Origin of the sequence: Amycolatopsis sp. NPDC052450 (assembly GCF_044547565.1) — a bacterium.
Lineage (GTDB): Bacteria > Actinomycetota > Actinomycetes > Mycobacteriales > Pseudonocardiaceae > Amycolatopsis.
This window is the reverse complement of record NZ_JBIUAQ010000034.1, coordinates 1-57671: the sequence shown is the minus strand read 5'-3', so window position 1 is coordinate 57671 and position 57671 is coordinate 1. Positions and strand designations below refer to the sequence as shown.

Annotated in this window: 41 protein-coding genes and 1 pseudogene (1 of these 42 running past the window's edge); 20 read left to right on the top strand and 22 right to left on the bottom strand. The window is 67.6% G+C overall.

The genetic code is table 11. The features are described from left to right. From ACIHAO_RS36230 to ACIHAO_RS36205, 6 genes are all read right to left on the bottom strand, one after another. A protein-coding gene (locus ACIHAO_RS36230; RefSeq protein ID WP_396565671.1) for a LamG domain-containing protein crosses the window boundary here: on the bottom strand, positions 1–828 show its 5' portion. 5787 nt of this gene lie to the left of the window's left edge; 828 of the gene's 6615 nt are visible here — the first part of the coding sequence; the start codon lies at positions 826–828; the stop codon falls past the left edge of the window. A 215-nt stretch (positions 829–1043) separates the two neighbouring features. Beyond that, on the bottom strand, positions 1044–1841 hold the full coding sequence (locus ACIHAO_RS36225) for a hypothetical protein (protein WP_396565669.1): 798 nt from the start codon (positions 1839–1841) through the stop codon (positions 1044–1046). Between the two features lie 359 nt (positions 1842–2200). Continuing rightward, positions 2201–4246 carry a HelD family protein gene (locus ACIHAO_RS36220; RefSeq protein WP_396565667.1) on the bottom strand — a complete coding sequence of 682 codons (2046 nt, stop codon included), beginning with the start codon at positions 4244–4246 and terminating at the stop codon, positions 2201–2203. A gap of 130 nt (positions 4247–4376) precedes the next feature. Then, on the bottom strand, positions 4377–5819 hold the full coding sequence (locus ACIHAO_RS36215; RefSeq protein WP_396565665.1) for a M28 family peptidase: 1443 nt from the start codon (positions 5817–5819) through the stop codon (positions 4377–4379). A gap of 70 nt (positions 5820–5889) precedes the next feature. After that, positions 5890–7089 carry an MFS transporter gene (locus ACIHAO_RS36210; RefSeq protein WP_396565663.1) on the bottom strand — a complete coding sequence of 400 codons (1200 nt, stop codon included), beginning with the start codon at positions 7087–7089 and terminating at the stop codon, positions 5890–5892. Between the two features lie 339 nt (positions 7090–7428). Beyond that, complete coding sequence (locus tag ACIHAO_RS36205) at positions 7429–8457, bottom strand: radical SAM protein (protein WP_396565661.1); 1029 nt, start codon at positions 8455–8457, stop codon at positions 7429–7431. A 252-nt stretch (positions 8458–8709) separates the two neighbouring features. On the opposite strand from ACIHAO_RS36205, the gene ACIHAO_RS36200 reads away from it, so the two are divergent. From ACIHAO_RS36200 to ACIHAO_RS36130, 15 genes and pseudogenes are all read left to right on the top strand, one after another. Then, a complete protein-coding gene (locus ACIHAO_RS36200) occupies positions 8710–9030 on the top strand; it encodes a hypothetical protein (protein WP_396565658.1) in 321 nt (106 codons plus the stop codon). A 694-nt stretch (positions 9031–9724) separates the two neighbouring features. Next, a pseudogene (locus ACIHAO_RS36195) lies at positions 9725–9919 on the top strand (hypothetical protein); the annotation flags it as partial. Between the two features lie 135 nt (positions 9920–10054). After that, a complete protein-coding gene (locus ACIHAO_RS36190) occupies positions 10055–13414 on the top strand; it encodes an NACHT domain-containing protein (protein WP_396565656.1) in 3360 nt (1119 codons plus the stop codon). 473 nt (positions 13415–13887) lie between these two features. Continuing rightward, the gene (locus tag ACIHAO_RS36185; protein ID WP_396565654.1) at positions 13888–14256 is read left to right on the top strand and encodes a roadblock/LC7 domain-containing protein; all 369 of its coding nucleotides are present in this window, start codon (positions 13888–13890) and stop codon (positions 14254–14256) included. A gap of 43 nt (positions 14257–14299) precedes the next feature. Next, complete coding sequence (locus tag ACIHAO_RS36180) at positions 14300–14671, top strand: hypothetical protein (RefSeq protein ID WP_396565652.1); 372 nt, start codon at positions 14300–14302, stop codon at positions 14669–14671. A gap of 47 nt (positions 14672–14718) precedes the next feature. Next, positions 14719–15477 carry a hypothetical protein gene (locus ACIHAO_RS36175; RefSeq protein WP_396565649.1) on the top strand — a complete coding sequence of 253 codons (759 nt, stop codon included), beginning with the start codon at positions 14719–14721 and terminating at the stop codon, positions 15475–15477. 483 nt (positions 15478–15960) lie between these two features. Then, the gene (locus tag ACIHAO_RS36170; RefSeq protein ID WP_396565728.1) at positions 15961–17478 is read left to right on the top strand and encodes an amidohydrolase family protein; all 1518 of its coding nucleotides are present in this window, start codon (positions 15961–15963) and stop codon (positions 17476–17478) included. Beyond that, the gene (locus tag ACIHAO_RS36165; RefSeq protein ID WP_396565647.1) at positions 17475–18326 is read left to right on the top strand and encodes a GNAT family N-acetyltransferase; all 852 of its coding nucleotides are present in this window, start codon (positions 17475–17477) and stop codon (positions 18324–18326) included. Before ACIHAO_RS36170 ends, ACIHAO_RS36165 begins: the two co-directional genes overlap by 4 nt. Positions 18327–18445: 119 nt before the next feature. Further along, the gene (locus ACIHAO_RS36160) at positions 18446–20089 is read left to right on the top strand and encodes a PucR family transcriptional regulator (protein WP_396565645.1); all 1644 of its coding nucleotides are present in this window, start codon (positions 18446–18448) and stop codon (positions 20087–20089) included. Between the two features lie 128 nt (positions 20090–20217). Beyond that, positions 20218–21606, top strand: coding sequence for a serine hydrolase (locus ACIHAO_RS36155; RefSeq protein ID WP_396565642.1), 1389 nt, complete (start codon positions 20218–20220; stop codon positions 21604–21606). Continuing rightward, entirely contained in the window at positions 21603–22505 is a 903-nt protein-coding gene (locus ACIHAO_RS36150) for a serine hydrolase (protein WP_396565640.1), read from the top strand. The genes ACIHAO_RS36155 and ACIHAO_RS36150 overlap by 4 nt, the downstream gene beginning before the upstream one ends. Positions 22506–22515: 10 nt before the next feature. Then, positions 22516–24114 (top strand): ABC transporter substrate-binding protein, encoded by a 1599-nt coding sequence (locus ACIHAO_RS36145; protein WP_396565638.1) that lies wholly within the window; start codon positions 22516–22518, stop codon positions 24112–24114. Continuing rightward, positions 24114–25091, top strand: a complete 978-nt coding sequence (locus ACIHAO_RS36140) for an ABC transporter permease (protein WP_396565636.1) — start codon at positions 24114–24116, stop codon at positions 25089–25091. The genes ACIHAO_RS36145 and ACIHAO_RS36140 overlap by 1 nt, the downstream gene beginning before the upstream one ends. Position 25092: 1 nt before the next feature. Beyond that, positions 25093–26988 (top strand): dipeptide/oligopeptide/nickel ABC transporter permease/ATP-binding protein, encoded by a 1896-nt coding sequence (locus ACIHAO_RS36135; RefSeq protein WP_396565634.1) that lies wholly within the window; start codon positions 25093–25095, stop codon positions 26986–26988. Further along, the gene (locus ACIHAO_RS36130) at positions 26985–27944 is read left to right on the top strand and encodes an ABC transporter ATP-binding protein (RefSeq protein WP_396565632.1); all 960 of its coding nucleotides are present in this window, start codon (positions 26985–26987) and stop codon (positions 27942–27944) included. Before ACIHAO_RS36135 ends, ACIHAO_RS36130 begins: the two co-directional genes overlap by 4 nt. Positions 27945–28148: 204 nt before the next feature. Here ACIHAO_RS36130 and ACIHAO_RS36125 read toward each other — a convergent pair whose 3' ends face one another. The 12 genes from ACIHAO_RS36125 to ACIHAO_RS36070 form a co-directional block, all read right to left on the bottom strand. Continuing rightward, positions 28149–29402 (bottom strand): nitrate/nitrite transporter, encoded by a 1254-nt coding sequence (locus tag ACIHAO_RS36125; RefSeq protein WP_396565630.1) that lies wholly within the window; start codon positions 29400–29402, stop codon positions 28149–28151. A 140-nt stretch (positions 29403–29542) separates the two neighbouring features. Next, complete coding sequence (locus ACIHAO_RS36120; RefSeq protein WP_396565628.1) at positions 29543–30355, bottom strand: alpha/beta fold hydrolase; 813 nt, start codon at positions 30353–30355, stop codon at positions 29543–29545. A gap of 9 nt (positions 30356–30364) precedes the next feature. Beyond that, complete coding sequence (locus ACIHAO_RS36115) at positions 30365–31528, bottom strand: FAD-dependent oxidoreductase (protein WP_396565626.1); 1164 nt, start codon at positions 31526–31528, stop codon at positions 30365–30367. Between the two features lie 439 nt (positions 31529–31967). Next, positions 31968–33500, bottom strand: a complete 1533-nt coding sequence (locus ACIHAO_RS36110; RefSeq protein ID WP_396565624.1) for an MFS transporter — start codon at positions 33498–33500, stop codon at positions 31968–31970. 16 nt (positions 33501–33516) lie between these two features. Continuing rightward, on the bottom strand, positions 33517–34044 hold the full coding sequence (locus ACIHAO_RS36105) for a MarR family winged helix-turn-helix transcriptional regulator (protein WP_396565622.1): 528 nt from the start codon (positions 34042–34044) through the stop codon (positions 33517–33519). A 49-nt stretch (positions 34045–34093) separates the two neighbouring features. Then, positions 34094–35038, bottom strand: coding sequence for an arginase family protein (locus ACIHAO_RS36100; RefSeq protein WP_396565620.1), 945 nt, complete (start codon positions 35036–35038; stop codon positions 34094–34096). A gap of 43 nt (positions 35039–35081) precedes the next feature. Beyond that, positions 35082–35684, bottom strand: coding sequence for a GNAT family N-acetyltransferase (locus ACIHAO_RS36095; RefSeq protein ID WP_396565618.1), 603 nt, complete (start codon positions 35682–35684; stop codon positions 35082–35084). 40 nt (positions 35685–35724) lie between these two features. Further along, the gene (locus ACIHAO_RS36090; protein WP_396565615.1) at positions 35725–36231 is read right to left on the bottom strand and encodes a MarR family winged helix-turn-helix transcriptional regulator; all 507 of its coding nucleotides are present in this window, start codon (positions 36229–36231) and stop codon (positions 35725–35727) included. A 104-nt stretch (positions 36232–36335) separates the two neighbouring features. Continuing rightward, entirely contained in the window at positions 36336–37802 is a 1467-nt protein-coding gene (locus ACIHAO_RS36085) for a saccharopine dehydrogenase NADP-binding domain-containing protein (protein WP_396565613.1), read from the bottom strand. Then, a complete protein-coding gene (locus ACIHAO_RS36080) occupies positions 37799–38953 on the bottom strand; it encodes a type III PLP-dependent enzyme (protein WP_396565611.1) in 1155 nt (384 codons plus the stop codon). The genes ACIHAO_RS36085 and ACIHAO_RS36080 overlap by 4 nt, the downstream gene beginning before the upstream one ends. Next, positions 38950–39837 (bottom strand): dimethylarginine dimethylaminohydrolase family protein, encoded by an 888-nt coding sequence (locus tag ACIHAO_RS36075; RefSeq protein WP_396565609.1) that lies wholly within the window; start codon positions 39835–39837, stop codon positions 38950–38952. The genes ACIHAO_RS36080 and ACIHAO_RS36075 overlap by 4 nt, the downstream gene beginning before the upstream one ends. A gap of 35 nt (positions 39838–39872) precedes the next feature. Continuing rightward, positions 39873–40943, bottom strand: coding sequence for a hypothetical protein (locus tag ACIHAO_RS36070; RefSeq protein ID WP_396565607.1), 1071 nt, complete (start codon positions 40941–40943; stop codon positions 39873–39875). A 417-nt stretch (positions 40944–41360) separates the two neighbouring features. Here ACIHAO_RS36070 and ACIHAO_RS36065 point away from each other — a divergent pair, with 417 nt between their 5' ends. Together ACIHAO_RS36065 and ACIHAO_RS36060 are read left to right on the top strand one after the other, a co-directional pair. Then, the gene (locus tag ACIHAO_RS36065) at positions 41361–42206 is read left to right on the top strand and encodes a methyltransferase domain-containing protein (RefSeq protein WP_396565605.1); all 846 of its coding nucleotides are present in this window, start codon (positions 41361–41363) and stop codon (positions 42204–42206) included. Positions 42207–42231: 25 nt separating this feature from the next. Further along, positions 42232–42798: a CGNR zinc finger domain-containing protein gene (locus tag ACIHAO_RS36060; RefSeq protein WP_396565726.1), complete on the top strand. Its 567-nt coding sequence runs from the start codon at positions 42232–42234 to the stop codon at positions 42796–42798. A gap of 640 nt (positions 42799–43438) precedes the next feature. Here the strand turns inward: ACIHAO_RS36060 and ACIHAO_RS36055 are convergent. The 4 genes from ACIHAO_RS36055 to ACIHAO_RS36040 all read right to left on the bottom strand — a co-directional run bounded on the left by ACIHAO_RS36055 (position 43439) and on the right by ACIHAO_RS36040 (position 49924). Next, entirely contained in the window at positions 43439–44971 is a 1533-nt protein-coding gene (locus tag ACIHAO_RS36055; protein WP_396565603.1) for a trypsin-like serine protease, read from the bottom strand. A gap of 336 nt (positions 44972–45307) precedes the next feature. Beyond that, positions 45308–45721: a VC0807 family protein gene (locus tag ACIHAO_RS36050; protein WP_396565601.1), complete on the bottom strand. Its 414-nt coding sequence runs from the start codon at positions 45719–45721 to the stop codon at positions 45308–45310. A 177-nt stretch (positions 45722–45898) separates the two neighbouring features. Continuing rightward, positions 45899–47020 (bottom strand): serine hydrolase domain-containing protein, encoded by a 1122-nt coding sequence (locus ACIHAO_RS36045; protein ID WP_396565599.1) that lies wholly within the window; start codon positions 47018–47020, stop codon positions 45899–45901. A 39-nt stretch (positions 47021–47059) separates the two neighbouring features. Continuing rightward, positions 47060–49924 carry a hypothetical protein gene (locus ACIHAO_RS36040; protein ID WP_396565597.1) on the bottom strand — a complete coding sequence of 955 codons (2865 nt, stop codon included), beginning with the start codon at positions 49922–49924 and terminating at the stop codon, positions 47060–47062. A 257-nt stretch (positions 49925–50181) separates the two neighbouring features. On the opposite strand from ACIHAO_RS36040, the gene ACIHAO_RS36035 reads away from it, so the two are divergent. From ACIHAO_RS36035 to ACIHAO_RS36025, 3 genes are all read left to right on the top strand, one after another. Further along, positions 50182–55350 (top strand): PA14 domain-containing protein, encoded by a 5169-nt coding sequence (locus ACIHAO_RS36035; RefSeq protein WP_396565595.1) that lies wholly within the window; start codon positions 50182–50184, stop codon positions 55348–55350. Positions 55351–55914: 564 nt separating this feature from the next. Then, positions 55915–56880 carry an RICIN domain-containing protein gene (locus tag ACIHAO_RS36030; RefSeq protein ID WP_396565724.1) on the top strand — a complete coding sequence of 322 codons (966 nt, stop codon included), beginning with the start codon at positions 55915–55917 and terminating at the stop codon, positions 56878–56880. Between the two features lie 345 nt (positions 56881–57225). Next, positions 57226–57663 (top strand): hypothetical protein, encoded by a 438-nt coding sequence (locus ACIHAO_RS36025; protein WP_396565593.1) that lies wholly within the window; start codon positions 57226–57228, stop codon positions 57661–57663. Positions 57664–57671: the final 8 nt, after the last annotated feature.

Here is a 57671-nt window from a genome sequence, read left to right as displayed (position 1 = left end):
CCCGGCGGTCGGGGTCAACGGGGTGCTCTTTCCCGAATTCCAGAGCGTGGGGGAGATCGTGAAGGTCCGCGCCAGCGCCGGATCGACCTCGATGCCGCCCGTGCCGTCCTGCGGATACGAGACGAAGGTGAGGACATCTCCGGTGACGGCGATGAGGTGCCAGCGGCGGACATCGGCGTCCGAAGTGGGCGCGAGGACGACGTCGAAACGGCCGCCGGTGATACCGGACAACGACGGCAGTTCGATGGTGGGCTCCGGGAACGGCTCGTCGATCATGTTGCGGAAGCCGAGTTCGTCGCCGGGGCCCGCCGGCGCGTCGCGGCGCTCACTGCGCCGGTACCGCACCTCCCACACCCGTTCCATCCGCCAGTCGCCTTGGTTCTCACCGTCACGCGAGCCGCTGGTCTGCCGCGGCGGAGTCCGCACGAGCGCGAAGCGATCCACGTAGAGAGTGCCGGTGACGGACTGGCGGAAGCACGAGATGTACCTGCCGTCGGTGACGGCCCGGAAAGGCGCGTCCGCGGGCTTCGGGGCGGCGGCGGCCGAATCGACGGTGATCAGGTCCATGCCGGCGATCCGCAGCAGTGGACGGTCGTCCGCCGACCCGGCGGTTTTCCCGGTGAGCCGCAGTTCGTTCCAGCCCGCCCATTCCTGGGGAACGCCGGGATCCGCCCCGGAGACACGCACGTTGTAGTACAGCGAGCCGACCGCCGTGGCGGCTTTTCGGGCGATTACCACCACTGTTCCCGCGAGGGTGAGACCGACGGGGTCGACCAGCGCGATACCGTCGCAGTCGGTCGAGGGCCAGGTCTGTTCCGAGGTCGTCATAGCCATTCCTCACTCGGGGAAATGTCGGCGACCTTTCATGTTATTGAGGCGGCAGTACGCGGACAGCCCCCTGGAATAGTGAAAGAAGATGACGCACCGTTTTGCCGGACGGCGGTTGGTGAGCCTGTTCGGGACAATGGCTTTCCGACAGTGTGTTTCTCGGCGAAAAGTCCGGGCACGGGCCGGGCGGGGCGGCGCCCGGCCCGTGCGTGCCGTCAGGCCAGGCGGACCTGGAAGACGGCGACCCGGGCGTCATGCCCGTCCACGCGCATGTCCACGGTCTTGGTGTCGATGAACTGCTCCTGGACGACGCCATTGCCTGCCAGCCAGTTGATGCGGTCGATCCCGGTGCCGAAGCACCGGCGCTCCCCGTCCAGGCCGGTGGCCCGGTAGTAGTTCGGATTGTTGGTATCCGCGGTCCAGAAGACCAGGCGCCCGACGTTGTGGTGCGCGAGCACGCGACTGGCGTGGATTCTCTTGTGCTCGTTCCACTCGTCGCGCAGGTCGGTACGCTGGTCGCCGTTGTACGCGTTCGCGATGTAGTGGGAGTTGATCAACGCGAACTGGAGTGTCGGATAGCTCTGGTGACGCACCACGACCTCGTTGATCCAGCGCGGCGGGGTCACCCCGGTGATGCCGCCGTGCACATACGTGGTCTTCGCGCTCGCCACCTCCCACGGCCGCGGGATCGAGATCGGGACCCGGAACGACGAGTTGTGCCGCAGGAACGCGTTGTTGTACAGGGGCCCGAAATAGTGGTCGATCATCGCGGGCTCGCCGGTGTCGCCCTCGTTGATCTCCTGCCAGCCGACCAGAGGCCGTACCAGGGAGTCACAGTTGCGGACGGCGTCGATCGCGGCCTCGCGCGCCCCGAGGTTGTCGCGGCCGATGTTGGCGGTGACGATCGGCAGCCGGATCCATCCCGTCGCGGCGGAAGCCGTGTCGGCACCGGCGGCCAGGACGCCGAGTGCGGCACCACCACCGAGAGCTAGCGCCTTGCGTCTGTTGAGCATTCCGGACACAGCAGATTCCCTTCTCGCGCTGTCACTACGGGACACAGCCCGTCAAAGTGTCACAGAATGTGGTGCGGTTGTGACCCCCGTGCGCCAAAACTGCCGCTTGCCGGTCAGCGCTCCGGGTGGAGGCGGGCCGCCGTGACCTCCGGCAGGAGTCGGTTGCGCTGTCGGCTCGCGCCACGGTCTGATGCCCCCAATGTGGCATTGGGGGACGCTGACCGTCCCCAATGCCACATTGGAGGCATGCCCGGCTTCCGACTCCCCGCACGCAAACCGGACACTGGAACCTCGGGAACATCCCTTATGGACAGTCAGGAAGGTGTCTCTTCGCCGAGTCCCGCTCATGCCGCCGGCTCCTAGGGTGTGCGTTCCTGTAGGCCCGCCAGTTCGGCCGGTACCGCGCCTGGATGCACGATGCCGAGCCGTTGGGTGGCTCGGGTCATGGCGACGTAGAGGTTGTTGTGTCCCAAAGGTTCGGCGAGGATTTCCGCGGGATCGGCGACGATCACCGAGTCGAACTCGAGTCCTTTGGCCTGGCTGGGTGTGAGCACGACGATTTCCCCGGCGAGATCGGGCGGCGTTGCGACGGACAGGGCCTTCGCGAGCCGTTCCAGCTGGGCCGGCGGGCTGATAATCGCGAGTTGTCCTTCGTTGTGCGCTTCGGCGAGTGCGGAGATCACCTCGGGAAGATCGGTGGGCGTGGTCCGGATTCGCCACGGCGGCTGGTCGCAGGAGCGGATCGATCGGGGTGGCCGCAGTCCTGGGTGGTGGGCTTCGAGGAGGTCGGTGGTGGCGGCCATGATCTCGGCCGGAGTCCGGTAGTTGACGGTGAGCAGTGCCAGGCGCCGGCGATCGCCGGAGTGCGGCCGAAGCACGTCGTCCCAGGACGTCGCTCCCGCCATTGTCCCGGTCTGGGCGAGGTCACCGACCACGGTCATCGACTTGGAAGGACACCGGCGCGACAGCATCCGCCAGGCCATCGCGGACAGTTCCTGTGCCTCGTCGACGACCACGTGCCCGAAGGTCTCCCCGCTGTGCTCACCGAGGACGGCGGCGGCCTCGTCCAGCAAGGGGATGTCCGCGGTGCTCCACCCTTCGGACGACGTGCCGGCCAGTTCGGCGACCAGGTCTTCCGGGGTGAGCCGCGGCCACAGTCGTTCGAGCGTGTCCTGCACGGAGGCGTCGGCCTGCAGCGCGTCGCGCAGGCGGGCCGCGTCGGTCTGGTCGAGCAGGTTTCTGGGGCCGTCGAGCTCGTCGGTTCCGATCACGACGCCCGCGGCCGCCAATGCTCGAAGGTCGGCTTCACCAAGGCTTCCGTCGAGGCTGCCGCCGTCGAGGGCTTCACCGGACTCGGTGAGCAGCAGCCGCTCCATCAGGTCGATCATGATCTGCGCGAGTTCGTCCACGATCTCCCGGTGGAAGACCAACCTCGCCTGGTTGTGCGGAAGCCCGGTCTCCCTGACGGTGGTGATGGCGCGACGGCAGACACCTGGGTCGAGCCGGAGCACCTGGTCTTCGAACACGATCTCGACCGGCGTTTCCGGCGTCCGTACCCGCGAGCGCGCCGCGGCGGCTATCCGCTCGGCCATCTCTTCGCGTCCTTTCGCCTCGGCCGCCTCGGGCGAGTCCTCGCGGCTGACCAGGACGTCCGGCACCAAGCCGGCGATCGTGGTGGTCACGACGGTGTGCTCGCCGAGACCGGGAAGGACCTGTCCGATGTAGTCCAGGAAGATGCGGCTGGGGCCGACGACCAGGACGCCGCGCGAGCGCAGATGAGGGCGGGCGTAGAGCAGATAGGCGAGCCGGTGCAGGGCGACCGCGGTCTTGCCGGTGCCCGGGCCGCCCTGCACCACGAGCACGCCGGTATGGTCGTCGCGGATGATCCGGTCCTGCTCGGCCTGCAGGGTGGTGACGATGTCGCGCATCCGGCCGGTCCGGCCGGCGACCAGCGACGCCAGGAGCGCGGCCTCGCCGATCAGGGTGTCGTCGCTCGCGCTGTCCAGATCGAGCAGTTCGTCGTCGAGCGCGGTGACCGCCCGCCCCCGGGTGGTGATGTGGCGTCGCCTGCGGACGCCGTGCGGGGCGGTGGTGGTCGCGGTGTAGAACGGCCGGGCGGCCGGCGCGCGCCAATCGACCAGGAGCGGCTCGTCCTTCCCGTCTCGGAACAAACCGATCCTGCCGACGTGGACGCGAGGGCCGTCGTGCAAGTCCAGCCTGCCGAAGTACAGCCCCTCCTCGGCGGAGTCCAATCGGGATAGTTCCGTCCGCCAGAACTTCACCGTGTCGTGGCCTGTGTCCGGCACCGCGGCCAAACGGGCCGCCGCCTCTTCGCGCAGCATGTCCAGCCAGGCGTAGCAGGTGTCCAGATGCTGTTGTTCGATGTCGATCTCACTGCCGGTCAAGCCGCTCGTCTCCCCGCCACTCAATGTTCGATGGCTCCGAGAGTGCCTGGAGAGTTCGGGAAACTGCAGTCTTGTTCTTTCGGACGGCCTCAGCCGCCCGAAAGACAGACCGAGGGACCCAGTGCCGCGGCTATCGGCTTCCAGGCTTCAGGGCGTTGACCGCGTAGCGGCCGGTGGTCCAGGCGATGGCTCGGCCGAACTGGTCGAAGATGGTGGGGTTGACGTTGTCGAGGGTGTCGCACGACTGGTGGTAGCAGTGGTCGAGCATGGCACCCGCGGTCCCTCCGAACAGTGGCACCCACTCCGCTGGTTTGAGGGTTTCCGCGCCTGCGTTGACGCCTCCGGCGGGGATGCCTGCCTTGATGAAGGCGGAGTGGTCTGAACGGTCGTCGAGTTCGAGTCCGACGGTGGGAAGGTTCCGCCCCGCGAAGTAGTCGTTGATCGTTTTTGTGATTTGTTCCGACCCTGCCGGCGCAGGACCGCCGGGGGTGTGCCCGTTGTAGACCTGGCGGGCGAAGTTCGGTGAGCCGATCATCTCCAGGTTCAGGTACAGGTTTGTCTCACCCTGCTGTCGGCGGCTGAGCTGATCGACGTAGTACTGAGATCCGACCAGGCCCTTCTCTTCGGCGTCCCACCAGGCGAACCGGACCCGGTTCTTGATCTTGTGGGCATGGGGGGCGAGCTGTCGCGCGATCTCCAGTTGCATCGCGGCGGCGGCGGCGTTGTCGTTCATCCCGGGCGTGGTGTCGACACTGTCGAGGTGGGATCCGACGACGACGGTGTCGGCTTCGGCCCCGGCCGGGGTGTCGGCGATGAGGTTGTACCCCTTGGTGGTGATGGGCCGGCTCCGCAGGTCCAGGTGAAGTGTGACCTCGCCTTGGGCGGCGTCGGCTTTCAGCTCCGCGGCCTCGGCCCGGGTGAGGGTGGCGGTGGGGATGCGCGCACTCTCGGGTGGCACGATCCGATGCCGGATGTTCATGGTGGGGTTGGTGTAGTTCACGTTCATCACCATCGCGGTCGCGCCGGCGTCGGCGGCGACGACCTGCTTGAGGGAGGTGGCACAGCCCCCGGCGTCGACGAGCACGATCTTGCCGGTGACGTCGCCACCGGTGTAGTCCTCCGGCGTGCAGCCGGTCGCCCTTCCCGCCGGTTCGGCGAGGTTGGCGGAGATGCCGGCCTCGGGGGTGGAGACGGAGAAGTAGGCCAGTAGCGGGTGCAGCTGCCGGCTGACCGGGGTCGTTTCGGTCGCGGTCTCCGCGACCATTTCGTAATCCTGGAAACTGAATTCCTGACGCTGCACACGGTAGCCGACATCGGTCAGAGATTTGGTCACGTACTCGGCGGATGCGTCGTAGCCCGGGGAACCGGAGACGCGGTTGCCGCCATGAGCGTGTGTCGCCTCAGAGATCGCGTGCAGGTGACGCCATGCCTTGGGCCCGGTCACATCGGAGGCCAGCACTTTCGCCAGCCACCACGGATCGGACGCGGCGGCGTGTGGCGCTGTGGCCGCGGCCGTGGTGAGCAGGACGGCGCTGAGCGTCAGCGAGGACAGAATCCGGCTGGATCGACTCATCTTTCTCGGGTGGCCATTCACGTGGATCGTTCCTCCCAGTGGTGTCGAGATGTGTCGCCGTTGATTCGGGCTACGCAGGGGAAATGGTCGAGGTTCGAGTGGTGCTCGCGGTGGTTCGCAGAGTGGAGCGCAAGAGCAGCGAGAATCCCGCTGCGGCCGCGGCCGCAGCGGCAGCGGCCAGGAACGTCGTGGTGTGGTCGCCCTCGCTCCAGGTCGCAAGCTGTCCGGCAAGGGCCGTGCCGATGCCGTTGCCCACCCACATGAAGGTGCTCATCCACGCGAACGCTTCGGTGCGCTGCGGGGACGGAGCCACATCGCCGAGCACGATCTGGTGCAGCGTGTCGCGGGGGCCACTGACCAGGCCCACGGCGAGTAACGCCGCACCGGCCAGGACAAGCCCGGGCGCGACCCCGGTAGCGACGAGCAGGACGGCGGACGCGGCGTGGAAAGTGACCAGCTGGCGGCGGGGGCGGGCCTCTCTCTGCCGCATGCCGTACCCGAGTGCGCTGACCACCGCGCCCACCGAGTAGGCGCCGAGCAGCACACCGGATAGGCCAGGAGTTCCACCCGACGCGGCTGCGGCGGACACCCCGACGACGATGCAGCCGAACGCCAGCATGTCGCAGGCGGTGATCCCCAGAAGCACCCGAACCTGCCCATCTGCGAGGGGGCCGAGGACACGCCGGGGCCGGGACATCCCGCCAACCGCTTCGGTGCTCGCCTGTGCCCGCAGCGTAGGTACCGTCAACAAGGTCAGCACGCCGACGATCGCGCACGCCCCGGCCACTGCCACGGCGGCGACGGGGGAGACGAGCGCGACGAGGGCCGAGACCAGCAGCGTCCCGGTCACCACCATGACTTCGTTGAGTACCGCGTCCAACGCGTAAGCGATCCGAGTGTGTTCGGCGGGAACGATCGCGGGCCACGTGGACCGGATGACCGGCGCCGACGGTGGTGTGCTCGCCCCCAACGCGACAGCGGCGCCCACGAGCATCCATGCGGGGGCCTGCTGCACGATGCCGGTCACCGCCGCCGCGTAGGCGAGGGCGTGGACAGCGAGTATTCCCAGAAGAACAGGGCGGGGACCGAACCGATCCACCAGCCTTCCGGACACGGGCACACAGACCGCGAGCGCGATGGAGAATCCGGTCAAGGCCATACCACCGACCGCGTACGAGCCGTGCACGGAAACAATGGCCAGTAGCATGCCGAGGTTGAGGATCGGAGCGGCCAGCCTGCTCACGATCAGCGCCAGAACCAATCGCGGCACGCCACGAAACCCGAACAAGTGCCGATACGCGCGCATACAACCCCCAGCTCATCGTCATCGGCTGCCTTACCGACAACTCCCTCTGATGCTGTGGCCCGATGCTAGTGGCATTCGCCAAGGCGATGCTCCCGCCGGTAGGGCGGGAGCATCGCGCTTTCGGCCGTGTGCACTGACAGGGTCAGTGGGAGACCTTCGTGGGGGGCCAGTAAGCCATGGTCGTTCACCTCCTCCCTCCATAAAGAGAATCGGGGTGCCAAAGGGACGCCTTGACGTCCCAGATCCGGGAAACCGGTGCCTTCAGCGAAAGACGTGACAGTCCGCTGAGTCGGAATACCAGTGTCAGCTGGGAGCTCCGGAGAATTGCGGTCGCCGGTCGATGCGGGCGCGCACGGCTTCTGACCCGAAATGGTAGTCGATTCGCCGGGTTGCTGCTGCCCATTCTTCGACTGTGCGGACAGAGGAAAGGGTTTCGGTGACGAAGGGGTGACTCCAACGTTCGATCGCGCGGTGCCACAATGTCTCGCCGGACTCATTGAGGAGACTGCCGACGGTGCCTTCGTAGACCGGCATTGCCCTGACCTCGCCATCCGGCTCGATCTGCAACGCCGAGAAATCATCGAACCCGTGGACCGGGTTCATCTGCAAGTCGAGATTGTCCGTGCAGGTCACGGTCACCGACTGCGGTGCGATCGACTGCAAGTGCTGCGCCCACGTAGCGCTGCCCATCTGTTCGACCTGGGACTCGGAGAGCAATTCATGCTCGACGAATCCCGATCGGCTTGCCAGGCCGGCCGGGATGACAGCACCCAAATCGAGTGACTTCAGCGCGGGGAAGAGGGGCGCGATCGACGTGCACATCTGTTCGAGATCCTCGAAGTTACTGCGCACCACCACGGTGTCGATGCCGAACTGGAACCCGGGCGGGCCGCCGGCGAGCACCGCGTCGTCGAGCATTCGCAATGCCGCCATGGCCCGCTCGAACGAGCCGGCACGTCCACGGATCCGGTCGTGCACCTCCGCGGTCGCGCCATCGAGGCTGATCGTCACCGTGTTGCAGCAGCGCATCAGGGTCTCGATCAAGTCCGGCTTCATCGGCCATCCGCCCGAGTAGCACACGACATGGATGCCGGCTTGCGACAACCGCTCCGCGACCTCGAATATCCCCTTCACCACGAGCGGTTCGCCGCCCGCCAGCGCCACCATCTCCGGCTGGAGTTCGATAATCGAATCCACTACGCGCAATTGCTCGCTCAGGCTCAATTGGCGAGTTGGCCGACGTCCGGATTCCGAGTAGCAATGAACGCACCGCAAAGGACATGCGTAGGTGACATCCCAAATTATGTTCGTCGGTCTAGCGGGCGCACCCATTTACCCACCCCCCAGCGTGACATTTACCAATTCGCTTCCGATTGGCTTGCTTTTTCACGCTACCGCCGCTGCGAGCTCTCCCGCAAGGCGAGATAACGATTACACCCGGTCGGCGCAGCAGTCGCACAAATACGTAGACCGTGTTCGTAGCCTATCTCGTTTTCCTCAGGGACGGGCAAGCTCAGTTGCGCGATTCGAACGAATAGCGGCGGCGGTCCACTGTATATGTACCTGACTGGACGCCAAGAGTGCTTGGTCGCGGTGTTGCAGGGCGAAGGCCCGCAGGGTGGAAGCCTGGTTGCGTCGCAGGTGACGTACGGCGATACTTGGACGGTGGTAAAGAAGCAGACGATCGTGAGCTGCTGCAACACGTGCGAACAGCGACTGGAAATCAGCAGCTCACCGCAGCGCATCATCGCGTTCTGTTCCTGGCACTGCCTCTGGCAGGGCATGCGGGCTCTGTGGAAATCCCCTGAGTATCAGGCGTCGCTGGCGCGATCCATGGGGCTGGTGAACACCATGGTCCTCGACCTGGGACAGCACAGGGCAGCACAAAAAGAACGCGGTGACTGACAACGGGTCGTGAACGGCTGTATCCAAGCCGGACACGGATCAGGTCAGCGGCCGCTCAATCTCTGCACCGCGCGGCCGGGTGACAAAACCTGCTGCTGTCTTGCCCATCAATTGCCAACGCGAGGTCGATGAAGCAACTGCCCGGCGAGCGGCGATTCTGGGGATATGCCCTAATCTGACACCCTTTGTCCTATTTCCAGCTTGACCGGCAAGGGATGCTAGAAGAGGGCTTTGCCGAACGGATCTCGACCAGGTCGCTGAGCCCTCGCCGTCGTCGAACGGACCCGCGGTGCCAGGTGGGACGAGATCGGCGAGGCCGCGACCGTCGACGCTGTCCCGGATCGATCCGGGGTCGGGAAGGCGAAGCTGCGCGATGTCCGGGACGCCTGCTACGCGCTGTACCTCGGGCTCCCGCCGCCCGACGCCGACGAACTCGCTCTCACCTTGGTAGGCAGCGTCGAACACCAGGGTGGCGTAACCCTCGTGGGCCAGGCGCTCGGCCAAGCCAACGAACTGGGGGAGTTCCTGAAGGCTCGCAAGCCCCGCCCTCGTGCTGGACACACTCGGCTGGAACCGGATGGCTTCGGCACTGCTGGTCGATATCTCGGCGATCCCGGAAAGAAGCGGAATTATGTGTGGCTGATGTTCTCGGACCCAGGTTTCAAGTGGGAGGCTATGTACCGCCCGCGAGTGGGGTAGCAAGACGCTTCGCCACCCCGTAGCTGGTGAGCTGACGCTCGACTGGGACGCGCTCACCTGTACGAGTGAACCCGAGCACCAGTTCACCGTCTGGACCGTCGAGCCCGGCGAGCGAAGACCGATCCGCGGCGGACCGCTGAGGCCTGGCGGGATTTCGGATCAGCGTCAGGGCAACCGTCCGTGCCGCTGAACTGCCTCGATCCTGAAGAACAGCGCTCCGCGGACAATCGAAAGTGCTCGAAGTGCGCGGTGTTATCCTTCACCGGATGAAAGGCGCTTGCGGGGACCCGGAATGGGGAGAGTCGGCACCGGAGCGAGGCAGGTGGTGAGCAGGCCCTACACCTACGCTGATGCGGTCAAGCTGCTCGGTCCCAAGGAAAACGCAGCGGTGGCGGCGTTGGATCGACTGGTCGGCGGCGCCCTCCTCGGTGGTGTCGCGTTCGGCGCGACGGAACTGCTCGGCTGGTTCGACGCCAAGGTCGACTTCATCAAGATCAGTCATGAAGTGCTGGGCAAACTCGCCGAGAAACAACGTGGCCTGAGCCGGTACGCCCGCACTGAACGGGTGAGCGCGGCTCACTCCGTCATCGTGGTCCTTGCCTTCTTCGAAGCAGTCGACGAACTCGGACTGCCGGTTTCCGCCAAGCAGCTGGGCGTGACCAAAAAGGAACAACTCCAACTGGTCGGGCTGTCACACCTGTTCGACGGGGTCTGGCCGATGCCCACCCCCGACCGTCCTTATGAGGCCACGCGCGACGCTCTGTTCCGGCAGTACGTCGACTCGGCCGCGGCTCTGCTGGAACTCGTGCGCGCCCACGCGATATGGGACGAGCTGAACGAAACCCAGCAAACGCGATTGGAGCTGCTGGTCAGGGAAATCGCACGAGCGGCGATGCGCCGCTACGAAGGGCTCATCGGCCGGGTCGTGTCCGACTACCCGGAGATCGGGTTCTGGATCCAGTTGGCCGAGGCACGAAGCGCGGGGCGAGCGCTGGACCGGGTCGAGGAGGCGATGCGGCAACTCCTCGTCGGAGGTACCCCGGATCAGCGACGGGCGGAACTGGCCAAGGGGTATCGGGCCGCACTGGACCGGCCGATCATCGATGGGGACGACGACTTCGGCGACCTCCGCGTCCCGCTGATCCGCGACGCCTACGTGGATCCACAATTCCAAGTCACCTCGATGCGGAAGGACGACCGTCCCGCCGAACTGGCCTGGTGGAACTTCCTGCCGGTGCGGAACGACCTTTACCGTTACCTCGTCGGCTACTTCACCTCGCCGAAGGCGGTCAGCCTGCCATTGCTCGTCCTCGGTGATCCGGGTTCGGGCAAATCCATGCTCACCAGCATTCTCGCGGCCAGGTTGTCGCCATCGGACTTCTTGACGCTGCGAGTCGAACTGAGGAACGCGCCGACCGAAGGTGATTTGCTCGACCAAATCGAATTCGGCCTGCGTGAGGCACTGCACGAGAAGGTGTCCTGGGCGGAGTTCTCGCGAACCGCCGGGGCCAGTCTGCCGATCGTCCTGCTCGACGGGTTCGACGAACTGTTGCAGGCCACCGGAGTCTCGCAAAGCCGGTACCTCGACAAGGTCGCACGCTTCCAACGTGAACGACTCGATCTCGGCGCGCCGGTGGCCGTCGTCGTGACGAGTCGTATCAGCGTGTGCAGCGGCGTTCAGATTCCGGCCGACGCCGATATCCTGCGGCTGACTCCGTTCACCCCCGGCCAGGTCGGACAGTGGCTCCAGACCTGGAATGAGGTCAACGAGCCCTATTTCAAAAAAGCGCGGCTGCGACCGCTCCCCGCACCCGTGGTCCTCGCCTTCCGCGAAATAGCCGAGCAGCCGCTGCTCTTGCTGATGCTGGCGCTCTACGACGCCATCGGGAACGCGCTCCAGCAGGAGAGCAGCACCCTCAACACGTCTCAGTTGTACGAGCGCCTTCTTCGGCGTTTCTGCAGGCGCGAGCTGGCCAAGGACGACGTCGATCGCAGCCCGGAACACCTCGAACGTGAGGTGGACATGGAATTGGAAAGGCTTGCCGTCGTCGCCCTCGGCATGTTCAACCGGGGCGCGCAGTGGATCGCGGAGCCGGACCTCAATGAGGACTTCGCCGGCCTGCTCAAGGTGGACGAGCGCAACCGACGCCACGGTACCCAGACACCGCTGAGCGCCGGCCATTCGGCCCTCGGCCGCTTTTTCTTCATGCAACGCGCCGAAGCGAACAGGGACTCGGAAACCCTGCGGACCTATGAGTTCCTACATGCCACCTTCGGCGAATTCCTGGTCGCCCGGTTCGTCTGGCACACCCTCGACGAGCTTTTCCAAGTCTCCCAGCAGCGCAGGTCCAGGTTGACCACCTCGCTGAGTGACGACAGCGAGTTGTACACCATTCTCTCGTTCGCGCCGTTGTCGTCCCGGTGGGCAGTGGTGAACTTCCTGGTCGAGCTGACCGGATCAGAGACCGACAACGGTCCGCTGTTCGCGATGCTCAAGGAGCTCATCGCCCACTCCTTCGAGCCCCAGCAGCAGAAATACTCCGGATACGAGCCGGTACACCATCCCACACCCCGCCGGTACGCCGCGTACAACGTGAACCTGATCATCCTCGCCGCCGTCCTGGTGAAACCGGGCCCGCTGGACACGGGTCTGGTCGGTGCGCATCCCTGGCACAAATTCACCGGTTTCTGGAAGTCGCAGTTCTCCTCCGGTGAATGGCGAGACCTGGTCACTCTGTTCCATCTTTCGCCCGGCACCGGCGGCAAACCCGCCATCACCGTGGGGAGAGCGCCGTCGATCAGTCCGGTCGCGCCTCCCGCCATGCCCGAGGCACTTTCGTTTCAGATACCGGAACTGAGTGCACACTTCACCGGCGATCCGGAACTTTGGCCGTACCGGTACGCCTTGGAACCCTTCATCCACCAGAACTGGCCGGTGGACCGAATCCGCGGACTGGCTGCCTTGGCGGCGGCGGCCCCCAACCGGACGGCTCTGGATCGCACCTACCTTGCTTGGGCGAACTTCGCACCTTCCCTGGTCATCGAACGGCTCGTGCTCGATCGAACAGCCGGACCGGACACCTTCGCGGCCTTGCTCGGTACCAAGGTGAGCGCCGAGCCGGAGTTCCGCACTATCGTCTACGAACGCATCGCCCGAGGCGGCGACTATGACAGGGAATACCTGTCGATCGTCGAGAGAATCTGGCACGAACACGGAGACATGCTGGTCGCTCCGATAGCTCTTCTCGAAGCCTGGCTTCGGCTCACGGAGCGAGGTTTCGACTTCGCGCAGGCCTCCCCGCTTCCCGATTTCGAGGCCCTGGTCGACCTGATAGACGTTTCGGCCGTGTGCTCGTCCAGGCCGGACCTCCGCACCCGGGTGCGAAATCTGCTCGACCGGCCCGGGTTCACCGAGCATTTCCTCCTGCGCAGCCCGGCGACCGACGTCGTCGCGGCGAACCCGGGTCGGGCCAAGCCGGCGCGGTCGCCGGTGCCGGTCGGCGAGCCCGCGACCAGGCCGCGGGACCCCTCCGCTGACGTCCGGCGGACAGAAGGAGAAAACTGGCAGGCCCAGCTGGGAAGACTGGATACGGCATTGGCTTCGGGTGCTTTGACCGCCGACGACTACTACGTCGAACGCGAAAGAATCCTCAAGCTCGCCGTCGGCGTGGATCCGGAAGAGTAGCGCTCTCTGCGTGATCGTCAACCGATCCTGTCAGACCTGTCGAGCGTCCTCGCGATGCCTTCGAGAGGATCGGCGATCTCGACACTCTCGGCGGGCACGAAGGGCCGCCTGGTTCTGTGCCGCGACCCATCCTGCGCCACGCCGAGACAGATCACGACCGACCGGCTGTCCAAAGTGGATTAACCGGCGGCATCGTCGCGCGGAAAATTTCAACTACCGCGATATCGCGGTAAAGGTCTGCCGGTAACCGGCCTGCCTGCGCATATCGCAGCGTGTTCTTGAGCCGAACGCGTGAAGGTCGATCCGGGTGCTCGACATCGATAGGTGGCAGGCGATGTCGGTGGTACCGTCCTCGAGGCCGAGAAAACCGATGGGCGAATGGTCGCTCGCGCAAGTACTGTTGGTTTCTCGTTTTCGGAAAAAGTGAACTTCAAGTGCTCCCGTACGTCTGCTGGAGCGGAAAGTAAACGGTAGTGGATTTCGACGCATTGGCCGCCGAGTTGCGGAACCTCCGTGAGAACGTCGCAGGTGTCACCGACACGGTGATCGCCGCTGTGGACGGCATTCCCATCATCGCCGACGCGGCGGCGACCATCGACCCAGGCAAGATCTCCGCTCTCGCCGCCGCCGATCTGGGGATCGCCCGCCAGGCCGCGGAAATCACCGGCAAGGGAACACTCAATCAGACCGTGGTGTTCAGCAGCGATGGCTACATGGCCGTTTATGCGATCGACCGCATGGCTTTGATGGTCGTCATGGGAGACAAGGACCTGAATGTCGGACGCCTTCTTTTCGAATGCCGGCCGGTCATCGAGCGGATCAGCTCGATCCTTGCCGGCTAAGCATATTTCCGGATCCGCGGCCGAACCGAAGAAAGGGAGCTCGATGAACATCGATAATGCCTTGAAGGAATCCATGTCGATCGCCGGGGCTCTCGGTGTGGCGTTGGTCGACTACGAGAGCGGGATGTCGCTCGGCACCAGCGGAGGTGGCGATTGGCTCAACCTGGAGGTCGCGGCGGCGGGCAACACAGACGTCGTGAGATCGAAATTGCGGGTGATGAACGCGCTCGCGCTCAACGACAACATCGAGGACATCCTCATCACGCTGCGGCGCCAATACCACTTGATCCGGTTACTGGATGCCGTGGGCGGCCGTAGCACTCTGTTCCTGTATCTGGTGCTGGACAGGGACCAGGCGAATCTCGCGCTGGCCCGCCATTACCTCAAACGTATCGAGTCGGATCTGCAGGTCTGATCGAGTGCGGCGCCCCGAAAGGAGACCACCCGGCGAAGGAGGCGGCGATGGCCCTGGGCGGGCTCAGCAAACAGGCACTCGTCTCCGGCTCGGCGTTCATGACGGACCTCGGATCCCTGTTCCCGGTCCGGCTGAAGCTCACCGGCGAGGAGCTGGAGTTCTTGTTCGTACTGCCGCCCGGCCGGACTTTCGCCGAGCTCGAAAGTCGGGTTCGGCTGCGTGTCGGCGCCGTCAAGGGCGCGTCCATGCCCCGTTTCGCTGTCGAATCGGGCGTCCGGTGGACGCGGCTTCGGGTGGAGCTCGCGGGGACCTCGGTCGGAACGTTGATCGTGATGCCGGAGGAAATGACCGCGCAGGCCCTGAACGCGCCGTTCCTCGGACGATGGCAGGAGCAGATGCCGAGCATCGTGCAGTTGGCCTTGGACGAGATCGCCCGGATACTCACCCGATGTCACCACGAGGCAGGTGGCGCCGGTCCGTTGATCGACCTGGAACTGAGTTATCTGCCGGAGCAGGACTATCGGACGAAGGTCGCCAGAACGCATGACGCGGTCAAGGAGTGCGTTGCACCGGTCCGTCCGGTGCTCAGAATGCGGTGGAACTCGGTGACCTCCGTTCAGCGCAAGGCTTTCGTCGACGAGCTGACGAACATCGAGATCACCGGCAAATGGCCTCGCCGCAGACTGACCGCCAGGATCATGGGGCTCGAACTGGAGTTGCCCGCCTGGACGGCTCCGAAGGCCCGTCCGCTGCCGGGCTCATCCAGCGTCGCCGGTTCGAAACCAGGACACCGTGCCCGAGCCTGAGCGCCGTCCGGGCTGAGGCTGACGTGTGTCCTCGACAGCCGGAGCTCGTTCGGTCCGCGCCTTCCTCGTGCTGGGTCAGGGTGTGACGGGCTGCCCCGCTGATCATCGCCACGCTTCAGCGTTTTGGCACGGTACAGGCCCGGCGGGTCCAGATGCTCCATGATTACCAGCGACCGACGCCAGGCTCGGCTTCGACGACTTGGACGCCAGCAGGTCTGCGACCAGGCCATGTCCTGTAAGCATCGCCTGGCGCGCTGACCTGCAGAAAGGAAGCGGGCGGGCACCCGACCCCGGGCCTTCGGCAGCGCGCACAGGCGAAGCTGGAAGCCAGGATCGAGGACCCGGTCCGGATCCGCGACGGGTTGCGGCAGGTCATCGATACCCGCTGCGCCTGCCCGGGGTGTGGACTCGGTTCCCGGGTTGGTGCTCCCGGAGGGAACTTCCCGCCGGGATTCATCCGGCGGAACGAACGGGCCGCCCGTGATTCCTCCTAGGGTCGGCACCAGCGAGGCTAGGAGGAAAACCATGCGCACGCTCTTGCGCGGCGGTCGCGTCGTCGATCCGGCCACCGGGTTCGACGGCACCGCCGACGTGCTGGTCGGCGACGGCAGGGTGCTCGCCGTCGGGGCGGGGCTGCCGCCGGCCGAGGACCAGGTCGAGATCGACGTAGCCGGGTACCTCGTCGGGCCGGGGTTCGTCGATCTGCACAGCCACGTGCACTCGATCGCGGGCCACCGGCTCCAGGCGATGGACGGCGTCACCACGGCGCTCGACCTGGAGGCCGGGATGATGCCGGTCGGCCGGGCCTACGCGGAGGCGTCCGCGGCGGGACGGCCCCTGCACTACGGTTTCTCCGCTTCCTGGGGGGCCGCCCGCGCGGAGGTGCTGGCCGGGATAGAGCCGGACGCGAACTTCGCCACCGCGCTTTCCGTGCTGGGTGATCCGGCCTGGCAGCGGTCTTCGTCGAAGCCCGAACTGGCCGCCTGGCTGTCCCTGCTGGAGGACGAGCTGGCGGCGGGCGCGCTCGGCGTCGGCGTGCTGCTCGGGTACGCGCCGGCCAGCGACCCGGCCGAGTTCCTGGCCGTGGCGAGGCTCGCCAAGCAGGCCGGAGCGCCTACGTACACGCACGTCCGCGAGCTGGTCGAGGTCGACCCGGACACGCCGGTCGACGGATCGGAGGAGATCGCGATCGCCGCGGCCGAGACCGGGGCGGCGATGCACCATTGTCACGTCAACAGCACGTCGGGGCGGCATGTCGACCGGGTGCTCGCCGCGCTGGAATCGAGCCGTTCCGCCGGCTCGCGGGTGACGGTGGAGGCCTATCCCTACGGGGCGGGCTGCACCGCGGTCGGTGCGTTCTTCCTCGCCCCGGAGCGGCTGCGGATGAACGGGCTCGCCCCGTCGCGGGTGGTGCTGCTGGAGACCGGTGAGCGGATCGCCGACGAGGCACGGTTGCGGCAGGTCCGGGCCGAGATGCCGGGAGCCCCGTGCCTTCTCGAGTCGCTCGACGAGCAGGAGCCGGGCGAACGAGCCCTGCTGCACAGATCGCTCGCTTTTCCCGATTCGATCGTCGCGAGCGACGCGATGCCGACGTACTGGGCCGACGGCACCAGCGAGAGCACCCGATGGCCGCTTCCGCCGGGCGGGGTGACGCACCCGCGCACGGCGGGGACGTTCTCGAAATCGCTTCGGCTGATGGTGCGCGAAACCGGCACCTGGACCTGGCTGGAAGCGTTCCGCCGTTGCTCCTACCTGCCCGCGCGGGTGCTGGACGAGGTCGCGCCCGCCGCGCGGGCGAAGGGCAGGCTGGACGTCGGCGCGGACGCGGACATCGTCGTCCTCGACCCGGCCACCGTCACCGACACCGCCACGTATTTCGAGCCGACCCGGCCTTCGATCGGCGTCCGGCATCTCTTCGTCGCGGGCACTCCGGTGGTCCGCGACGGGCAGTTGCTCACCGACGCGTTCCCGGGACGGCCGCTACGAGGTGAACCGCGGTGACCTTCCGGGAAGCGGCCTCGGCCGCGCGGGCCGCGGCCGAGGCCGCGGGCGTCGAAATACGGGAGATCGCCGAGATCGCGGAAATGTCGGCGGTCGCGGTGATGTTCGAGACGATCTGGCAGACCGCGCCCGCCGCCCGCCCGGTGAACGCGGAGCTGCTGCGCGCCTTGTCCGTCGCGGGGAACTACGCGGCCGGCGCGTACGTCGACAGTGAACTCGTCGGCGCCTGTGTCGGATTCTTCGGAAATCCCGGAAAAAGCAGCTTGCACAGCCACATCGCCGGTGTGACGAAAGCCGGTGCCTGCCGGGGGATCGGTTATGCGCTGAAATTGCATCAGCGGGCCTGGACCCTGGCGAAGAACGTCTCGGTGATCGAGTGGACCTTTGACCCGCTGGTGTGCCGCAACGCCTATTTCAATCTCGGCAAACTCGGCGCGCTCCCGGTGCGATACCTGCCGGATTTCTACGGGCCACTGGACGACGGCGTCAACGGCTCCGGTGCCACCGACCGGTTCCTGGTGTCGTGGGAGCTGACGAGTCCGGTGGTGCGGTCCGCCGCGGTCGGCGAACCGGTCCTGGCCGACGCGAAAGCACTGCTCGGCAACGGTGCCGCGGTGGCGCTCTCGGCGGACGCGAAGGGCGGTCCGGTGAGCGGCGCCGCCGATGCCCCTACCGTGCTCGTCGCGGTACCGCCCGATATCGAAGGCCTGCGCCGCACCGACCCGGGCCGGGCGGCCGCGTGGCAGGTGGCGATGCGCGAATCACTGAGCGGACTGATGGCCGCCGGGGGCCGGGTGACCGGCTTCGACCGGGCAGGCTGGTATGTGCTTTCCCTGGAGGAACGGTGAAACTCGGCGTCGTGGAGCCGCGCCGGGCACGTGCGAGCTGACCGCGGGCGTCAAGCCCGGAATACCATTCCGTCCGGTCGAACCAGCCGGTTCGGGCGAGGCCGGATCTACCCTCGGGAGTGCGGACACCGGTGCCGAGCAAACCGCATACGAGCCTGAACCGCGTCATCGAAGCACTCGGGGACGTGCTCCTCGAGCCGATCGCGGTCGGCCGGGACCCCCGGCGCCACCTCGGCGGCGTGGTGATCCACGACCCGTACGACGACGCCGAGTTGCCCGACCGGGCCGTGGTGCTCGGGGTCGGGGTGCGCGAATCCGCCGAGATCGTGAAGCTGCTGCACGCGCTCGGCGAACGCGGCGCCTCCGCGCTGGTCGTGCGCTCGCCGGTCTCCGCTCCGGCCGAGCTGGCGCGGGCGGCCGAGTCGTCCGGGGTCGCGTTGCTCGGGCTGGCGAGCAGGGCGTCGTGGACGCAGCTGGCCGCGATGCTCCGCACATTGCTGGCCGAGGGCGACGTCGGCGACGTCGCCCCGCAGGCACTCGGCGGAATCCCGACCGGCGACCTGTTCGCGCTCGCCAACGCGATCGCCGCGCTGCTCGACGCGCCGATCACCATCGAGGACCGTGACTCGCGGGTGCTCGCGTTCTCCGGCCGCCAGGACGAAACCGATCCGCCGAGGGTCGAAACGATCCTCGGCCGCCAGGTGCCGGAACGCTACACCCGGGGCTTGGAGAAGAGCGGCTTTTTCGACCGTCTCTACGGCGAGGCGGGACCGGTTTACTTCTATCCGGACGACGATGGCGAGAACCGTCCCCGGGTGGTGGTCGCCGTCCGGGCAGGCGACGAGGTGCTCGGCTCGATCTGGGCCGTGGTCGATCACGCGCTGAGCGAGGAACGCGCGGTGGCCTTGGTGGACGCTTCGAAGATCGTGGCGTTGCACCTGCTCCGGTTGCGCGCCGGAGCCGATGTCGAACGCCGGCTGCGAGCCGATTTGGTGAGCACCGCGCTCGAAGGTGGGCGCCGGGCGCCGGAAGCCGTCGCGCGCCTCGGCCTCCTGGGGCAACCTGCCGTCGTGCTCGCGATGGGCCTGCTCGACTCGGCTGAGGACGGCCCCTGGCTCGCCACCGAACGCCAGCGCGTCGCCGACGCGCTCGCCATGCATCTGAGCGCGGTCCAGCCGCGATCGGCGGTCGCGCTCATCGGCGAGGTCGTGTACGGAATCGTGCCGGTGCCCGGGAACCACGACGATCACCAGGGACGCGCGGTGCGCCTCGCGACCGCGTTCCTGGAACGAATCGGGCACCGGGTCTCCGCGGCGATCGGCGTCGGACCGCCGGCCCTCGAGGGGTCGGGCCTGTATGACTCTCGCACCGGGGCGGACAGGGCGTTGCGGGTGCTGCTCGCCGGCGGCGGCGCCAAGCGGGTGATCACGGCAGAGGACGCGCACATCGACGCGCTGATGCTGGAGCTGGCGGACCTTTCCGCGGCCCGCGGTGATGTCGCGACCGGGCCGATCGCGAGGCTGCTGGCCTACGACCGGGAACACCAGTCGCAGTTCGTGCACACGCTGCGGTGCTGGCTCGATTCGTTCGGGGACACCAATGCCGCGTCGGCGGCGGCCTACGTGCATCCGAGCACCTTCCGCTACCGGTTGCGACGGCTGGCCGAGGTGGGCGGAATCGACCTCGACGACCCGAGGGACCGGTTCGCGGCGATGGTGCAGTTGCATCTGCTGCTCCACGGCATGCGGCCAGGAGCAACCTGACCCGGCGAGTTCCTCCGTGCGGAGGAACTTTCCCGTCCGCTCTCCTCGATCCGGACGAACAAAGGGCGTCCGGCCGGGACCTAGCATTCCCGCAACGCCGGACCATCCACACCGGACAAGAGGTGCACATGTCGAAAATTTCCGAGATCGATACCTGGCTCCGGGAGAATTTCTCCGTCTTGCTGGACCGGCACCAGGTTCCCGGTGCCGCGATCGCGGTGTTCGCCGACGGCGAGGTCGTCGAGCACGCGGCGGGTGTCGTGAACACGAGTACCGGGGTGGAGTCCACAACGGACTCGGTGTTCCAGATCGGGTCGATCACCAAGATCTGGACGATCACCCTGATCATGCAACTGGTCGACGAGGGCCTGGTCGCCCTCGACCGTCCGGTGCGCGACTACCTGCCCGAGTTCCGGATCGCCGACGAGCGGGCCGCGGCCACGATCACCGTCCGGCAGCTGGCGTGTCACACCGGCGGGTTCGAAGGCGACGTCTTCGCCGACACCGGGACCGGCGAGGACGCGGTGGTGAAGCTCATCCCGCTGCTGTCGGACGTGCCGCAGCTGTTCCCGCCGGGCGAGCGCTTTTCCTACAGCAACGCGGGCTACTGCGTGCTCGGCCGCATCGTCGAGGTGCTGCGAGGCCAGTGCTGGGACGACTGCGTGCGCGAACGGCTGATCGGCCCGCTCGGGCTGACCCACGCCGGCTGCGGGGCCGAGGACGCCATCCGTTATCGCGCCGCGGTCGGCCACACCCCGCCGGAATCGGGCGGCGAGCCGGTGCCCACGAAGGTCTGGTCGCTCGCGCGCTCCAACTCACCCGCCGGTGCGACGCTGGTCATGCGCCCGCGCGATCTGCTGACCTTCGCCCGTATGCATTTGAACGACGGCAAGGCCGACAACGGCACCCAGGTGCTGTCGCCGGAGTCGGTGCGCGCGATGCGCGAGCGGCAGGTCGCCGTGCCGGAGCTCGGCGTCATGGGCGCGCACTGGGGCCTCGGCTGGGTGGACTTCGGCTGGCAGGGCGGCACGGTGGTCGGCCACGACGGCGGCACGATCGGCCAGTCGGCCTTCCTGCGGGTCGCGCTGGAGAGCAACGTCGCGTTCGCGTTGCTGACCAACGGAGGGGCCACGCTGAAGGCATACCACGAGGTCGCCACCAAGCTGATGCGCGAACTCGCCGGGATCACGGTCCCGCCGCTGCCCGCGCCGGATCCCGCGCTGGCTCCGGCCGGTCTTTCCCGGTACGTGGGCGAGTACTCGTCGATGGTCGTCTCCACCGTCGTCACCACCGAGGGCGGCCGGCTCTGGATGCGGCGCACGCCGAAGGGGGCCTTCGCCGAACTCGACGAGCCCTCCGGCACGGTCGAGCTTCTGCCGTGGCACGGCGAAACCTTCGTCGCCGTCGTCCCGGAACTGCCGGGCGCCTACCTGGCCCACCAGTTCGTCGGCGACGACGGCACCGGCCGTGCCCGGTTCCTCCACACCGGGCGCGCGGACCGGCGGGTGTCGCAGTGAACGACATCCGCGAACGGATCGAAGCCGTGTTCGCCGCCGCGGGTGCCGAAGGGTCGCTGCATGCGAGGGAGGTCGGTGTGCCGGCCGGTGCCGAGGTGTCGGCCGGTGCCGATGACCAGGTGGTCCTCGCCTCGGTGTTCAAGATCCCGATCGCGCTCGCCTATGCCCGGGAGGTGGTGGCCGGAAGGCTCGACGAGACCGAATACACCAAGGTGACCGCGCGGTACCGGATCGGCGGCATCGGCACCGCGGGCTGCGCCGACGACGTCGAAATGAGCTGGCGCGACCTCGCCCGGTTCATGCTCACGATGAGCGACAACGCGGCGACCGACGTGATCTGGAACCGGATCGGCCAGGAGACGATCTGCCGGGTGGTCGCCGACCTCGGGCTGACCCGCACCTGGCTGATCGGCTCCTGTGAGGACTCCTCCCGGATCGCGCTCGAAGAACTCGGCGGGACCGACCTCGCCGAGATCGACGCGCTGCTGGCCCAAGCCACCGACGAACAGCTGCGGAACCTGTCGATGTGCAACCCGGAGACGGAAACCTCGTCGACGCCGCGCGAGACGACGGAACTGCTCGACGCGATCTGGACGGACAGGGCGGGCGAACCCGAAGCCTGCGAACGCGTCCGGACGATCATGGCCCAGCAGATCTGGCCGCATCGGCTGTCCTCCGCGTTCCCTTCCGGAGTACGGATAGCGGCGAAAACCGGGACGTTGCCGGGCATCCGCAACGAAGCGGGAGTGGTGACCCTGCCCGAGGGCCGCCGGTTCGCGGTCGCGGTGTTCACCCGTGCCCACTCCTTCGACGACCGCCTTCCCGAGGTCGACGCGTCCATCGGCGCCGCCGCCCGGCTGGCCGTCGACCACCTTCTGGCCGAGAACGCGACACCGTAGGAGAACTCCCGTGAAAACTGCTCGGCACATCGCCGTGACGGCAGTCGTGGTGGCTTTGACCGTGAGCGCGTGCGAGGCACCGGCGCGCTCTGGGGCGGACGCGTCCGCGAACCAGGAACTGGCCGACGGCAAGACTTTCACCTACGCGGTCGGTTCGGATCCGGGGACGCTCGACCCGGCGCTCACCGTGCTCTCGATCGCCGGCGAGATCGGCCGCTATCTCTATGACGGGTTGCTCGGCATGGACGGCAAGGGGCAGCCCGAGGCCGGGCTCGCGGAGCGATGGGAGGCGACCACGACCACCGCGTCCTTCACCCTGCGCAAGGGCATCACCTGTCCCGACGGGAGCCCGCTCACCGCGAAGGACGTCGCGGCGAACATCGACTTCATCGGCGATCCGGCGAACAAGTCGCCGATCGCGGGCAACACGGTGCAGGTGGGCACGAAGGCGGTCGCCGACGATTCCGCGGGAACCGTGAAGGTCATCAGCGGGGCACCGGACGCGTTCCTGCTGCGCAACGTCGGCAACGTCCCGATCGTCTGCGCGAAGGGCCTCGCCGACCGCGGCACGCTGGCCAAGGGTGAGAACGGCACCGGCATGTTCACCGTGTCCGAGATCGTCCCGAACGACCACTACACGCTGACCCGGCGCAAGGACTACCACTGGGGGCCGGGAACCTTCGATTCCCGGCAGAAGGGCTTGCCGGACAAGGTGGTCATCCGGGTCATCCCGAACATGACGACCGTCACGAACCTGCTGCTGTCCGGCGAACTCAACGCCGCACAGGTGATCGGGCCGGAGCAGCAGCGGCTGCGGGCGCGCGGGCTGTTCCACGCCGACACGACCGTGGCGTTCGGCGAGTTGTGGTTCAACCAGGCACCCGGCAGGTTCGGCGCGGATCAGGCGATGCGCCGCGCACTGGTGCAGGCGATCGACCTCGCCCGGGTCGCCAAGGTGCTGACCCGGGACTCCGGCGCCCCGGTCCGGAGCTTGATCACCATGGAACCCGCGGCGTGCACCGGTGACTCCGCCACCGGGCACGTTCCCGGCTTCGATGTCGCCGCGGCCAAGGCGGCGCTCGACGCGGCGGGCTGGAAACCGGGCCCGGACGGCATCCGGATGAAGGACGGCAAGCGCCTCGCGCTGACCGCCATCTACGGCACACAGATCGGGGCGACCATGACACCGGCCGCCGAGCTGATGCAGCGGGGCTGGAAGGAGGCAGGCGTCGACGTCACGCTCAAGGGCCTGGACAGCCCGGCGACCAGCCAGACGCTGTTCGCCACCGGCGACTGGGACCTGTCGATGGCACCGGTCAGCCTGAATCTGCCGAGCCAGTTGACCCCGTTCGTGTCCGGCGGCCGGCCCCCTGAGGGCACGAATTTCGCGCATATCGACAACCCGAGGTACAACGCGCTGGTCGCCAAAGCGGCCACTCAGGTCGGGAACGCGGGCTGCCCGGACTGGCTGGCCGCGGAGACGGCGCTGTTCGAAGACCAGGACGTCGCGCAGTTCGCGAACTCGGTGCTCCCGACCTTCGGGAGCAAGGCGCGGTTCGAAATCTCGAACACCTTCCTCCAACCGTCGTCGATCCGGATGTATGCCTGATGACCGGCGTGGTCGCCGTCGCGAGGAAGGCAGGCCCTTGGCCCGCCTTCCTCGCGCGCCGCCTCGGTCGCGTGTTCCTGTCGCTGTGGGTGCTGATGACGGCGGCGTTCCTGATGATCCAGCTGATCCCCGGTGACCCGGTGCGCGCGGCGCTCGGCATGACCGCGCCCGCCGAACTGGTGAACGCCCGCCGAGCCGCGCTCGGGCTGGACGATCCGTTGTGGCAGCAGTACTTCGGCTACCTCGGGGGCCTGTTCCGCGGAGACTTCGGCACCTCGATGCTCAGTGGCCAGCCGGTGGGGGAGATCATCGCCGACCGGCTGCCCGCCACCTTGCAGCTGGCGCTGCCCGCGTTCGTCGTGTGCATCGCTTTCGCCATCCCGCTCGGCTTGACCTTCGCGGTGCTGACCCGCGGCGGGCGACGGCGCGGGGCCGAGCTGGCGTTCACCTCCACCACCGTGCTGTTCGCCGCGATCCCGGAGTTCCTGCTCGCGGTCGCGCTGGTGGCGTACTTCGCGGTGCGGCTCGGCTGGTTCCCGGTCGCCGGACAGGAGGGCGCGGGTTCGCTGGTGCTCCCGGTCATCGCGCTGGCGCTCGGCCCTGCCTCGACCCTGTCGCGGATCGTGCGGGTGGAGACGCTTTCCGTGCTGGGCAAGGATTTCATCCGCACGGCACGGGCCAAAAGGCTGCCCGCCCGGTTGGTCTATCTGCGGCACGCGCTGCCGAACGCGCTGACCGCGACGCTGACGCTGGGCGGACTGCTACTCATCAGCATGGTCGCGGGCACCGTGCTGGTGGAGAACGTGTTCGCCTGGCCGGGGCTCGGATCCACCATCTCGCAGTCGATCCTGCAAAAGGACTACCCGCTGGTGCAGGGGATCGTGCTCGTCTACGGGACCGGCGTGCTGCTCGTGAACCTCGTCGTGGACCTGCTGCTCGCCGTCCTCGATCCGCGTTCGACGATCCGGGAGAACTGAGATGGCGCAACGACGAGCGCAGTGGTCGGCCGCCCTGCGCACACCGGTGGGCGCGCTTTCGGCCGCGCTGGTGCTGCTGGTGCTCACGGTCGCGGTACTCGGCCCGATCTTGTGGCAGGACACGGCTTCGGCGATCGACACCGACGCGATCGGCCAGTCCGCGTCGGCCGGGCACCTGGTGGGTACGGACGATCTGGGGCGCGACATCTTCTATCGCGTACTGGTCGCCACCCGGCTCTCCGTGGTGCTGGCGCTGATCGCCGCGACGATCGGCACGATCACCGGACTCGTGCTCGGCATGCTGCCCACGGTGCTGCCGCGGCCGCTCGCCCGGCTGGTGATCTCCACGGTGGACATCGCGGTCGCGTTCCCCAGCCTGCTGCTGGTGCTGTCCTTCGCGGTGATCCTCGGCGTCGGCACGACCGGCGCGGTGCTCGCGATCGGATTCGCGCTGGCTCCGCAGTTCGCCCGGCTGACGCACACGTTGTCCACCTCGGTGGCCGGGCGGGACTTCGTACTCGCCGCGCGGGTGACCGGGCTGAGCCGGATCCGGTTGCTGTTCCGGCATATCCTGCCGAACATCGGCGAACCGCTCGTGGTCAACGCCACGATCGGGGCCGGTAGCGCACTACTGGCCTTCTCGGGGCTGTCGTTCCTCGGGATCGGCGTGCAACCCCCGGATTACGACTGGGGACTGCTGCTCCGCGAAGGACTCAACGGCATCTATCTCAACCCGGCGGCGGCGCTCGCACCCGGCGTCGCGGTGGTGCTCGCGGGGCTCGCGTTCAACCTGTTCGGCGAGACGGCCGCCGGGGTGATCGGTCTCCGGACCCGGCCGCCGCGGCTGCCGCCGAGGCCGGTCCGGAAGCCGGGAACGGAGCCCGGTACGACCGATGACGCCCTGTTGGTAGTGGAAAACCTGGAGGTCGCGTTTCCCCGGAAGTCCGGCTGGACAGTACCGGTGCGAGGGGTGAGCTTCACCGTGCGTCAGGGGGAGGCGATCGGCGTCGTCGGCGAATCCGGTTCGGGCAAGAGCCTGACCGGGCTGGCGGTGTCGCGGCTGATCGAGGCACCCGGCTCGGTGACCGCCGACCGGCTGGACTTCGCGGGCACCCCGGTGCTCACCACGCCGGAGCGTGAACTGCGCACGCTGCTGGGCACCTCGCTGGCGATGGTGTTCCAGGACCCGATGGCCTCGTTGAACCCGGTCCGCCGCATCGGCCGCCAGCTCGCCGAGGTTTCCGAGCAGCACCAAGGACTTTCCCGCGGCGAGGCCCTTTCCCGCGCGGTCGACCGGATGCGTGCGGTGCGGATCCCGGCGGCCGGAAGACGGGCGCGGCAGTATCCGCACGAGTTCTCCGGTGGTATGCGGCAGCGCGCGATGATCGGCATGGGTCTGATGGGCGAACCGCGGCTGATCATCGCGGACGAGCCGACCACGGCGCTGGACGTGACCGTGCAGCGGCAGTTGCTGCGGCTGCTGGCGCGCACCAGGACCGAACGCGACACGGCGATCATCCTGATCAGCCACGACATCGCGGTCGTTTCGCAGACGTGTGAGCGGATGCTGGTGATGTACGCGGGCCGGGTGGTGGAGGACCTGCCGTCGGCCGGGACGCCGCGGCATCCGTACACGCGGGCTCTGCTGGCCGCGACGCTCGACCTCGAGACCGATCGTGACGCGCCGCTCGCGGTGATTCCCGGCCGTCCGCCGGAACCGGATCGTGTGCCCAACGGCTGCGCGTTCGCCGACCGGTGCCCGCTGGCGACGGACCGGTGCCGCGCCGAGGACCCCGAACTGACCGAGGTCGCGCGCGGGCACCGGGTGGCGTGCTGGCATCCGGATGCGCCGTCAGCGGCAGCGGGCGCCGTTTCCGTGGCAGGAGGTGCGAAGTGAGCGAACTGGCCTTCGAGGCGGTCAGTGTCCGGTACGGCGGTCGCCACGGGCTCACCGCGGTCGACGGAGTGTCCTTGACCGTGCCGGCGGGCAAGGTCGTCGGTCTGGTCGGTGAGTCCGGTTCCGGCAAGTCGACGCTGGCCAGGGCCGCCGTCGGGCTGTCGCCGGTGAGCGCCGGACGGGTCCTGCTCGGTGGCGTGGACGTGCGGAAGCCGCCGCGGCGGCGTCCACTGCAGATGGTGTTCCAGGACCCGTACTCGTCGCTGAACCCGCGGATGACGATCGGCGAGTCGATCGCCGAGGCCATCCCGCGCGGCGCGGCGCGTGGCCGGGCACAGCGCAAGGACGAGGTCGCCCGGCTGCTGGAGCTGGTCAACCTCGACCCGGAGCGGGCCGCGCAGCTGCCGGGGCAGCTGTCCGGCGGACAGCGGCAGCGCGTGGCGCTCGCCCGCGCGCTGGCGGGACGGCCGGAGGCGCTGATCGCCGACGAGATCACCTCCGCGCTCGACGTCTCGGTGCAGGGCACCGTGCTCAACCTCGTCCGGTCGGTACAGCGGCAGCTCGATCTGTCGATGCTGTTCATCTCGCACAACCTCGCCGTGATCCGCTACCTCAGCGACTTCGTCGCGGTCATGCACCTCGGCCGGATCGTCGAGGCAGGCCCCGCGGAGCAGGTGCTCACCGATCCACGGCACCCCTACACACGCGACCTGCTCGACGCCGCGCCGTCGGCACACAAGCCGCTGTTCGAGGGCGAACCCGGCTCGACCGCGGACGCGGAACCGCCGGACCCGCACCACCCGCCTGCCGGATGCCGGTACCACTCGCATTGCCCGGTCGGCCCGCTCGTGCGCGCGGACCGGGACATCTGTCTCACGGCGGACCCGGCCTCCTCCGCCGCCACCGCGCCCCGGTGGGGACACGCCGCAGCCTGCCACTTCAGCGAGTCCGGGTGACGTTCCTCCCCGGGTTCGGCAACGTCCGGGTGCGGGTCGCGCCCGCGGCTCAGCGGCGTCCCTCTCCTGAGGTCGGGCAAATGGTGGGTAACCCGGTCGCCGCCGCGGCGGCAGAGCCCGGATCAGGTCGACGGCGAGGTCGCTGAGGTCCACCCCGCGGTCGCTCGTCGGCGTAGAGATCTTCGTCGTAGAACGACGGCCTGTTCATGCTTCGTTGCCTTCCGATTCGCTGTGCGGAGACTGGGCAGTCCGACGGACGCTGGGTGCGGTGCGGGCGAAAAGGCAGGCGGCTACGGCGATCGCGCTGCTGGCGGCGAGGAACAGCCATGCCGAGCTGTAGCCGGCACCGTCCACGATCAGGCCGAACGCCCAGGGGAGCACGAACCCGCCGACAGCGGAGACGGAAAGCATCAGCCCGATCGCGGTGCCGATGTTTTCCGGGGCGATGGTTCCGGTGCCGCCGGGCACCGTCTGCCAGACCGCGAAGGTGAAGTTGAACATGAAGCCGATGCCGAGTGCCGGCAGCCAGAACGTGCCGCTGCTGCTGAGCGGGACGGCGGCGAGGAAGCCCGCTTCGAGCAGGGCTCCGACGACGAACAGGGTGCGCGGGGAGACGAAACGGTCTCCCAGCCATCCGGCGAGGATGCTGCCCGGTACCCCTGCGATACCGACGAGCAACGCAGCGGCGCCGACCTCGCCGCTGCTGATACCGCGGCCGGTGCCGTAGGCGGAAATCAGCTGGGAAGCGGCGAGGTACGCGCCGTAGGCGCCGAGGAAGGCGATCCCGAAGAACCAGACGTGGCGGTTGCCCAGGCTTTCCTTGATCGCGTGCGAGGTGAGCCGCACGCCGGAGAGCGAGTCGATGCCGCGGGGAACGCGGAAGAAGACCGCGCTGATCGCGCTGGCCGCCAGGCACAGCAGGCCGCCGACGAGCACGGAGGTCCGCCACGACGTCGCGTTCGTGATGTCCGCCCACAGGTACAGGCCCAGCGCGGTGCCCGCGCTGAACGCCGCGGACGAGATGCCGAGTGCCAATGCGTGGTGCCGCTTCCGGAACCACACGCTGACCGCGGCGATGCCCACCGCCGCGAAGACCGAGGCCCCCGCGCCGGCGACCGCGCGCCACAGCACGAGCTGCCAGAAAGAACCCGCGGTCGCCGAGAGCAGCGAGCCCGCTGCTTCGAGCGCCAGGCCTGCCGCGAGCGTCCGCCGCAATCCCCATCGGGTGGCCAGGAAGCCGCCGGGGATGTGCAGGACGCCGTACGCGGCGACGAAGATCGAGATCAGGAAGGCGACCTCGGGCACCGTGAGGTGGAGCTCGTCGGCGATCTCGCCGAAACCGGTGGAGATGTTGAACCAGTTCACCGTCATGGCGATGAATCCGGCGGAGACGATCGCGAGCATCCGCCAGCTGGTTCCCGGGCGCTCGGGTTCGGCGGGGTGGCTGGGTTCGGGCATGTGGCGGCTCCTCTGCGGCGGCGGGACGGCCGTGCGGTCAACGGGGCGAACTGACCTGGCGGCAGCGGGCCATTACGGGGTCGGACTCGGCGTCCGGCACGGCGGGCCGGGTGCGGTGTCCGGGTCGGCGTCCGCGCGGGTCACGGAGATCGGACCCCGGCGCGGATCTCGGCGGCGACGAGTTCCGGCGAGTCGAGAGTGGGGAAGTGGGTCGGCCCGCCGAGCACGCGGTAGTCGAACCAAGGATGCCCGGCGCGGAAATTCGCTTGCGCCTTCTCGTAGGCGGGCTCGGTGGGCTGGGAATAGAGGTGGGTGATCGGGCGGTGCCGCGGCATGGCGGCCATCCGGTCGAGCGGGGAGCCGAACTTCGCGTACGCGGCCGCGATGACCCGGCAGGAGCGGGCCCACATCTCGAATCCGAAGCCGGACATCTCGACGTCGAGGTGCCGCTGCACGCGTTCGTCGCGCCGGCCGTTGAGCCACACGTCGTAGAGCCCTTGGCGGCCCTCGCGCCACCGCTGCGGGTCCTGGATGGCGGCGAGGCCGGCGGCGAACGCGGGGGTGGTCGGCGTCATCAGCCAGTCGGCGAGGAGGACGCGGGGCACCCGATCGGGTCCGGCCCGGTCGGCGATCTCGAGGTTGGCCCAGCCGCCGTGGGAGTGTGACAGCGGCAGGAAACGTTCCACGCCAAGGGAATCGAGCACGGCGAGCGTGTCGGAAGCCTGTTCCGGGTACCCGAAGTCGGGAACGGGGGAGCGGTCGGCGCCGTGGCCGCGCCAGTCGACGCACAGCACCCGCAGATCGCGTTCGAGGTGGGGGACCAACTGGTCGAAGAGCCGGTGGTCGTGGCACCAGCCGCTCATCAGCACGACGACGGGAGCGTCGCGAGGACCGTTGTCCTGATAGGAAATCGGATAACCGTGGACGTCGATCGTGTGCAGTGCGGTGTTCATCGGGTCCTCTCAGAGCGGGGGTGCGCCGGCGAACCGGCCGTGTCCGGTCGGGACGGTGCGGGCGGCGCGCATGCGGGAGGCGCCGAGCCGGGGGGCGAGTGCGCCGGCGTGCAGCAGCGCCGACCGTGCGGTGTCGGGCAGGTTGTTGAGCTTGCGCAGCCGGTAGGACCAGCGCTGGGTGTGCTCGACGACCGGCCGTTGGGCGTACTCCCAGTCGCGCAGCCGCTGGTCGACCGGACTGCCGGGAGTGCTCAGCGCGTCGGCCAACCCGAGCGCGCTCATCATGGCGCAGCCTCCGCCTTGGCCGAGATACGGTGGCTGCGCGTGCGCGGCGTCGCCGAGGAACGCGAGCCTGCCGAGCGACCAGCGCGTCAGGGTGAGGAATTCGAAGGTGTCCCAGCGGCCGGTCGCGCCCGCACACGCGGACAGCAGCGCGGCGAGGTGCGGGAACGAACGTGTCCACGCGGCCGCGTCGACCGGGATCCGGCTGGCCTCGCGATCGTCTTCGTCGGCGACGAGTGCGACGTAGAGGCTGGTTTCGCTGCTGGGCGTGTAGAGGACGCGGCGGCGTCCGCTGAAGTATTCGAGGTACTTGTCCCGGTCCGCCGCGGGCACGTATTCCGCGGACTGTGGGACGGTCAACCGGATCGCTCCCTGTTTCATCCGTGCGCGGCGGGCGACGACGTCGTAGTGCCGGCGCAGGCGCGAGTTCACTCCGTCTGCGGCGAGGATCACGTCGGCGCGGACGGTCTCGCCCGACCGCAGGATCAGCGTGCCGTCCGGATGGGCCTCGACCGCTTCGGAGCCGGTGCGGATCTCGACGCCGGCGTCCTTCGCGCCGCGGACGAGGGTGCCGATGAGGTGATCGCGCATGATCGTGACCACTCGCGGCTGGCCGGGACCGTTGATCGGAACGCGCTCTATCGTGCGGTTGCGGTGGTCGCGGCTTTCCAGTGCCGGGCCGACGTGCGCGCCGGTCGCGGCGTCGGACAGTCCCAGCGCTTCGAGAGTGGCGAGGCCGTTGCCCCACACGTAGATGCCGGCGCCGATGGCGCGCACTTCGCTGTCGCGTTCGTGGAGGCGGACCGACCAGCCACGCTGGGCGAGAGCGATCGCTGCGGTGAGTCCGGCGAGCCCGGCCCCGACGACCTCGGCGGAATGTTTCCCTGGCACGGCGTTCCTTCCTGCGGACGGCTCGGACGTCCATCTTGTGACGCGAGTCCTATGCCTGGCCAATGCTCATTCGGGCGCGTGCTATGCGCTCTTGGGCATAGCTGTCTGGGTATGCCCGGATTGTCATGGCGGACGCGGCGAAGTGCGTTGGCCAGGCGTTCCGGCTCTGCCTGCGCGAACCTCCGTGGCCAGTCGGAGCGGCGAAAGGCGGCCCTTCGACCTGCAGCCCCGGTGCCAGGCGCCCGGTCAAGCCTTCCCACCGGCACGGGTTCTATGCGCTCGACCAGAACCAGCAGGCGGCCGAACTCAGCCGATCCCACTGCCACGGCTTCCTGTCGCGAGCGACTTTTCCGAAGACGCGCGGAACAAGTCGGCTCGTCCGGTAAATCGTCGTGTTCGCCACGAGTGACGTCGTGCTGACGATACGAGGCCGTGCTGTTCAGCTGGGTTCTGAACTGTCGCTGGGCGGAATGTGCCGCAGAACGACAGCGGCCATTACAGCCAGCGCGAGAATGGCGACGCCGGTGATGACGGCGGAGATATTGAGCCCGGCGATGAACGCTTCTTTGGCCTGCGCCAGCAGCTGGGGAGAAACCTGAGGCGTGGACATGGCCCCGGCCAGGCTTTCGCTGACTGCAGGGGTGTTGCCACCGGGCACATCGGTGACGCGCATCTGGTCGCGATAAACCAGCGTCGTCAAGCTGCCCAGCATGGCAACACCCATGGCGACTCCGAGTTCCTGGACGGTTTCGGACATCGCGGCGGCGGAGCCGGCTCGGTGGGCGGGGGTGGTGCTGACCACCAGGTCGGAGCCGAGTGCTCCCACCGAGCCGAATCCGAGGTACACCAAGGCGAATCCGCTCACGATCAGACCGATGCTGTCGGGGCCGCGCACCTGGGTGAGCAGCACGTAGCCGAGAACGGAAAGGACGAGGGTGCCCGCGACGACGTAGCCGGGTCGCACGCGACGCGCGAGCAGGGGCGCGCCGATGGCGGCCACGACCATCGCCAGTGCGGGCGGGCCCATCCACGCGCCCGCGGCCAGCGGGGAGAGTTCCTCGACGAGCTGTAGGTGCTGAGTGACCAGGTACAGTGCTCCGCCGACGCCGACGAGACCCACGAGCAGGACGCCGAGGGCGGTTCCGGAGGAACGATTGGTGAACAACGCGACGTCGAGCAGCGGGTCGCTCAGGCGACGCTGGCGGCGGACGAAGACGAGGGTGAAGACCGCGCTCGCCGCCAGGGTGGCTGTGCTCTGGGTGTCGAAGCCGTGTGTGGCCGCGTGCTTGATCGCGTAGACAAGGGGAAGGATGGCGCCCAGCGAGAGCGCGACGCTGAGCAGGTCGACCCGCCCGGAGTGGGCGGCGCGGTACTCCGGCAGCAGCACCGGCGCGGTCAGCAGCACGAGTGCGGCGATGGGGAGCGCGAGAAGGAACGCCGAGCCCCACCAGAAGGACTCCAGCAGCACGCCACCGACGAGTGGTCCGGCGGCCATGCCGAGGGCGAAGGTGGTCGCCCATACGCCGATCGCCAGTGCTCGTTGGCGGGCGTCGGTGAACATGTTGGTGATCAGGGCGAGGCAGGAGGGCATGAGCGTCGCGCCCGCCACGCCCAGCAGGGCTCGGGCCGCGATGAGGATCTCGGCACTGGGGGCGAAGGCGGCGGCGATCGAGACGAGGGCGAACGCCGCGGTGCCGATCATGAGAAGACGGCGGCGACCGAGACGGTCTCCGATCGCGCCCATGGTGACCAGCAACCCGGCGATCACGAGTCCGTAGGAATCGAGGATCCACAGCGCTTGGGTGCCGGTCGGCCGCAGATCGGCTGAGAGGGCAGGAAGGGCGAGGTAGAGCAGGGTCACGTCGAGACCGAGCAAGATCGTCGGTAAGGCGAGGACTCCGAGGCCCGTCCATTCCTTCGGCCCGGCCCTGCTCGAAGGGATGGTTCCTGTTCCGCTGGGGTTCTCCGGCACGACGGACTCCTTTCGATCAGGTCGAACGTTCGTTCTCCGATGTCAGCAGTCCCTCGGGGGCATCGGGTTCCATGGCGACGACCGCGGTCTCCACCGGGCAGCGCGAGGGAGGGCAGATGCTGATGTCGCAGAGCCGGCACACCTCGTACCCGCGGGACGGGTGGGTGATCATCGCGGTCAACATGCGTTCGAGGAGGCGGTCGAGCACGACGCGCTCCTGTTTGCTCGATTCGGGAAGCAGATGCTCCAGGACCGAGCGACGGGCGGCGAGGACGCGCCGTGCTTCACGATGACCGGCGTCGGTCAGCACCACCGAGGTCGTCCGGCGGTCTTCGTCGAGATTGCGCCGGACGGCGAGTCCGTCCTGCTCGAGGAGATTGACCACGCGAATCGTGGCCGGGCGGCTGACACCGAGGAACCGCTGCAGGGTGCTCATGGTGAGACCTTCGTACTGAGCGGTCATGGCCAGTGTGGCCGCGAGCGCGCCACTACGGCCGGCCGCGGTTTCGACGGCGGCCGCGAGTTGGTCGTGCACTCCGGTCACGACTGCGCCTAGCAGATTCAGGGTGCGGTCCGTGTCGGTAAACATGACGTCATGTTCGCCCATCCGGTGGCTTTGAGCATCGGCCGGTAGGACGAGCCAGGGACCCGGCCCAGTCGAGAATGCGCTGTGCGCCTGTTCCGTCCGGGTCACGATCCGGGTCGTAGACGCAGACGGTGATGCCGGCGCATCCTGGCTCACCGAGCGCGGCGTCGGCGAGTTCGCCGAGCTGGTTCCAGCCCAGTCCGCCTGGTTGGGGATAGCTCACCGCGTCCAGGGCGTCGCTCGACAACACGTCGAGGTCGATGTGCAGCCACCAGTGCGCGGTGTGGGCGCGGATGCGGGCCAACGCCTTCCGGGCGTGCCAGGCGGTGCCGGCCTCGTCGATGGTGAGCTGCCGCGCCGTGATCAGCGGGATCCGTTCGGCCAGCGAGGGGACGTCGCCGGCGGAGGCGATCTCGTCGCCGTCGCGCGGGCCCAACGCGACCACGGCGCTGTCGTCGAGCACGGGGAACTGGGATTCGAGCGACGCCGGCAGCTGTTCACGATGCTGCCCCAGCAAAAACCCGAGTTCGCTGTCGGCGGCCTCGCCGGTGTCGGACTCGTGCGGTGGCCAGGCGTCTTCATGGCCGTCGATGAACAACAGTCCGACCTGGTCGTCGCCGAGCACGTCCTGGGCCCCGCGCAGACAGCCGGGCAGGATCGCGCAGTCCCCGCCGAGCACCAAGGGCCGGTCACCGTCGCGCAGGGTCTCGGCCACTGCCGAGCGCGTGGATGCGGTCACGGCTTCAAGTCCGGGAAGGGACCTCAGCCCCGAAGAGCCGTCGCGGACCGCCGAGGCGCCGACGGCGACGTTGCCTCCGTCGGTGACCGGCTCCTCGGGTCCGAAGGCGGCGCGCAGCCGTTCGATGAGCCCGGCATCGCGCAGCGCTTCCGGCGCCGAAGCTTCGTGGTCCAGCCGGCCGGCGGAGCTGAACGGGGCACCGATCACTCGCATTTCCGTCTGTCTCCTCACGTGATGGTTCGCGGACCCCCGGAGGTCAGGTCAGGCGACGCCGCACGATGACCCGTCCTGGCGAGGGGCGTTCGGTCTCCGTGAACCCGTGACGCGTGAACAGGTCCACGGTGCCCATGTTCAACTCCGCGGAGGAGTAGCGGCGGTGCCCGGAATCGGTGGGGTAGGCCTCGAGAGTGTGGGCGCCGTGGCTCTCGGCGTGGCGGACCGCGGCGGCGAGCAGCCGGTCGGCCACGCCTCGGCGGCGATGCCCGTTCTTGATGTAGAAGCACGGCACCGCCCACACGCCGGCGTCGTCGGGTTCGTCCGGGCGCAGGGTTCGCGAGCCACGCAGCCGTACATAGGCGGGGCGCGGCGCCACCGCGCACCAGCCCACCGGATGCCCGTCGCGATAGGCCAGCAGTCCGGGCACCTCGTCTTCGCGTACCAGACGGGAGAACTCCGCTCGCGCGGGCGCGCCTCGCATCCGGGCGTATTCGGGCCCTGAAGACACTCGCCAGTACATGCACCAGCAACCCTCGCAGCCGCCGTTGTCGCCGAACGCCTCCACGAGGTCGTCCCATCGGTCGCGCTCGACCGGATGGATCGTCATGTCGTCTCGCTGCTTCGACGCGGTCCTTGCGCTCATCGTCCGCTCCTCTCGGTCAGCGGTCTGCGGCGGAAACCGTTCAGGACACCGCATTTTCGACGGGACAGTCGGCCGGGGGGCATACGGAGTAGTCGCAGAACCGGCACACGCGATCCGCGCGGGACCGGTCCTTGACCAGATGAGCGAGCACCGGCTCCACGGCCTCGGCCACGACGGCGCGCTGGGCGTCGCTCAGTGGGGCGAGGACTCTGGCCACCACCTCGCGGCGCCGTGTCACGACGTCCGTGGCCGCGACGCGACCCTGAGCGGTCAACCAGAGCGAGACAGCGCGCTGGTCGGTGGTGTCACGGCGACGTTCGACCAGGTTCGCCGCGACGAGCCGGTCGACGAGCCGCACCGTGCCGGAGCCGGTGAGCCCGATGACCCGGCCGAGTGCGTCGACCCGGGCTCCCGGCGCCGACAGCAGTGTCGCGAGGGCGGCCGCGCCGACCGCCGACTGGCCCGCGACGCGCGTGCTGCCCGCATCGAGTTCGTCGGACAGCGCCACGACGAGCGCGGCGAAGAGGTTCGCGGTCCGGTCGTCCATGGTCCCATTCTATATGACTGACGCAGTCATACAATTCGAGCAGAGTGGCCCGCGGGTGAAATCGAGGGCGGGCAGCAGTCCTGACCTGCTGCCCGCCCTCGATTTCACGCCACGAGAATGTTGGAGAACTGCCAGGGGTCGTCGGGTGGGGACACGCCGAGGTAGTCGTCGAACGGGCCTGGCCCGGTCGCCTGCGGCGTCCAGTCGCTACGCACCGACGGAGTGGGTCCGAGATAGGGCGCGGCGATCCCGAGGATCTCGTGGTGATCGAGGTCGTCGGGCCTGCACAGGCCCCGCCGCGGGTGGCGAACGGCGGCGAACACCGCAGCCAGTACCGAGGCCGCGACCTGCAAGGTGGTGGCGTTCTGTCCGGGCACCAGCTTCCGGGTCTCCTCAATGGTCAGCTGTGAGCCGGTCCACCAAGCCCCGAGGTCGTGGCCGAGGAGCAGTACGCCGAGTTCGTCGGCGCCGGAGATGATCTCGTCGGTCATGATCCGCTGGCGCTCTTGGAGCCGGAATCCCCGCATCTTGCACTCGTGCACCGAGGCCAGCGCCGCGTCGGTGGGCAGGTAGGCGTAGTGCACCGTCGGACGGTAGACGACCGTCCCGTCGTCATCGGTGACCGTGAGATGGTCGCTGATCGTCACGGCCTCGCCGTGCCGGATCAGCATCCCTTGTATCGGCCCGGACAAGGGCACCCACGAGCGCACCCAGGTGGCCATACCCGGACGTGCGAGGCAGATCTGGTTGCCGGTGCCGTATTCCGGGACCACCGCCCCCGGTGGCAGCTCACGCTCATGGGTGCCCCACCCGAGTTCGGCGGGGGCGACCCCTTCCTCGTAGAAGCCCTCGACCGACCAGGTGTTGACGAACTCCTCGGGCTCTTTGGGCAGCGATCCGATCTGGGTGTCGCGCTCGGAGATGTGGATGGCCCGGGTTCCGGTCTCCAGCGCCATCCGCGCGTGGTCGGCCTCGCCCAGCGCCTGCTCGATCCGGAGCCGTCGCCGCGGATCCTCGACGCCGTCCTTGAGCATGGCCGTGGCGACATCTTCGAGGCCGACCTTGGTCCAGTGGCTCACCAGCCCCGGGTTGGCACCGTGCTCGATGATCGCGGTCGGACCGTGGCCACCCCAGTCCCGGCTCAGGCGCCGCAGCGCGTGGTGGCGGGCGTAGAGGGTCTTGTCCGTCGGGTGCCTGGCGTTCATGTCCGCGTAGGGATCCCACTGCTCGACCGAGGTGTCGACGTAGAGCACGCCGTTGTCGTGACACCAGCCGATGATCTCCTCGGTCCCGATGTTCCAGGTCAGATTCACCAGCAAGTCACCGGCACCGACCTGCTCGGCGAGCGTCTCGGCGAGGTTCTCGGGGGTCAGTTTCCGCTGGACGAACCGGCAGCCTGCCGCGAGCGTGTCCGGGATCTCCGGGCGCCGGTCGGTCATGTCGAGCACGGTCAGCCGGTCGTGAGGGATGTCCAGATGGGCGAGCAGCAGAGGCTGCAGGCACTGGGACACCGAACCACAGCCAAGGACCAGCACCCGTCCGGAAACGGAAAGGCGTGCGTGTGCGGTCATGATCCGCCTCCGATGCAATGGGTCGGCAACGGTGGGAAACCGTTGAAGCCGATCGAGGAATAGCTGGCGGTGTAGGCGCCGGCACTGAGGAAGTCGACCCTGTCACCGATTTCGAGCTCCTGGGGCAACGCGTAGGCGGCGTCGCGGTAGATCACGTCGATGCTGTCGCAGGTGGGCCCGGCCATGATCACCGGCTGCGTCGGCCCGCCGCGCTCGGTCTCGACCCGATACTGGATCGCCTCACCCTCGGTCTCGGCGAGCCCGCCGAAGCGACCCGCGTCCAGATAGACCCAGCGGTCGGCGCCCGCGAACGGCTCGCGCACCGAGACCACCTGGGTGCGCAGCACCCCGGCCTCGGCGCTGATCGAACGTCCGGGCTCGGTCACGATCCGTGGACGCCGCGCCCCGGGGAACCAGCGGTCGAGTGCCTGCTCGATCGCTCTCCCGAAATGGTCGATCGGGAGGACCGGTTCGGCGTAACGGGCCGGAAAACCACCACCGAGGTTGAGCATCTGGAGCTCCACGTCGTTGGCTCGCAGCTTCTCGAACGCCTCGGCCGCGGCGGCGATGTTGGGTTCCCACCGCGCCGGCTCGAGCTGCTGGGAGCCGACATGAAAGGACAATCCGTAGGGGCGCAAGCCCCGCTGTGCCGCGCGGGTCATCAGCTCCACGGCGTACTCGAGCGAACAACCGAAATTGTCTCCAAGACGCCACCGCGCTCCGGCGCTCTCGCTGAGCAATCGGCAGTACACAGCCGCCCCAGGAGCCGCTTCGGCGATCTTGTCGAGCTCGCGCACATTGTCGAACACGAACATCGACACCCCTCGCTGATGGGCGTAGGCGATATCCGCACTCTTCTTGATGGTGTTGCCATAGGACAGTGAGCCGGCATCGGCTCCCTTGGCCAAGCACAGGTCGACCTCCGCCCGGCTCGCGACGTCGAAGCAGGCTCCCAGCTCCACGAGCAGGCTGATCACAGCGGGTTCCGGGCTCGCCTTGACCGCGTAGTACGGCGTCGCGTACGGCAGCGCGGCCCGTTGTTCGTGGAAGCGCCGAGCGACCACGTCGAGGTCGAGCACCAGGCAGGGAGTGGGCGGATCGTGGTCGTGGAGCCACCGCGCGATGCGAGGGCTGAACGCGGCCACCGTCATCCGACCACCTCCGCGGTGAAGGAGGCCGCCCGGTCCAGTTCCACGTCGAGGGCCAGGGTCAGGCAGCGGCAGCCGCCGCCTGCCTTGCCGAACTCGGAGACATCGCATACGGCCGGTTCGAATCCGCGGCGTCCGAGTTCGCGGCCCAGCCGCGGTGTGCACTGCGGCATCACCACGGTGTGCCCGGTCACCACGGCGTTCGCGCAGAACGCCGCTCCTTCTTCCGGCGTCAGGATCACCGGATCCTCGACGAGTTCGGCCAGTGCGCCGCGACCGGCGGCGGTGAAGGCCTCCGGCAGCACCATCGCCGTCCGATCGTCGAGCGGGCAGAACCCCAGATCGACGTGGTAGTAGCGGGGATCGGTGAGCTCGAGCGCGGTCACGGTCCAGCCGTTGCGTGCCCGCAGCCCGGCATAGGCCGACGCGGAGGACCGGGTGCCGTAGCCGACGACGAGCCCGCCGTCGAACGCCAGTGCGTCACCCGCACCTTCCTGCGGCGCGGCGGGCGGCGGCTCGATCGTCCAGCCCAGTTCCTCGAACCGAGCGCGGACGTGATCGATCTCGGGGGCGCGTTCGGGCTTGCTCATCCGTGCCGGGGTGAACGTGGTGCCGTCGACGATGCCGGCGTTGGCCGTGAAGACCATGTCCGGCAATCCCGGCACGGCGGGTACGGTTCGTACCTCGGTGCCCGCTTCCTCCAATGTGGACACCAGGTCTTCCCACTGCCGCCACGTTCGATCGAAGTCCACGTGGGCGTCCGGGTCCATCCAGACGTTGATCGAGTAGGTGACATCGAAGTGCTCGGGCGGACACATCAGAACACTGCGGCCCCATCCGAGGCCGTCTTCTCTTGCCTCCTCAGGTGCCTTGGACGTCGGTGTCATGCGCCATCCTTTCCTGTTGGTTCGGCGTCGTCAGCTCAGTACTCGAAGAGCTCCTCGTTGTGTGCCACGCGCGGGGGCCACGGGTTGTGGTACCGGGCGCACTCTTCGATGGGATGTCCGTGGAACAGCCCGTAGTTGACGTGGTCGGGCGGAAACTCCTTCGTGGAGATGTAGTCGAGGATCAGATATGGCCAGATCTCCGCGTCGACCTCGTCGAAGGATTCGTGCACCGTCCGCGCGTCACTGGTGACGTCGGTGGGTACGAGGACATCGGTGTGATAGACGGCCGAGTAGCGGGTCGGGTCGAAGTTGTCCGGGATGTAGTGCGGGCGCTTGCGTTCGGGCGCTTCGCGGTGGGCGTCGGTGTTCTCGTTGTGCCAGCTCGCGCTGGGCATATGCGGGCAACCGATGCCGCCGTTGCCGATCGACCGGAACGCCGTCTCTCGGACGAAGTCGGTCGCGGCCTCGAACGAATCCTGCAGCCCCCGCTTCGCCAGCGAGTTGGCGTAGTGGCCCGGCGAGTTCATCGAGAACATGAGGCCACCGGGCAGGCGCCGATCATGGTTGACCGTGCGGTGAGCGCCGGAGTAGAAGATGTTGCAGCCTGCCTTGAACACGGTCAAAACGCCGTCGGAACGGCGGAACGGGACGGCTTCGGTGTAGATCACGTCCCTCTCGATGGGTGCGTGTTCGACCAGGTAGAGATTCGACAGCTCCACGCAGACGTCGACGAGTTCCTTCCCTGGCCGGGCGTAGGCCAGGCGTCGACTGTTGACCATGATCAGGAATCCGCTGCTCTCGCCGCGTTCGGCGCGGTCCTTCCATACGCGGCGTTCTCGCTGGATCTTCGCCGCGACGTGATCGCGGCCCGCGTCGAGGTCGTCTTCGCCGATCCAGCACATGCTGGCGCCGAGTCCTTTGGGGCCGTCCGATCCCTGCATCGCCAGGCGCCCGAACAGGCACGGCTGTTTCTGGCCGAGCCACTTGGACAGTGCCGCTCGTTTGTCCTCTTCGGACACCGAAGGTGCCAGCAATGTCTCGTGTGCCAGTGAGATGTCGTCACCCAGATCGACATCCGGGCTCATCTGCGGGAGCCGATCGATCACTTCTCGCAACGATCGTTCCGGTTCCGGTTCCGGTGTTTCGCGTGTGTCGGCCAATGTCGTCATCAGACTCGTCACGGTGAGTTCATCCTCTCGTCGCCTCGGTTTTCCATTGCCAGGCCGGGAACCTGCGTCAGGGAATGCATCACCCGATGGACACCGTAGTGGGGGAATACGTCACTCGCTGACGTGAATACGACAGGCATTTTCTTGACGATACCGCCAGTAGAGTGGAGTACCCACGGTGAAAGCAAGTGGTCCAGACCAGCTGATTTCGAGGCGAATTAGCGCCATAACAAGGAAAAACAAGGATTACGAAGAGCGAGCATCCGCACTTCGGCGCGCAGAGCTTGACATCATCGTGCATGGTGGAGGCATCGTCTCTGGCCGAATACCAAGCAAGATGCGGAGGAGCTCACCATGATCACGGAAACCGCCTCGCAGAAAGCTCAGGCCTATTACGAGCAGGCCGAGGCCATGTACGTCAGCCTGTACGGACCGAACTTCCACCACGGCTACTGGCCGGTTCCCGACGACGGCACACCCTACGAACAGGCGCTGGACAACTTGACCGACCAGATCATCGGCCGGGTCGGGGCGGGCCCGGGGGACCGAGTACTCGATCTCGGCTGCGGTATCGGCGGACCGGCGATCCGGCTCGCCCGTACGACCGGCGCGCACGTGGTCGGTGTCTCGAACGTCGCCACGCAGATCGAGCAAGCCGCCGCCAGGGCAAGCGCCGAGAACATGGCCGAACAGGTCAGGTTCGAGCAGGCTGACGCACTCGAATTGCCGTTCCCGGACGAGTCGTTCGACGCGGCCATCGCCATCGAGTCGCTGATCCACATGGACCGCGCCCCGGCGTTGCGTGAAATCGCCCGCGTTCTCCGCCCCGGTGGCGTCTTCACCGCCGCGGACTTCTGCCTCAACGCCTCCGTCACTCCCGCGCGCCGGCGAGTGCTCGACCGGTACCGCGATCTCGATTCACTCGGCGCTTTCCACCGGTTCGACGAGTTCCCGCCGATGCTCCGCCACGCCGGGCTGGAGCCCGTCGAACTTCTCGACGCCAGCAGCCATGTCGAGAAGTCCGTCAAGATGTGGTGGGAGCGAACCGAAGCAGACCTCGAGAACCTGACGAACCAGTACGGTAAGCAGGAGTTGGACGACTTCATCGGGCTTTTCGACGACGTCATCACCCATGGCGGACCCGAATATCTGATCTTCACCGCCCGCAAGCCCCTCAGTCCACACGTGCCGAAGAACTGACCATGGCCGAGCGGGAACCGTGACCATGCACGTGTCGCCGGCTCCCGGGACACTTGACCTGGTGTGCCGGTTCGTGAACAGCTGTGACCTCGAAGCCGGTACCAGCCGGCGAGGGGCACCGCAGGTGCTGAGCGACTGGCTGCGTCACGAGTCACTGCTGCCTGGCACGGTCTCGGCTTCGCCGGAGGACTTGGATTACGCCTTGCGGCTGCGGGATTCCTTGCGGGAAGCCATGGCAGCCAACCTGGTTGGCGCGCCGACGCCGCGGCACGCAAGAGCGGCGATCAACGCGGCCGCTGACTATTCACAGTTGACGGTCGAACTCGACGAGGACGGTGGCTGGTCGCTGAAACCCCGCGCAACCGGGACCGCGGCGGCCCTGGGCGGCATCGTCGCCGAGGTGGTCCGTGCGATGACGACCCAGGAGTGGAACAGGCTCAAGGTATGCGTCAACGACACGTGCCGACGGGCCTTTTATGATCGGTCCCGGTCTCGGTCGGGTCGCTGGTGTTCGATGCGGACCTGCGGCAATCAGTCCAAGCAGAACGCGTGGCGCCGGCGCCACGCGTCTGGAATGGCGAAGCGAACTTGATCCCTGGTGGGCGGCCTTCTTCGCCGTGGGGCAGGCGAGCTTTGACCAGCGGGATCCTCCGATGTTTCAGTGAAATGGAAGCAGGCATTGCTCTTCCTACGGGGTGTTTCTGTTCCGTTGGTTTGCCGATAAGGTCTTCCTACTGTGCAACTCGGTGGGGGGCGGATGACCGCTGTCTGGTCTTTGACGGACCTGGAAGCTGTGTTCCGGCGATGCTGGGACGAGCGAACATGCGACCCCGCCGTCGAGTGGGATTCCGCTAACCCCGCTGCCGGGCAGTGTGGTGTCACATCGATGGCCGTGGCGGAACTACTCGGCGGTGTCTTGCTCTGGTCGGAGGTCTTTCGACGCGATGGCCGGCCCGACGGGCTCCACTATTGGAATCGTTTGCCGAGCGGCTTGGAGCTCGACCTCACTCGTGATCAGTTCCGAGACGGCGAATATTTCGGCGAGTCGTCCGTGCAGCAGCCGATCCGAATCGCAACCGCACGAATGGCCACGCGGTATGACTTCTTTGCCTGCCGTGTGCGAGCACGTCTGGGTGGGTTGGTACCTGAGGGAATCCCGGCGGCGCGGGCTCGGCCGGAGACAAAGTACGAGGCGTAGGCGCGCAGCGCCGAGGCCCTGGTCGAAGACCTGGTCACTTGGTCAACGCGCATCCCGGCAGGGCGAGGTTTAGCCGGGAGTCGGCGCCCAGGCAGGCCGCGATCCCATCGACCTGCTGGCCGTAGGAGCGACCCGGCACCGAGGTCGTGCTTCCATCCGCCCCGACCTCGCACGGGTTGTTGTCGCTGCACGCCTGCCCGCCGTCGTTGTGCGTGTTGTGCACCCCGACCACTGTGGAGCCGTCAGCCGCCAGGAGCGCCGAACCCGACATTCCGTGGAACGGCTGGCACTGCGGGCTGGTGGCGTAGCGAATGGAGTTCTCGAACTGATAGCCGCCTTCCTTCAGGTGCGGCACCACGGCCTCGGCGGTACAGCCCAGACGGCTGCTGGTGTAGGCCAGGGTCAACGCGTCGCCGGCCCGTACGGGCGTGGAGGCGAGCCGGAAGACTTTGGTGCCCTTCGCTGCCAGCTGCGCGTAAGTTCGGTTCAACCGGTAGAGCGCGATGTCGGTGCCGGTCATGGTCGCGTACACCAGACGATCCGCACGGGCAGAGACAAGCGGGTAGCCTTGAGCGTTGGCGACCGACACGGCACGGTCGGCGGGCTGATCCACGAGCGCGGCGCCCGGCGCGGGACGGTCTCCCCGCACGCAATGCCCGTTGGTGAGCAGCAGCGCGGGATCGTTCGGGCGGGAGACGGCAGTGCGGACCACCGAGCCCGAACAGCCGGAGAGATCCACCGCGCCTTCCACGTTCGGGATCACGTCATCGGCGGGCACGGTGGCGCCGCTGATGATGCCGTTGATCCAGTCAGCGTGCTTGGTGACGTCGGTGTACAGCACCGGCTCCCCGTCGGAACTGGGGCCGCTGACCACGCCGGCCAACGCCCAGCCGTCACCCTGGCGGATCAGCGCGGGCCCGCCGGAGTCCATGTTCCGCGCACCGACGGTGCCATCGAGGCTGCCGATGCACAACTCGCCTGGAGAGGCGACCGTACACTTCGAGGCCGGCTGCACCGCGGTGTCGGCTTCGCGCAGCTTGTTCGGGTAGCACTTCGGTTTGTCTTCGTCGCAGGTCATGCCCCAGCCCAGGATACGAGTCGGGGTACCGTCCGCGGGCGTGCTGGATGCGATCGGAACGGGCCGCGCGTGCACGGGCGCGCGCAGGTGCATCAACGCGAGGTCCTTGCCCCAGAAGCCGCCTTCGTCATGACTGGTCGCGAGCCGGTAGTAGTGGTCCACCTCGGCGACCTTGCCCCCGGCGGTGGTGTCGAGCGATCCGATCCGGACTTTCCAGCCTTGGGGAATGCCGTTCTTCGCATTGGTCGGGTTCTTGCCCGCGCAATGACTGGCGGTCAGTACCCATTGCGGCGCAAGGAGTTCCACACCGCAACCGTGTCCGTCGGCGCGCGGCGGCCTGGGGTAGGACGGCTGGAACGAGCCCATGAACGAGTACGCCTTGGCGGATTTGGTGCCGCCCACGATGGCCTGCGCGTTGTGGGTGGTCAGGAAGGTCGCGGCCAGCGCGAGCACCGCGCCGGCCGCGACGAGGAGTGAACGACGTCGCATGCACCCCAGCCTGTCCGGTGGATGTCCGCGCAGCGCTAGCGCTGTGTCATCGTTTTGTCACAAGCTTCACCAAGAGCGCATTCGAGGTGCCGGCGGACGGCAGAGGGAGGTCTCGGTTGCGATGACCACAGATCGACGACCGGTCCTGGGACAAGTGAAGGCGAGACCCAATCACCAGTCCTAACCGGAGCCTCGTTGCCCTCCAGGCCACCACGCCGACAACCCTCGAACCGTGATCAACACCAGCCTTGAGTTCCTGGCATGGGGAATCAGAGTCCCTCAGGGTTCGCACACCTGCCCCGCCGCCGGTCTCCCTTCGATCTGGGCAACCGCGCCTCAGGCGCGCTCGGCCCGCCGCTTCGTCAGCAAGGTCCACCCGATGAGCCCGGCGAAGGCGACGATCATCAGCACCTGAGACCAGGAAGCCGCCGTGTCGAACGGCAGGGTGTACACGCCCACGATGCGGAGCACAGAGTCGGCGATCAGCCCGACGCCCCATACCAGCGTGAGCTGGTACCAGCGGCGGCGCCGGGGCGCATTGTGCGCCGTGGCCTCGAATTCGCGCTGCTGATCGCCGCCGGCCGACTGCGCGAAGCGTCGTGCCGCGTAGTACACGAGAGGACGGCCCAGGGCACAGCTGCCGACTAGGGCCACGCCTGCACAGAAGGTGGTCACCGATTCCTTCGCCAGCAACAGACGCGGGTCTCCGGTGAGGAAGCTCAACCCGAGGCCCAGGCCGAAGAGCAGCACGAGGGTTTATCCGTCTTGGGCTAGGACTCGCACCGGAGTGCTGAGCATCGACGCATGTCTGAGCCGTGATGTCGTGCGTTGACTTTGCGTTCGGCCTCGTGCACCGGTGGGAAGCTCCGGGCGGAACCTTGCGGACGCCCTCACCGGCAGGTCGGCACATCCGGAAGCGGAGTGTTTTCACGGGGTGCCGCATAGCGCGGAGTCGATCACCTGAGCCCGAGTTGTCGTGTCTTCGGTCTGGACGAAGGCGTTGGTCACCAGTGCCGCGTGCCGTCCGTCGTCGGTGGCGAAGGTCGCGGACGAGTGACCGGTGGCGACGTCACCGATGTGGCCCCACGCTCGCCTGCCACACGACAGGTCGAACCGGATCAGCCCGAGGCCGTAGGCCATTCCCTCCGGTGCGCCGGGGATGGGGACCGTCGTGCGCATTTGGTCCAGCGTCGCGGGGGAGATGAGCCGGCCGTCGGCCAGTGCCTGCGTGAACGTGACCATGTCCTGTTCGGTCGAGGCCATGGCTCCGGCCGTGGCCCACTGGGACAGTTCCCAGGCGAAGGTCCGGTCGAACCAGAAGAAGAAGGGTCCAGTCCGGCCGCCGATGTAGCCGGGTAGATAGGGCGTGGCGAGCTGTCGGTCACCGGGGCGGGGGTAGGTCGTCCTGGTCAGTTCGAGCGGTCCGATGATGCGGCTGGTGATCGCGTCTCCTGCCGACCTGCCGGTGATCTGTTCGATCAGCAGACCTGCCACCAGGTAGTTGACGCTGGAGTACCCCCATTCGGTTCCCGGCGGAAACTGTGGCGGGTTGGTCAGCCCGGCGCGGACCAGTTCCCGCAGGCTGTAGGTGCCATTCGGGCGAGCCGCGGGCTTGCCCAGGTGGTCGGTGATGCCGCTGGTGTGTTGCAGGATCTGGCGCACGGAGATCGCGGTGCCGTCGTAGCCGTTGCCATTGAATACGCCGGGTAGGTACCGCTCGATCGGGGCGTCCAGGTCGACCTTGCCTTCGTCGGCCAGTTGCAGCACCACGATCGCAGTGAACGTCTTGGTCTGGCTGCCGATGCGGAACTGGTCGTCGGAGCTGATGGGTCGCTGGACGTTGGTGTCCGCGGTCCCGGCGCGCACCTCCCATGTACCGGTCCGGTTGCCGGCATGGACCGCCGCGCCCGGTCCGGCACCGCCTTGGTAGCGATCGAGCACTGCCTGGGTGTCGGCGTGATCGGTGGACGGTGCCGCCTGCGCGGGCGCGGGAATCGCCAACGTCACGGCGACAGCCGCCAGGATGGGTAGGACGCGGTTTCTGTTCACGCTGTTCTCCAAATCATTCCCGGCTGCCGCCCACGGAGGTCATCGGGGTGGGCAGGGCGGGTCGTAGGTGATGGCGGGGAAGTACCGATTCCATTCGGTGGGGGTTAGCCGGGTGCGGATGTGGTCGCAGGCGCGGGCGATGAGTTCGTCGGTGTCGGTGGGAGTGATCCGAGCGGTGCGGTCCCAGCCGCTGGTGGATAGTGCCCGCCCGTCAGGGCTGAAGGACACGGACCACACACCGGTGATGTGGCCGGTGATAACGGTCTGTTCCGCGGGGTGACGCGGGTCGGTGATGTTCCAGATCCGGGCGGTGGTGCCGCCGCTGGTGGCGAGCGTGCGGCCGTCGGGGCTGAAGTCCACGCCGAAGAGGCCGCTCGTATGGCCGGTGAGGGTGGCGAGTTCGGCGGGTACGCGCGGATCGGTGATGTCCCAAAGCCGGGCGGTGTTGTCGTTGCCCGCGGTGGCAAGCATGCGGCCGTCGGGACTGACGGCCACTCCGTACACCGCGCTCCCGGTGTGGGCGGTCAGCGCGGCGAGTTGGATGGGCCGTCGCGGCTCGGTGATGTTCCAGATTCGGGCGGTCTGGTCCTCGCCGGCGGTGGCCAGCGTTCGGCCGTCGGGACTGAAGGCCGCCGAGTAGACCACGCTGGTGTGGCCGGTGAGGGTGGTGAGTTCGGTGGGGCGGCGGGGATCGGTGACGTCCGACAGTCGCACGGTGCCGGCGAAACTGGTGGTGGCCAGGGTGCGGCCGTCAGGGCTGAACGTGACTCCGTACACCGCGTTGTTCGCGTTGGGGATGGCGGCGAGTTCGATGGGGTGGCGAGGGTCGGTGATGTCCCACAGCCGGACGACGTTGTCGCCATTGGCGGTGGCCAGTAGATGGCCGCGGGGGTCGAAGTCGACGCCGAAGACCGTGCTGGTCGCGTTGGGGATCGAGGCGAGTTCGTCGGGGATACGCGGACCGGTGACGTCCCACAGCCGCACGGTGTGGTCCCCGCTCGCGGTTGCCAGGACGCGCCCATCGGGACTGAAATCGACCGAGTAGATCTCGTGCGGCTGGTTGATCAACGTCGTGGCCAGGGTGCTGATCAGGCTGTCGCGGGTTTCGGCGGTGGGGGCGAGACGGTGGGCGGTCAGACTGAGTTGTGCGGCCAGATCCTGGTTGGTACGGAACAGTTCGATGGCCTCGACGGCCACGTTCTTGGCGATGGCGGCGTTGCGTTGCTCGGCGGTGGCCGTCCGGGTGTGGACGGCGTAGACCGTGGTTGTCACGGCGAGCAGGAACAGCACCGCGAGCAGCGCGACGAGTTGACGCAGGCGTCGGGACCGGCGCTGGGTGGCGGCTCGTTCACCGGCTTCGGCGTCGAGACAGGCGTGGAGGAAGGCGCGTTCCCGTGCGGTGAGTCGGTCGGGCGCGGAGTCGGACCAGTCGCGGGCGATGGCCAGTCGGGTACCGCGGTAAAGGGCGCCGGGGTCGCGGTCCAGACCTTCCCACACGGTGGTGGCGTCAGTGAGCTGGCGGTGTGTCCGAAGGCCTTCGCGGTCTTGGGTGAGCCATCCGGCTAAGCGGGGCCAGTGCCGGATGAGGGCCTCGTGAGCGATTTCGATGCCGTCGTGGTCCAGGGTGATCAACCGGGCCTGAGCCAGCTGGTCGAGCACGGCGACAGCGTCGTCGTGCTCGAGGTCGAGTTCGCCGCGGCCGAGGCGGCGTTTGGTGTCCTCGGTGCCTTCGCCGAGGGCGACCAGCCGGAGGAACAGTTGCCGAGCCCATCGCTGCTGGGTTTCGGTCAGGGCGATGTAGGTGGTCTCTGCGGTGTGGGCGATGGCTCCGGCGATTCCGCCGCTCTCGTGGTAACCGGCGAGTGTCAGGGCGTTGCCGCGGCGGCGGTGCCAGGTCTCGCGCAGGGCGTGCGAGACCAGTGGCAGCACGCCGATCCGGCCGTCTGCCTCGGCGCAGAGGGTGGCTTGCAGGGCGCTCTCGACCGAAAGCCCCGCCAGGGACGCGGGCCGGGTGATCACCTCACGGAGCTCGGGCGTGGTCATCGACCCCACCAATACCTGTGCTTGCTGCAACACCTGGACCAAATGTGGGTAGCGGCTGCAGTGACCGTAGAAGTCCGCGCGCACGCCCAGAACCACCCGCAGCCGGCTGCCGTCCGCTGTGGTCGCGGTGACGAGCAGGTCGAGGAACCGGGACCGTTCGCCCGGGTCGGTGCACAGGGTGAAGATCTCTTCGAACTGATCCACCACCAGCACCAGGTCGGCTTCGGCTGGGTGATCGGCCAGCCCCTGGCGGACCAGCCGATGCACAGCCCTGGTGTCGGCGGCCAAATCCGCTACGAGCAGGGTGGGCGTGGCCCCGGTGAGGGCGCTCAGTGTCAGGGCGCATTCTTCGATCGGATGCGCCTTGGGGGTCATGACCGAGACGGGCCACGCGTGCTCGGCGATCGCGGGCAGGAGCCCGGCCCGTAACAACGACGTCTTGCCCGCTCCCGAGGCGCCCACCACGGCGGTGAATCGGGAGTCGAAGACCCGCGCACGGACCTGTTCGACCAACTGATCGCGGCCGAAGAAGCGGTCGGCGTCCTCGATCTGGAAGGCGCTCAATCCGACATAGGGCGCGGCCTGTTCGCCTTCCGCGGACCGCGGTGCGGGCTCGGCCAGCTCGGCCGCGACCTCGCGCCAGCGCCGCTCCCACGCCGCGGTGTCCCCGTCGCAGGCTTGGACATAGGCCAAAGCCACCGCCAGGCTGGGCAATTTGCGCCCGCCGGCAGCACCGGAGAGCGCGGCGGTCGAGTAGTGCGTACGCCGGGCGAGTTCGCGATAGCCCGGACTTCCCGCCTTGTCCCGCAGGTTCCGCAGATCCGCGGCCCAGCGCAACAGCGGGCCGTCCCCCGAGCCCAACGGACGCTCCCCACGCCCCACAAGCCCACCCCTCCAGTTGAAAACAACCCCTGCTCGAATTGTTCACACTTGGTTGTTAACCGTCCACCCTCCGGCACTGAACAACCTGAATCCGTTACGCATACCACCGTGGCCAGCGCCGACATCGGTGTCGCTGGTCCGCCGTAGCCGTGCTCGTGTTTTGCAGAGGGGGTTGGGGCATGTCTGTCCTCGCGTGGACTCTTCGTTCAGTTCGTGGTGGCCGCAAGGGTCTGGTTGTGGCCTTGCTGGTGGCGCTGGTCGCGTCGTTGGCGCAGGTGGTGGTCTGGTCGCCGCGACCGGCGGAAGCGGCACCGGTGGAGGTGCCGCGGGATCTGCCGGTGTTGTCGGTGCCCACGGGGAATCAGGGGCGCCCAGTGCCGGATGCGGAGCAGCCGAGGGCTGATTTCACGCCGTTGACAGGCAAGGGGGCCGGCGCCGCGCGCACTGGCGCGGCGCCGGAGACGAGCCTGGTCAGTCCGGTCGATCAGGCCGTGGTGGCGACGGAGACGCCGACGTTGCAGGTCGCCGCAGTGGGTGAGGACATCCTGTACTGCTTCAAGATTTCCACCGGTTTCGATGGTCGTTCGGGCAGTGTGGTGGATTCGGGGTGTCTGGATCAGCCGACCTGGACGGTGCCGAAGCATGTGTTGCGCGACGGCGGCCGGTATACCTGGACGGCGGGTACGGCGGTGGCCGGCGCGACGACGGCGACCCCGCCGAAGTGGGTCGGGCATTTCACGGTCAATCAGCGGGTGGGGACCTCGGGACCGGCGCCGACCGACCAGATGGGTCCGGTGACGGTGAACCTGTTCAACGGCAACGCCCACATCGAGACCTCGGGGCCGAAGTTCGAGACGGTGGGCGGGCCTGCAGGGGTGAACCTCGCCTACAACTCCCGGCAAGGTGCACCACGGGGGGTGCGGGCGTCGTATTTCAACGATTCCCGGCATACGGGGACTCCGGATGAGCTTCCGGTGATGGTGCGTGGTGAGTCGCAGGTCAATCTGGATTGGGGGGTCGCGTGGAGCGACAACCCGGACAACCGGCCGTGGCGGGACGACCCGATGCCGCCGGCGTTGGCGAAGGACTGGTTCGTCGTCCGGTGGGAGGGCCATTTCAAGGCCCCGGTGTCCGGTGATTTCCGGTTCGCCGGCGGGCACACCGACGGCGCGAAGATGTGGGTGGGCGACAAGCTGGTCTACGACAACCCCAACGCCGCCGATGTCGGCGACGACTTCCTCCAACCTGGCCCCAAACAGGACCGCGACGTCACGCTCAAAGCGGGCCAGCAGGTGCCGATCAAGATCGAGCTGTATCACCACACCACAGAGCGACCCCGAATGGTGTTGTGGGCCACCAGCAGCGTCGGCGAGGGTGAGGACCGCCACCATAATCTGGATCCGCGGATCGTGCCGACGGAATGGCTGTTCTCCGCCGACACGCAGTCACTGCCCGCGGGATGGACACTGTCGGCGCAGTCCAGTGGTTACAGCCACGCGGAGATGCTCGACGGATCGGTGGTGCTGACCGACGGTTCCGGTGCCAAGCACACCTGGGCCAAGGCGTCCGCGGGTGGCTACACCCCGCCGGTGGGTGAGGACGGTGTGCTCGCCTTCGATGCGGGTGGTCGGATCACGGTGACCGAGGGCGATGTGGTGTCGGTGTTCAATGCCGACGGCACGCTGTCGGCGGTGTCCTCAGCGTTGGACGGCAAGAAACCCGCTGCCCTGCAATACTTCTACAGTGGTGCGGTGCCGCGGCTGACGCGGATCAAGGATCCGGTGTCGGACCGGGCGCACGAGTTGTTCTACAACACCGACAACAGTGATCGTTGCTATGGCGGGGTGTCCCGCCCGCCCGGCGCGGACTCGGCGCCGCTACAGCAGTTGTGCCGGATCCGGTACTGGGACGGCACCGAGACTCGGCTGTGGTATCAGATGGAGACCCTCGCCCGGATCGAGAACGCGGGTGCGGTCATGCAGGACTTCGACTACCAGGGCAGGGCCGAGGCCAAGAGGCTCTACGACGAGGCCGGTGACAACGAGGAGGAAAAGCAGAAGGCTCTGGACAGCGTCGGGGCTCTGACCACGATCCGCGACGCTGTGGCCTATGACTGGGTGGCTCGGCAACCGGCGTCGGACGAGAACGGCTGCACGACCACCACCGACAACGCCGCCGTGTGCACGGTGATCGGGTACGACGCCAAAGTCGAGCAGCCCCGTGAGCCGCCTGTCCTGCGGGCGGTCAAGGTGCTGGCCCCGTCCCCGAACGGTCGTGACAGCGGCCCGCGCGCCGAGCACTTCTACCAGTACTACCTCGACCGCAAGCAGACGACCGTGGCCGTGGCCGGGGTGGACGATGACACCCGTTCCCGCACGTCGACCTACGATGATGCGGGCCGCGAGTTGGCCACCACCGACCTCGACGGAGCCACGATCGCCGCGGAGTGGAACGCCAAGGACCAGTCCATCGCCGCGGTCGACAGCGCAGGCCGGCGCTCCACCACGGTGTATGACCACGCCGACCGCCCGATCGACAAGTACGGGCCCGCGCCGGCGTCGTGTTTCACCGGCCAGACCCCGACACCGGCGTGCGCGGCCACAGTGCCGCGCGAACACACCGGCTACGACGAGGGCCTGACCGGGCTGTCGGCCGCGTTGTATGACAACCCGTTCCTTTCCGGTGTTCCTACGGTATGGCAGACCGGGGTCGGTACCGGCGATGGTTCGCTGTCCGGCAGTTGGGGTGGCAAGCCGCCGGTAGCGAACAAGTCCGGCTGGTCGGGCCGGTTCACCGGTGAACTCCAGTTCCCCGCCGCCGGTGACTACGGTCTCGGGTTCACCGCGACCGACGGGGTGCGGTTGTGGATCGATGACGTGCTGGTCGTGGACAGTTGGACCGACAAGGCCAGCACCGCGGCCGCGGGCACCTACAAGAATGCGACGGCGGACAGCAGGCACCGGGTTCGGGTCGACTACTACAACCGCGCCGGCACCACCGGGGCGTTGAATTTCACCTGGACCCCGCCCGGGGCCACGGCCGCGGTGACCGTTCCCGGCCGGTACTTGGCGCCCCGCTACGGGCACGAGACGAGCAAGGTCGCCGACAGCACCTCCGGCGGCCGTGCGGAGCGTGCGCCGTCGACGAGGACGGCAACCGGCTACTCCGACCCCGCGGCGGGGATCGACCCGGTGCTCGGGTTGGTGGTGTCCACGACCGGCGACCCGGGCGGGGCCAACCTGGTCCGGCGCAACACCTTCGAGCGCCCCGGCGACGGCTATCTGCGCAGGCTGGCCGAATCCCTGCCTGCCGGGGATGTCACCGACCCCGCCAAACGGGGCACGACGGTGTACTACGGCGACACCGAAACCAGGTCCAACCCCTGTGTCCCCGGCTCGGCAGCGGTCAACCAGGGCGGCATGGCCAAGACGACCACGGCGGCCAAGAACGCGGACGGCTCGGCCAACACCGCCGAACAGGTCCACGACGCGGCAGGCAGAGTCGTCGCCTCCCGGGTCAACAGCGAGCCGTGGTCGTGCATCGGCTACGACGCCCGCGGCCGGGAGGTCAAGAAGACATTCCCGGCGATGGGCGGCCAACCCGCACGCACCATCGTCACCGACCACGCGGTCGGGGGCGACCCACTGACATCGAAGGTGACCGACGAGAGCGGGTCGACCACCACCGTGAGCGACCTGCTCGGGCGGGTCGTGTCCTACACCGACACCACCGGCGTGGTCACCACCACCGGCTATGACACGGCCGGACGGAAGATCAACGAGACCACCACCGTCAACGGGGCCTCCAGCACCGTGGCCTACACCTGGAACGACACCTCCAAACTGACGAAAGTCGTCCTGGACGGGGTCACCGTGGCCACTCCCAGCTACAACTCCGCCTGGGAGCTGACCAACGTCGCCTACGGCAACGGATCCCGACTGGACGCGCTCGCCCGCGACGACGCGGGCCATCCCACCGGCCTGACGTGGAAAGCGAAAGACTCGACGGTAACCGACACGGTCACCCGCACCCGCGACGGCCGCGTCACCGACGACACCATCACCGACACCGACACCCCTGGCACTCCCTACAAGTCCGCCTACACCTACGACGCGGCGGGTCGTCTGGTCGCGGCCACCGTGCCGCACCACCAACTGACCTACGCCTTCGCCGGGGACGGCGGCTGCGGGTCGAACACGAAAGCGGGGTTGAACTTCAACCGCACCGCGTTCACCGACAGTGTCAACGGCGCAGCCCCCACCACCACCAGCTACTGCTACGACGACGCCGACCGGCTGACCTCGACCAGCGGCGCCACCGCGCTGTCGTTCGCCTACGACACCTACGGCAACGTGACCAAGATCGGTGGCGACACTCTGGGCTACGACTCCACCCGCCGGCACGTGTCCACCACCACCGAGACCGGACGCGCGGTCCGCTATACCCGCGACGTCACGGACCGCATCACCGCACGCACGGTCCAGGAGCCCGGTAAACCCGCGCAGGTCACCCGGTACGGGTTCACCGCAGACGAAGGCGGCCCCGACCTCATCCTCGACAGCGCCGGGAAACTGCGGCAACGGGTGCTGAAACTGCCCGGCGGGGTCGTGCTCACCAAAACCTACGACCAGGCCAAGACCACCAACTGGTCCTACCCCACCATCCACGGCGACATCCTGTTCACCACCGACGGCACCGCCACCCGCACCGGCAAGATCCACCTCTACGACCCGTTCGGCCAGAACATCGACCCCACCACCGGCGCCATCGGCGACATCCCCATCCCGGCCACCGCCGAAGGCGGCCTGGACTTCGGCTACCTCGGCGAGCACACCGTCCCCGTCGAACACATCGCCAGCCACCAAGCCCTCGAAATGGGAGCCCGCACCTATCTCCCCATCCTGGGCCGCTTCCTGCAAACCGACCCCATCTCCGGCGGCTCCGCCAACAACTACGACTACGCCAACGCCGACCCCATCAACAGCCTCGACCTCGACGGCAGGAAACCAAGCTACGCGCTCGATGTTCATGAGAACAGCCGATACGAAGGAAAAAACAACACCCCCCTCGGGGCAGTCGGTAAGGATATCGCCTCGTCACGGTGGGAATTCGGCGACGGCAGCTATTTGGAGAGCCGGTGGTGGGGTATGCACCTGCACCTGGATCCCGGGATGGTGACAAAGCTCCAGGGCTTGCTGGGTGTAGGCACCGGAGCAAGCAGCATTACGGCTGTACTTCTCAAAGAGATAGGGAAGGCCGTAGGGAAGGCCGCTGTCCCGTTGGCGATAGTCACGGGCCTAGCCACGCTTCAATTGGGAATGATTGTGCTAGGCAAAAACGACGACGGTTCCTCGGACGTGTATCAGCCTCTCGGTTCTCCTCTGTGGTTTCCGGGATTTAGGTGACAGTCCCAGTGTCACGTGTTCGAATTGGCTTGACATTTTGTGATTCCGCGAAGATGGGTATGCGTGTTGATGCATTGGAGCCATTCAGGGACTGGACGACTGGCGCGACCCGGTGCTGGAGCGCATCCGCGACAAACAACGTGGCGATCAAGCCGTCGATGGTGACCGTGTCGACGGCACGGACCGCCCACTGCCGGTGACTCGTGGAGAGTTGGCGGCCAAAGATCAGGCACAGCGTTTCGTGGCCTCGTTGGCCAGCGCCGAGACAGTCAAAGCGCGGCGCCGATGGCAAGCCCGAGCGCAGGCGACCGACGCGAATGCGGCCGCTGCGCCCAACCCACGAACGTCACCGAAAACCCACTACGGAGGGTCGCCCTGTCCACCCTGCCTGGCGGAGAACCAAGGTATGAGCACTACGAAAGGAAAACACTAGTGGCAATCAAAGCAGTGAGACACACAAGATTGGCGTGGAGGAGGGTAGCCGCCATCATGGCGGTGCTATGTGCGGCCGTGGGGAGCATGACGATTCCGGCTACGGCCGCGCCTCAAGGGGACGTGACCACGATGGCGTTGATCCGCTTGACGTTCACGTCGGTCAAGGACGGCCGTCTCCTGGACGTCGAGGACGGGTCCCGCGATAACGGCGAGCTCATCGTCGTCAACCCGGCGCCCGGAGCTGCCTCGACGTGGCGTGTCAACACCGCGGCGAGCGACGCGGGTTCCACCATCGTCAATGACAGCACCGGCAAGTGTCTCGACGCGGACCGCCCTTACTACAAGCTGCAGCAGCAGCCCTGTGATGGGCGTGCGAGTGAGAAGTGGTACTTCCAGCCGGTTGCCGGATCGACGGAGAAGGCGTTCATGATCCGCCACGGGGCCGACAACACGTGCTTGAGCCCACAAACCCCGCCCTATACCGACAACTCCGTGTACACCGACGCCTGCAATGGCACGCAACTGCAGCAATGGACCATACCGGCCGAGGCCTACTCGGCGGTGATGAACATGGCCGTCGATTACGCCGCTGCCCGGTGCGCCAAAGACGCCTCGAACTGCTCATGGTCCACGAACAGCCAGGAGAAGCCCAAGGCGCTGCCGTTGGTGTGTGTCTCGCCGGTGTGGTTCAACGACACACAGACGTCGATACCGTGGACTTTCTCCCTCAACACCTCCACGGGCTGGACGAACACCCTCGGTGTCAAACTGAGCGCAGGTCTGACGGTCGGCAGCGAATTCGTTGGCATCAAGGCCATGGTTCAACTCGAGGTGTCCGGCGAGACCTCGCTGAACCTCAGGGAAGACCTGGGCAACAGTCTGGTCGTGACCGTGCCCCCACGGAACTACGGCTGGGTCACGCTGTCCAAACTGGCGACCAAGGTCAAAGGTACCTGGACGTTCGACGTGCAAGGCTTCCCCTGGACCGCCGAGGACGAGGTCACCGTGCCCCTCAAGCACGACTCCGACGGCGGCGCGAGTGTCTATGCCGCGCACACCAACACCGCCTTCACCTCCTGCAACGCAACCGCATAGCAACACCCGATACTGACCGGGTACCTGTGGCCCGCACCCTGACCCTCGAGTTCGGGTGCGGGCCACAGTGCGTCCGGACGCAAGCTCTCGACTCGGGCTGTCAAGGCACCCGACAGCCTGCATGAAGCTGCAAACACTGTCGGCAGACTGATCTTGAGCCGAGATGTTGCGAAGGCGTTCGGCCGTATCTGTGGACACCGCACCGTCGATACCTGACGAACATCCGCTTCTGCCGCGGACCGGTTGTGCATCGGGTCGCGCGCTCATGCCGACGCGCGCGCGGACGGTCTCCAGGATGAGGTAGGAAGGTCGGGTTCTTGGAACCTTGCGAAGTGGGTGGTTCGGGTGGGAAACGTCTTGGCGGGCATTGTGGGAGCGGTGGTCGGATTGGCAGGTGTGTTGCTCGGCGCTTGGGTCAAAGGACGCGACGAACACCGGAGTTGGCTGCGGGATCAGAAGCTGAAGAGTGCGGCGGATCTCGTCGCCGCTGTCTTGCACCTCTATGAATCCCAGCGCGACAGCAGTGACCAACGCCATCTCACCCCGGCGGACCGCGTGGCATGGCAGGACAAGCTACAGACCAGCAGATCGATTGTGCATTTGCTGTGTCGCGACGAGACGCGCGAATCCGCCGACAAATTCGCGAGCATGGGATGGCGTGCGAAGGACGCCGAGAACGTGCCAAAGCAGGCGGATGGGCCGTGTCATGACAACCGTGTAAGCCGCGGATGGACCAAGATCGGGTCGTCGGACGCGACCCAGAAGGGCTCCATCTGTGACTGAGGACACAT

Bases quoted from the DNA above. Each gene is read 5' to 3' on its own strand.
- ACIHAO_RS36225 (WP_396565669.1), bottom strand. From the start codon at position 1,841: ATGCTCAACAGACGCAAGGCGCTAGCTCTCGGTGGTGGTGCCGCACTC.
- ACIHAO_RS36215 (WP_396565665.1), bottom strand. From the start codon at position 5,819: ATGAGTCGATCCAGCCGGATTCTGTCCTCGCTGACGCTCAGCGCCGTC.
- ACIHAO_RS36205 (WP_396565661.1), bottom strand. From the start codon at position 8,457: ATGGGTGCGCCCGCTAGACCGACGAACATAATTTGGGATGTCACCTAC.
- ACIHAO_RS36180 (WP_396565652.1), top strand. From the start codon at position 14,300: ATGAACATCGATAATGCCTTGAAGGAATCCATGTCGATCGCCGGGGCT.
- ACIHAO_RS36175 (WP_396565649.1), top strand. From the start codon at position 14,719: ATGGCCCTGGGCGGGCTCAGCAAACAGGCACTCGTCTCCGGCTCGGCG.
- ACIHAO_RS36155 (WP_396565642.1), top strand. From the start codon at position 20,218: ATGTCGAAAATTTCCGAGATCGATACCTGGCTCCGGGAGAATTTCTCC.
- ACIHAO_RS36140 (WP_396565636.1), top strand. From the start codon at position 24,114: ATGACCGGCGTGGTCGCCGTCGCGAGGAAGGCAGGCCCTTGGCCCGCC.
- ACIHAO_RS36135 (WP_396565634.1), top strand. From the start codon at position 25,093: ATGGCGCAACGACGAGCGCAGTGGTCGGCCGCCCTGCGCACACCGGTG.
- ACIHAO_RS36125 (WP_396565630.1), bottom strand. From the start codon at position 29,402: ATGCCCGAACCCAGCCACCCCGCCGAACCCGAGCGCCCGGGAACCAGC.
- ACIHAO_RS36120 (WP_396565628.1), bottom strand. From the start codon at position 30,355: ATGAACACCGCACTGCACACGATCGACGTCCACGGTTATCCGATTTCC.
- ACIHAO_RS36100 (WP_396565620.1), bottom strand. From the start codon at position 35,038: ATGCGAGTGATCGGTGCCCCGTTCAGCTCCGCCGGCCGGCTGGACCAC.
- ACIHAO_RS36095 (WP_396565618.1), bottom strand. From the start codon at position 35,684: ATGAGCGCAAGGACCGCGTCGAAGCAGCGAGACGACATGACGATCCAT.
- ACIHAO_RS36090 (WP_396565615.1), bottom strand. From the start codon at position 36,231: ATGGACGACCGGACCGCGAACCTCTTCGCCGCGCTCGTCGTGGCGCTG.
- ACIHAO_RS36085 (WP_396565613.1), bottom strand. From the start codon at position 37,802: ATGACCGCACACGCACGCCTTTCCGTTTCCGGACGGGTGCTGGTCCTT.
- ACIHAO_RS36080 (WP_396565611.1), bottom strand. From the start codon at position 38,953: ATGACGGTGGCCGCGTTCAGCCCTCGCATCGCGCGGTGGCTCCACGAC.
- ACIHAO_RS36075 (WP_396565609.1), bottom strand. From the start codon at position 39,837: ATGACACCGACGTCCAAGGCACCTGAGGAGGCAAGAGAAGACGGCCTC.
- ACIHAO_RS36065 (WP_396565605.1), top strand. From the start codon at position 41,361: ATGATCACGGAAACCGCCTCGCAGAAAGCTCAGGCCTATTACGAGCAG.
- ACIHAO_RS36060 (WP_396565726.1), top strand. From the start codon at position 42,232: ATGCACGTGTCGCCGGCTCCCGGGACACTTGACCTGGTGTGCCGGTTC.
- ACIHAO_RS36055 (WP_396565603.1), bottom strand. From the start codon at position 44,971: ATGCGACGTCGTTCACTCCTCGTCGCGGCCGGCGCGGTGCTCGCGCTG.
- ACIHAO_RS36030 (WP_396565724.1), top strand. From the start codon at position 55,915: ATGGCGTTGATCCGCTTGACGTTCACGTCGGTCAAGGACGGCCGTCTC.